At 67.9% G+C, this 57,671-nt stretch carries 48 protein-coding genes and 6 pseudogenes (1 of these 54 running past the window's edge); 19 read left to right on the top strand and 35 right to left on the bottom strand.

Going from position 1 to position 57,671, the window contains the following annotated elements; all coding sequences use genetic code 11:
- From ON22_RS23070 to ON22_RS23045, 6 genes and pseudogenes are all read right to left on the bottom strand, one after another.
- Nucleotides 1-791: the 5' portion of a formylglycine-generating enzyme family protein gene (locus tag ON22_RS23070; RefSeq protein WP_033242905.1), read on the bottom strand. 106 nt of this gene lie to the left of the window's left edge; only the first 791 of its 897 coding nucleotides appear in the window; the start codon lies at nucleotides 789-791; its stop codon lies beyond the left edge, outside the window.
- Nucleotides 792-824: 33 nt separating this feature from the next.
- Nucleotides 825-2,654 (bottom strand): sulfatase-like hydrolase/transferase, encoded by a 1,830-nt coding sequence (locus ON22_RS23065; protein ID WP_033242906.1) that lies wholly within the window; start codon nucleotides 2,652-2,654, stop codon nucleotides 825-827.
- Nucleotides 2,655-2,887: 233 nt separating this feature from the next.
- A pseudogene (locus tag ON22_RS23060) lies at nucleotides 2,888-3,305 on the bottom strand (DUF302 domain-containing protein).
- A complete protein-coding gene (locus ON22_RS23055; RefSeq protein ID WP_081595779.1) occupies nucleotides 3,302-3,592 on the bottom strand; it encodes a YgaP family membrane protein in 291 nt (96 codons plus the stop codon). Before ON22_RS23055 ends, ON22_RS23060 begins: the two are co-directional and overlap by 4 nt.
- Before the next feature lie 47 nt (nucleotides 3,593-3,639).
- Nucleotides 3,640-3,909: a metal-sensitive transcriptional regulator gene (locus ON22_RS23050; protein ID WP_033242907.1), complete on the bottom strand. Its 270-nt coding sequence runs from the start codon at nucleotides 3,907-3,909 to the stop codon at nucleotides 3,640-3,642.
- A gap of 63 nt (nucleotides 3,910-3,972) precedes the next feature.
- Nucleotides 3,973-6,105 (bottom strand): MMPL family transporter, encoded by a 2,133-nt coding sequence (locus tag ON22_RS23045; protein WP_033242908.1) that lies wholly within the window; start codon nucleotides 6,103-6,105, stop codon nucleotides 3,973-3,975.
- Nucleotides 6,106-6,281: 176 nt separating this feature from the next.
- On the opposite strand from ON22_RS23045, the gene ON22_RS23040 reads away from it, so the two are divergent.
- From ON22_RS23040 to ON22_RS23025, 4 genes are all read left to right on the top strand, one after another.
- Nucleotides 6,282-6,902 (top strand): mycothiol-dependent nitroreductase Rv2466c family protein, encoded by a 621-nt coding sequence (locus tag ON22_RS23040; RefSeq protein ID WP_033242909.1) that lies wholly within the window; start codon nucleotides 6,282-6,284, stop codon nucleotides 6,900-6,902.
- A 160-nt stretch (nucleotides 6,903-7,062) separates the two neighbouring features.
- Complete coding sequence (locus ON22_RS34880) at nucleotides 7,063-7,506, top strand: hypothetical protein (protein WP_218000700.1); 444 nt, start codon at nucleotides 7,063-7,065, stop codon at nucleotides 7,504-7,506.
- 202 nt (nucleotides 7,507-7,708) lie between these two features.
- Nucleotides 7,709-8,617, top strand: a complete 909-nt coding sequence (locus ON22_RS23030; protein ID WP_033242910.1) for a universal stress protein — start codon at nucleotides 7,709-7,711, stop codon at nucleotides 8,615-8,617.
- Nucleotides 8,618-8,675: 58 nt separating this feature from the next.
- Nucleotides 8,676-8,942 (top strand): SHOCT domain-containing protein, encoded by a 267-nt coding sequence (locus ON22_RS23025; protein ID WP_033242911.1) that lies wholly within the window; start codon nucleotides 8,676-8,678, stop codon nucleotides 8,940-8,942.
- Nucleotides 8,943-9,083: 141 nt separating this feature from the next.
- Here the strand turns inward: ON22_RS23025 and ON22_RS23020 are convergent, their stop codons facing one another.
- The 4 genes from ON22_RS23020 to ON22_RS23005 are packed head-to-tail and all read right to left on the bottom strand — an operon-like array spanning nucleotide 9,084 to nucleotide 11,893.
- Nucleotides 9,084-9,878, bottom strand: coding sequence for an ABC transporter permease (locus ON22_RS23020; protein ID WP_033242912.1), 795 nt, complete (start codon nucleotides 9,876-9,878; stop codon nucleotides 9,084-9,086).
- A gap of 6 nt (nucleotides 9,879-9,884) precedes the next feature.
- Nucleotides 9,885-10,766 carry an ABC transporter ATP-binding protein gene (locus ON22_RS23015; RefSeq protein WP_033242913.1) on the bottom strand — a complete coding sequence of 294 codons (882 nt, stop codon included), beginning with the start codon at nucleotides 10,764-10,766 and terminating at the stop codon, nucleotides 9,885-9,887.
- A gap of 13 nt (nucleotides 10,767-10,779) precedes the next feature.
- Nucleotides 10,780-11,229 carry an erythromycin esterase family protein gene (locus ON22_RS23010; RefSeq protein WP_081595778.1) on the bottom strand — a complete coding sequence of 150 codons (450 nt, stop codon included), beginning with the start codon at nucleotides 11,227-11,229 and terminating at the stop codon, nucleotides 10,780-10,782.
- 1 nt (nucleotide 11,230) lies between these two features.
- A complete protein-coding gene (locus ON22_RS23005) occupies nucleotides 11,231-11,893 on the bottom strand; it encodes a DUF2267 domain-containing protein (protein WP_033243129.1) in 663 nt (220 codons plus the stop codon).
- 316 nt (nucleotides 11,894-12,209) lie between these two features.
- Between ON22_RS23005 and ON22_RS23000 the strand changes: the two genes are divergently transcribed.
- From ON22_RS23000 to otsB, 3 genes are all read left to right on the top strand, one after another.
- Complete coding sequence (locus ON22_RS23000) at nucleotides 12,210-12,722, top strand: CBS domain-containing protein (protein WP_231508321.1); 513 nt, start codon at nucleotides 12,210-12,212, stop codon at nucleotides 12,720-12,722.
- Nucleotides 12,719-14,074: a wax ester/triacylglycerol synthase family O-acyltransferase gene (locus ON22_RS22995; RefSeq protein ID WP_033242915.1), complete on the top strand. Its 1,356-nt coding sequence runs from the start codon at nucleotides 12,719-12,721 to the stop codon at nucleotides 14,072-14,074. Before ON22_RS23000 ends, ON22_RS22995 begins: the two co-directional genes overlap by 4 nt.
- A gap of 136 nt (nucleotides 14,075-14,210) precedes the next feature.
- A complete protein-coding gene (otsB, locus tag ON22_RS22990) occupies nucleotides 14,211-18,200 on the top strand; it encodes a trehalose-phosphatase (RefSeq protein ID WP_051157987.1) in 3,990 nt (1,329 codons plus the stop codon).
- 81 nt (nucleotides 18,201-18,281) lie between these two features.
- Here the strand turns inward: otsB and ON22_RS22985 are convergent, their stop codons facing one another.
- The gene (locus ON22_RS22985; RefSeq protein ID WP_033242916.1) at nucleotides 18,282-19,277 is read right to left on the bottom strand and encodes an Acg family FMN-binding oxidoreductase; all 996 of its coding nucleotides are present in this window, start codon (nucleotides 19,275-19,277) and stop codon (nucleotides 18,282-18,284) included.
- 219 nt (nucleotides 19,278-19,496) lie between these two features.
- On the opposite strand from ON22_RS22985, the gene ON22_RS22980 reads away from it, so the two are divergent.
- The 4 genes from ON22_RS22980 to ON22_RS22965 all read left to right on the top strand — a co-directional run bounded on the left by ON22_RS22980 (nucleotide 19,497) and on the right by ON22_RS22965 (nucleotide 24,601).
- Nucleotides 19,497-20,051 (top strand): flavodoxin domain-containing protein, encoded by a 555-nt coding sequence (locus ON22_RS22980; protein ID WP_033242917.1) that lies wholly within the window; start codon nucleotides 19,497-19,499, stop codon nucleotides 20,049-20,051.
- 95 nt (nucleotides 20,052-20,146) lie between these two features.
- Nucleotides 20,147-21,052, top strand: coding sequence for a universal stress protein (locus ON22_RS22975; protein ID WP_033243132.1), 906 nt, complete (start codon nucleotides 20,147-20,149; stop codon nucleotides 21,050-21,052).
- A 14-nt stretch (nucleotides 21,053-21,066) separates the two neighbouring features.
- Nucleotides 21,067-21,981 carry a universal stress protein gene (locus ON22_RS22970; protein ID WP_033243133.1) on the top strand — a complete coding sequence of 305 codons (915 nt, stop codon included), beginning with the start codon at nucleotides 21,067-21,069 and terminating at the stop codon, nucleotides 21,979-21,981.
- Nucleotides 21,982-22,006: 25 nt separating this feature from the next.
- Nucleotides 22,007-24,601 (top strand): cation-translocating P-type ATPase, encoded by a 2,595-nt coding sequence (locus ON22_RS22965; protein WP_051157974.1) that lies wholly within the window; start codon nucleotides 22,007-22,009, stop codon nucleotides 24,599-24,601.
- A 46-nt stretch (nucleotides 24,602-24,647) separates the two neighbouring features.
- On the opposite strand, the gene ON22_RS22960 is transcribed toward ON22_RS22965, so the two are convergent.
- The gene (locus tag ON22_RS22960) at nucleotides 24,648-25,229 is read right to left on the bottom strand and encodes a CBS domain-containing protein (RefSeq protein WP_033242918.1); all 582 of its coding nucleotides are present in this window, start codon (nucleotides 25,227-25,229) and stop codon (nucleotides 24,648-24,650) included.
- A gap of 342 nt (nucleotides 25,230-25,571) precedes the next feature.
- On the opposite strand from ON22_RS22960, the gene ON22_RS22955 reads away from it, so the two are divergent.
- Nucleotides 25,572-26,960: a wax ester/triacylglycerol synthase domain-containing protein gene (locus ON22_RS22955; RefSeq protein WP_033242919.1), complete on the top strand. Its 1,389-nt coding sequence runs from the start codon at nucleotides 25,572-25,574 to the stop codon at nucleotides 26,958-26,960.
- Between the two features lie 633 nt (nucleotides 26,961-27,593).
- Here ON22_RS22955 and ON22_RS22950 read toward each other — a convergent pair.
- The 16 genes and pseudogenes from ON22_RS22950 to ON22_RS22885 all read right to left on the bottom strand — a co-directional run bounded on the left by ON22_RS22950 (nucleotide 27,594) and on the right by ON22_RS22885 (nucleotide 41,350).
- Nucleotides 27,594-27,908, bottom strand: a complete 315-nt coding sequence (locus ON22_RS22950; protein ID WP_063820644.1) for a DUF1918 domain-containing protein — start codon at nucleotides 27,906-27,908, stop codon at nucleotides 27,594-27,596.
- A 157-nt stretch (nucleotides 27,909-28,065) separates the two neighbouring features.
- Nucleotides 28,066-28,839 (bottom strand): hypothetical protein, encoded by a 774-nt coding sequence (locus ON22_RS34875; protein ID WP_156052241.1) that lies wholly within the window; start codon nucleotides 28,837-28,839, stop codon nucleotides 28,066-28,068.
- Nucleotides 28,840-29,226: 387 nt separating this feature from the next.
- Entirely contained in the window at nucleotides 29,227-29,484 is a 258-nt protein-coding gene (locus ON22_RS22940) for an acyl carrier protein (protein WP_033242920.1), read from the bottom strand.
- A 3-nt stretch (nucleotides 29,485-29,487) separates the two neighbouring features.
- A pseudogene (locus ON22_RS38610) lies at nucleotides 29,488-29,850 on the bottom strand (2-oxo acid dehydrogenase subunit E2); the annotation flags it as partial.
- Between the two features lie 76 nt (nucleotides 29,851-29,926).
- A pseudogene (locus tag ON22_RS38605) lies at nucleotides 29,927-30,064 on the bottom strand (dihydrolipoamide acetyltransferase family protein); the annotation flags it as partial.
- Between the two features lie 203 nt (nucleotides 30,065-30,267).
- Nucleotides 30,268-30,966, bottom strand: a pseudogene (locus ON22_RS38600) (E3 binding domain-containing protein); the annotation flags it as partial.
- Between the two features lie 16 nt (nucleotides 30,967-30,982).
- Complete coding sequence (locus ON22_RS22930; protein WP_033242921.1) at nucleotides 30,983-31,960, bottom strand: alpha-ketoacid dehydrogenase subunit beta; 978 nt, start codon at nucleotides 31,958-31,960, stop codon at nucleotides 30,983-30,985.
- Nucleotides 31,957-32,883 (bottom strand): pyruvate dehydrogenase (acetyl-transferring) E1 component subunit alpha, encoded by a 927-nt coding sequence (gene pdhA, locus ON22_RS22925; protein ID WP_033243137.1) that lies wholly within the window; start codon nucleotides 32,881-32,883, stop codon nucleotides 31,957-31,959. Before pdhA ends, ON22_RS22930 begins: the two co-directional genes overlap by 4 nt.
- Before the next feature lie 68 nt (nucleotides 32,884-32,951).
- Nucleotides 32,952-34,769, bottom strand: a pseudogene (gene acsA, locus ON22_RS22920) (acetate--CoA ligase).
- Nucleotides 34,770-34,802: 33 nt separating this feature from the next.
- Nucleotides 34,803-35,876 carry a CBS domain-containing protein gene (locus ON22_RS34870; protein ID WP_051157971.1) on the bottom strand — a complete coding sequence of 358 codons (1,074 nt, stop codon included), beginning with the start codon at nucleotides 35,874-35,876 and terminating at the stop codon, nucleotides 34,803-34,805.
- Between the two features lie 55 nt (nucleotides 35,877-35,931).
- Nucleotides 35,932-36,903 (bottom strand): Acg family FMN-binding oxidoreductase, encoded by a 972-nt coding sequence (locus ON22_RS22910; protein WP_033242922.1) that lies wholly within the window; start codon nucleotides 36,901-36,903, stop codon nucleotides 35,932-35,934.
- 65 nt (nucleotides 36,904-36,968) lie between these two features.
- On the bottom strand, nucleotides 36,969-37,718 hold the full coding sequence (locus ON22_RS22905; RefSeq protein WP_033242923.1) for an SDR family oxidoreductase: 750 nt from the start codon (nucleotides 37,716-37,718) through the stop codon (nucleotides 36,969-36,971).
- A 199-nt stretch (nucleotides 37,719-37,917) separates the two neighbouring features.
- On the bottom strand, nucleotides 37,918-38,664 hold the full coding sequence (locus ON22_RS22900; protein ID WP_063820643.1) for a hypothetical protein: 747 nt from the start codon (nucleotides 38,662-38,664) through the stop codon (nucleotides 37,918-37,920).
- A 77-nt stretch (nucleotides 38,665-38,741) separates the two neighbouring features.
- Nucleotides 38,742-39,701, bottom strand: a complete 960-nt coding sequence (locus ON22_RS22895) for a 1-phosphofructokinase family hexose kinase (protein WP_231508323.1) — start codon at nucleotides 39,699-39,701, stop codon at nucleotides 38,742-38,744.
- 99 nt (nucleotides 39,702-39,800) lie between these two features.
- Complete coding sequence (locus ON22_RS22890) at nucleotides 39,801-40,232, bottom strand: Hsp20/alpha crystallin family protein (protein WP_033242924.1); 432 nt, start codon at nucleotides 40,230-40,232, stop codon at nucleotides 39,801-39,803.
- Between the two features lie 95 nt (nucleotides 40,233-40,327).
- Entirely contained in the window at nucleotides 40,328-41,350 is a 1,023-nt protein-coding gene (locus ON22_RS22885) for an Acg family FMN-binding oxidoreductase (protein WP_051157970.1), read from the bottom strand.
- A gap of 282 nt (nucleotides 41,351-41,632) precedes the next feature.
- Between ON22_RS22885 and ON22_RS22880 the strand changes: the two genes are divergently transcribed.
- From ON22_RS22880 to ON22_RS22860, 5 genes are all read left to right on the top strand, one after another.
- Nucleotides 41,633-44,281 (top strand): cation-translocating P-type ATPase, encoded by a 2,649-nt coding sequence (locus ON22_RS22880; RefSeq protein ID WP_051157985.1) that lies wholly within the window; start codon nucleotides 41,633-41,635, stop codon nucleotides 44,279-44,281.
- A gap of 224 nt (nucleotides 44,282-44,505) precedes the next feature.
- Nucleotides 44,506-44,718 carry a DUF2267 domain-containing protein gene (locus ON22_RS22875; protein WP_033242925.1) on the top strand — a complete coding sequence of 71 codons (213 nt, stop codon included), beginning with the start codon at nucleotides 44,506-44,508 and terminating at the stop codon, nucleotides 44,716-44,718.
- On the top strand, nucleotides 44,718-47,003 hold the full coding sequence (gene ppsA / locus ON22_RS22870; protein ID WP_086007789.1) for a phosphoenolpyruvate synthase: 2,286 nt from the start codon (nucleotides 44,718-44,720) through the stop codon (nucleotides 47,001-47,003). Before ON22_RS22875 ends, ppsA begins: the two co-directional genes overlap by 1 nt.
- Nucleotides 47,004-47,054: 51 nt before the next feature.
- On the top strand, nucleotides 47,055-48,587 hold the full coding sequence (locus ON22_RS22865) for a bifunctional aminoglycoside phosphotransferase/ATP-binding protein (RefSeq protein ID WP_063820642.1): 1,533 nt from the start codon (nucleotides 47,055-47,057) through the stop codon (nucleotides 48,585-48,587).
- Nucleotides 48,588-48,858: 271 nt separating this feature from the next.
- The gene (locus ON22_RS22860; RefSeq protein WP_157170430.1) at nucleotides 48,859-49,833 is read left to right on the top strand and encodes a pentapeptide repeat-containing protein; all 975 of its coding nucleotides are present in this window, start codon (nucleotides 48,859-48,861) and stop codon (nucleotides 49,831-49,833) included.
- Between the two features lie 11 nt (nucleotides 49,834-49,844).
- Here ON22_RS22860 and ON22_RS22855 read toward each other — a convergent pair whose 3' ends face one another.
- A complete protein-coding gene (locus ON22_RS22855; RefSeq protein WP_033242928.1) occupies nucleotides 49,845-50,297 on the bottom strand; it encodes a CBS domain-containing protein in 453 nt (150 codons plus the stop codon).
- Between the two features lie 108 nt (nucleotides 50,298-50,405).
- On the bottom strand, nucleotides 50,406-51,407 hold the full coding sequence (locus tag ON22_RS22850; RefSeq protein ID WP_033243144.1) for a zinc-binding alcohol dehydrogenase family protein: 1,002 nt from the start codon (nucleotides 51,405-51,407) through the stop codon (nucleotides 50,406-50,408).
- 306 nt (nucleotides 51,408-51,713) lie between these two features.
- Between ON22_RS22850 and ON22_RS22845 the strand changes: the two genes are divergently transcribed.
- Together ON22_RS22845 and ON22_RS22840 are read left to right on the top strand one after the other, a co-directional pair.
- Nucleotides 51,714-52,589, top strand: a complete 876-nt coding sequence (locus tag ON22_RS22845) for a universal stress protein (RefSeq protein ID WP_033242929.1) — start codon at nucleotides 51,714-51,716, stop codon at nucleotides 52,587-52,589.
- A gap of 112 nt (nucleotides 52,590-52,701) precedes the next feature.
- Nucleotides 52,702-53,379 (top strand): SRPBCC family protein, encoded by a 678-nt coding sequence (locus ON22_RS22840; protein ID WP_174375619.1) that lies wholly within the window; start codon nucleotides 52,702-52,704, stop codon nucleotides 53,377-53,379.
- Here the strand turns inward: ON22_RS22840 and ON22_RS22835 are convergent.
- The 5 genes and pseudogenes from ON22_RS22835 to ON22_RS35905 form a co-directional block, all read right to left on the bottom strand.
- Nucleotides 53,366-53,836: a pyridoxamine 5'-phosphate oxidase family protein gene (locus ON22_RS22835; RefSeq protein WP_255218553.1), complete on the bottom strand. Its 471-nt coding sequence runs from the start codon at nucleotides 53,834-53,836 to the stop codon at nucleotides 53,366-53,368. The genes ON22_RS22840 and ON22_RS22835 overlap by 14 nt on opposite strands.
- Before the next feature lie 72 nt (nucleotides 53,837-53,908).
- Nucleotides 53,909-54,571 carry a hypothetical protein gene (locus tag ON22_RS22830; RefSeq protein WP_156052242.1) on the bottom strand — a complete coding sequence of 221 codons (663 nt, stop codon included), beginning with the start codon at nucleotides 54,569-54,571 and terminating at the stop codon, nucleotides 53,909-53,911.
- Between the two features lie 132 nt (nucleotides 54,572-54,703).
- The gene (locus ON22_RS22825; protein WP_051157968.1) at nucleotides 54,704-55,606 is read right to left on the bottom strand and encodes a universal stress protein; all 903 of its coding nucleotides are present in this window, start codon (nucleotides 55,604-55,606) and stop codon (nucleotides 54,704-54,706) included.
- A gap of 90 nt (nucleotides 55,607-55,696) precedes the next feature.
- The gene (locus ON22_RS34865; protein ID WP_051157967.1) at nucleotides 55,697-56,293 is read right to left on the bottom strand and encodes an Rv1733c family protein; all 597 of its coding nucleotides are present in this window, start codon (nucleotides 56,291-56,293) and stop codon (nucleotides 55,697-55,699) included.
- A 74-nt stretch (nucleotides 56,294-56,367) separates the two neighbouring features.
- Nucleotides 56,368-57,671: pseudogene (locus ON22_RS35905) on the bottom strand (SulP family inorganic anion transporter); the annotation flags it as partial.

Genomic DNA, 57,671 nt, shown 5'->3' with positions numbered 1-57,671 from the left:
AGGTGCGAGCCGCCTTTGATCGTGCGCCGCGGATACGGTTCGCCCGGCGCCGAGTGCGCAGCGCCGGGGCGGCAGCAGGATCCGGCCGGCCGAGCATCGAGGCCGGCACCGGTGTGGTCGCGGGTGTGGAGATCGGCGGTCCACTCCCACACGTTGCCGGCCATATCGTTGAGACCGTAGCCGTTGGGGCGGAAATGCCCGACCGGTGAGGTGCGGGCGAAGCCGTCGTCGAGGGTGTTCTCCCAGGGAAAGCGACCGTGCCACACGTTGGCTGCCGGTCGCCCGCGCGGGCGGTGCTCGGCTCCCCACACGAACGGTTGACGGTCCAGCCCGCCGCGCGCGGCATACTCCCATTCGGCCTCGGTCGGTAGCTGTTTGCCTGCCCATTCGGCATAGGCGCAGGCGTCGAACCACGACATATGTGTCACCGGATGCCGGCGCCGCTCGCCGATACCGCTGCCCGGTCCTTCCGGGTTGCGCCACTGGGCGCCCGGGACGAATGACCACCACCGGGTGAGGTCGTCCAATCCGACCGGCCTTGGCGATGGGGTGAAGACCAGCGATCCCGCCACCAGTAGCGCCGGATCGGCGTCCGGGTAGTCCGCCGGATCCGGCGGGATCTCCGCGGTGGTCGTATATCCGCGGTCGCGGACGAAACGCTGGAACTGGGCCACGGTGACCGGGTTTCGGTCCATCCAGAATCCGTCCACGGCCACCTCGTGAACCGGGGACTCCTCGGGATAGAAATCGTCGGACCCCATCCAGAAACGGCCCGCAGGTATCCAGACCATATCCTTCGGGGCGGGCGTAGCGGGCACCGTCGTTTATTCGCGCGCGAACGCGGCCGCAGCCTCACGTTCGAGGTCGCGGTACTGACGGGCACTGACATCCACGGCCGCACCCAGGAGTTCACCTCCGGTGAACCGGAACGGGCTGCGGTAGAGCCGGCTGACCGCGTCTCCACTGTCGTAACCGACGCACAACCCGTCGCCCGCGAGGGTGAACGGCCCGGCTTGGGTACGTATCCGGTTCTCGGCGACCACCTGTTCACCGATGTGGAGCCGGCCGACGCCCAGTGACTCTCCGTACTCTCCCGTACCTTCCCGCGTGAATTCGAACCCGACGGTGAGGGGGCCGGCGGGGAGGGGCTCCGGTGAGACGAGGACCTGTTCGGGCTGGATGCCGAGAAAGTTGTACACGTAGTACAGCCGGCCTTCGAGGATGAACAAGGCATGGCCACCGAACCTCGAGCCGTGCGCGAACAGCACCCCCTCAGCGTTGCCGGTCAGCGAGACATCGGCGACGATCTTGTAGGACCGGCCACGAATATCGACCGCCACGGCTTCGGGCACCGGCGCGGTATCCGGATAGTAGACGTAACGGTCACGTGGCGGCTCGGCCAAGGGCCGCTCGAGGGTCAGCAATTCCAATGCGGTGCGATCGTCCAGCGGCAGAGCATCGTTGCGCTCGGCTTCCTCGAACCAGGCCGCGATCAGCTCATTCAGCTTCTCCGGATACTCACCGGACAGATCGTGCGCTTCGGCCCGGTCGCGATCGACGTGGTAGAGCTCCCAGCGATCGGAATCGAACCCGCCACGGCCGCTGAGCGGTGCGTGCAGCGCGGCCGCCTTCCATCCGTCTTCCCAGATTCCGCGCGTGCCCAGCATCGCGTAGTACTGGCGATGCTTGGTGGTGGGCGCCTCCGGCCGATCGAACGAATACCGCATGGACACGCCGCTCAACGGATGCTGTTGTACGCCTCGGTACACCGCGGGCATCTCCAGCCCGGCCGCCTCGAGGATCGTCGGCACGATATCGGTCGCATGGTGGTACTGGTGGCGCAGTTGCCCGCGAGCCGCGGTACCGGCGGGCCAGTGGATCACCAGCGGATCGCAGGTACCACCGGAGAACTGGGAGTAGCGTTTGAACATCTGGAACGGGGTCGAGAACGCGGCCGCCCAGCCGGTCGGGTAATGGTTGTAGGTCTGCGGGCTGCCGATCGCGTCGAGGTAGCGCATGTTCTCCGCGAGATCATCGGGATAGCCGTTGAAGAACTTGTTCTCGTTGACCGAGCCGTTGGGTGTCCCCTCCCCCGACGCACCGTTGTCGGCGCAATAGATGATCAGCGTGTTGTCCAGCTGACCCGTTTCCTCGAGATAGTCGATCAGCCGCCCGGTCTCGACATCGGTGTACTCCGACAGTGCGGCGAATGCCTCGGCCATGCGCGCGAAGAGCCGTTTCTCGTCGTCGTTGAGTTCCGACCACGGCCGTACGTGATCGGCCGGGTTGGCGACTTCGTCGCACTCCGGGGGGATGCGCCCAGCAGCACCGGGAAAGCCGTCGGTGGCTTCCATGATCGACCCGCATCGATTCAGGTTGTGGTTGCGGCCGGTGAGGAAGATCGACCGCGTCGGTGAACACAGCGCCGTCGTATGCCATTGGGTATAGGTCAACCCGTTGTCCGCCAGCCGTTGCAGCGTCGGCATCTGGATCCGTCCCCCGTAGGGTGCCCACGCATCCATCCCCGTGTCGTCGTACAGAATCACCAGAATGTTCGGCGCCCCGTCCGAGGCCGCGCGCGGTGTATACGGCCCCCAATCGGGTACGGAGTCACGCACGTCCAAGCCGATCCGTCCACCAAAGGGCGAGGTCATAGCCGTGAATGTTACCCGCATCACTGCTTGGTGTCCGGGACCGACGGTGACGTTTCGCCTCCGACCGTGAAGCCGGCCGCCGCACCGGTCACGATCTGCTCCCAGGTTCGTTTCCGGCTCCGGTCGACCGATGGACCGCTGCGTGGCGCCGAAGAAGTCCGCACGATTTCGGCTACTCCGGTCGTGTGGCCTGCCGGACCCCGGTGGCGTCGAGTCGCTGGTCGACGAGTCTGTCAGTTCCCGCTGGTTTGGAGGGAACCGATGGCAGCTTGCAGTTTCGTCGTTGCTTCCTCGGCGATCGGGGCGAGTGCCGGTTGCCCGGTGACCTGGACTATGAGGTTCGGGTTCATGGCTTCGACGAAAACGTCGGTGTCGTTGGCGGGGTCGCGACGGACGATGATTGCAGGGCAGTAGGAGCCCGACCTGGCGGTCGATACCGACGGCACGATGGGCCAGGGGCGGGTTGCAGGCGCCGAGGATCGGATAGTCCTCCATATCGTGGCCGAGTTTGGCCTCAAGGGTGGCGCGCATATCGATCTCGGTGAGGACGCCGAATCCTTGTTCGGACAGGGCGGCGCGGGTGCGTGCCACGGCATCGTCGAAGCTGGTGGTCAGTGTGGCAGACAAGGCGAGTGCAGTGGTCTCGGTCATCGGATCTCCTCACTTCCGGTATGCGTTGGATGATGATTGGACCGCGGGTTCACGCGCGGGGGCCCGGTGCGGCCGGCGGGTACACCCAGGCGTGTCATGATCAGGGTGGCCGGGCACCAGCCGACGACGCCGTAGAGCAGCAGGTTGGCGCCGACGAGCGCGGTCAGGATCAGCCACCACGTTGAGACGGTTGCGGCCAGTACGGTGCCGAGCAGGACCATCGTTGCGGCCAGCAGCGGAACGATTCGATCGATGGTCCATTCGCGGTGACGCACGAGTGTCGGCATGGTGGGCCGTCCTTTCACGAGCGGTGACGTCCCCGGCCCCGGTGGTGTCAGGCCAGGGCGAGGAACAGTTTTTCCAGTTCGTCGACGGTCAACGGGTCGGTGTCCTCCTCGCCCTGCCGGTCGAGGCATTCACGCAGACCGGTAGCGACGATCTTGAATCCGGCGCGGTCGAGCGCGCGGGACACCGCGGCGAGCTGGGTGACGACGTCTTTGCAGTCGCGGCCCGCCTCGATCATCGCGATCACGCCCGCGAGCTGGCCATGGGCGCGTCGTAAGCGGTTGAGCACGGGAGCGATGGTGTTTTCGTCGCCGATCATGGTGTCTTCTCCTGTTTTCGCAGTTCTGTCAACAATACCCCCTGGGGTATCAGTGGGTGGTGGTCAGTGGCTGAAGTTGATTGTCGGTAGGACTCGGCGTAGCCATCGTGGTGACCACCATGCGCCGTGGCCGGTCAGCCGCAGGACGACCGGGAGCAGCACCAGCCGGACGACGAGCGCGTCGAGCAGGACCGCGACGCCGAGGATGATGCCCATCTCCTTCGGTGGTAGGGGCTGGGCCAGCGCGAAGGTGAAGAACACCGCCACCATGACCGCTGCCGCGGCGAAGATGACACGGCCGGAGTGGGCCAACCCGTCGATATGGGCGGTTTTCGGATCTTTGGAATGCTCGTAGTGTTCTTTGGCGGTGGCCAGCAGGAACACCGTGTAGTCCATCGCGATCGCGAAGATCATCGCGAAGAAGAACACCGGCCCCCAGCCGTCGAGGAAACCCTGCGGGGTGAAACCCAGCAGGCCGGATCCGTGGCCGTCCTGGAAGATCAGTTTCGCCACTCCGAATGCCGCGGCCGTCGACAGCAGGCTGACCAAGGTGCCCAGCGCTGCGATGAGCGGGGCCTGCAGGGCGACCAGCAACAGTACGAAGCCCAGCACGAGGATCACCGTGACGATGACCGGCAGGTAATTGTCGAGGGCCTGCTGCAGATCCAGGTTCTCGGCCGGGGCGCCGCCGACAAGGGCCTGGTCGGGTAGTTGTGCGCGCAGATCGTCGAGGATGGTGCCCATACGTTCATCGGAGGGGTCGACCTCGGGTAGTGCCTGCAGCATCACCAGCTCCGATCCGTCGCCGGCAGGCTGGGCGGGTGTGACCATGGCGATGCCCTCGGCCGCCGCGGCCTTGTCCGCGGTCTCGATGGCGCTTTCGGCCGGAGTCACGATCTGCAACGCTCCCGGCGCACCGGGCCCCAGCTGTCGCTGTACCAGCTCATAGCCCTGACGCACCGGGGCATCGGCGGGCACGACCTGAATCGAGGGCATGGCGACCTTCAGTCCGAACACCGGTATCGCCAGCCCGATCAGCACCGCCAGCGCCGCGATGGCAAACGGCCACGGGTGGTTGAGCAGAATCTCGCCCCACCGGGCAAAACGCGGCGACCGATGATGCTGCCGCTTCGCATACGGCAGGGCACCGGCGTTGATCTTGGATCCGAGCGCGCCCAGTGCTGCGGGCAGCAGTGTCACCGTCGCGGCGAGCACGAAGATCACGGCCAGCATGATGCCCACGGCCATCGTGCGCACCGCCGGCGCGGGCACCAGCAGCACCGCCGACAAACTCACCACCACGGTGGCGCCCGACAGCACCACGGCTTTGCCTGCGGTGTCCATCGTTTCGGCCACAGCACGCCCGGTATCGGTCGTCTTGCTCAAGGCGTCGCGGAAACGGGCGACGATGAACAAAGCGTAGTCGATGCCCAGGGCCAGGGCGAACATCATCGCGAAGTTCATCGCCCACACCGAGATCGGGGTGATCTCGTTCAACAGCACCAGCCCTCCCGCCGACGCCACCAACCCCGCGACGGTCAGCAACAACGGCAGGCCCGCAGCCACCAGTGACCCGAATGCCAGCACCATGATCGCCAGCGTCACCGGCCAGGAGAACAATTCGGCTTTGATCATCGCGTCGTGGTTGGCCTTGTTGAAGTCGCTCCACAGCGCCGACGCGCCGGTCGGATAGACCTCCACACCCTCGCCCGACAGCGCGGTCAACGCTTCTTTGTGGTCGTCGACCGCCCGGACCATGTCATCGGTGGACGCATTCGCGCCGGCGACAACGATGCCGGTGTGCCTGTCCGGACTGATCGTCATCCCCGGCTGCGGCACCACCACACCGGCGAAGCGGTCGTCTCCGGCGAACTCGGTGGCCACCTCGGCCACTATCCGCTGCACCGCAGGGCTGTCGACGGTGGCGGTGTCGGAGTGCACGACCACCTGTACGGCCGCGGAGGAATTCCCACCGAAATGCTGCTGGGCCAGTTCACGCACCTGCACCGACTCCGACCCCTCGGCCTGCCATCCGGCTCCGGCCAGCGAGGTGAACACACTCGGCGCGGCCGCGCCGAGAGCGACGAGAACCACCAGCCACACCCCGAACACCCAGCGGGCACGCCCGGCCATCGCCGCGCCGAGTCGCGCCAGCGGACCACCGGTCGCTGCGCCGACGCCCGCCCGTCCGGTCATCGTCTCCGTCACCGCTGTACCTCCACCTCTTCCGATCACTCCCACCCCACCTTTCATACCCCCGGGGGTATATTCGAGTTCCGATAATACCCCTGGGGGTATATTGAGCAAGTGAGGGAGGCGATCGCTTCCCGTGTAGTCCGCTCACCGGCCGGAGCCCGCGAAGGCGGACAGTGATGGCAGAGATCGATTTGTACGTGGACCCGGTGTGCCCGTTCGCCTGGGTGACAGCCCGCTGGCTGCTCGACACCGCACGTGGCGAACACGCGGTGGCCGTGAAACAGATGAGTCTGGCGGTACTCAACGACGGCCGGGCCGTCGACGCCGGCCACGAACCGATGATCAGCCGTTCACGCCGGTTCGGGCGCGTGTTCGCTGCCGTCGAACAGCGCCACGGCCCCTCAGGCTTCGTTTCTCTCTACCTGGCGCTGGGCCCGCGGCTGCATCCGCGAACACCCGAGACCGATGACGATGCCGCCGCCGCGGCGGCCCTCGCCGAGGCCGGCCTGGAATCGACCCTTCTTGCCGCTCTCGACGACGCCTCGTTCGACGCGCCGGTCGCCGATGCACACCAGGCCTCACAGCAGGCTCTCGGTGGTCGAGGCGGCAGCCCCATCATCGCGATCGACGGGCAGGGATTCGGTGGGCCCGTACTCACCGCACCGCCAGCTCCTCACCGCGCCACCGCACTGCTGCGCGCAGTGATAGACGCCGCGACCACACCCGAATTCGCCGCGCTGCAACGCCCCTACCAAGGCCCGCCGGCATTCACCACCGGCGAGCGCACTGTCCACTGAGTGCCGCACCGCAGTGTCCTGCCCAACAGGCGGTCGAGCAGCCACGATGCCAGAACGCGGTGCTTCCCGACCTCGGCCGACGTCGTGAATCGAGGATTACAACTCTGACCTGCACCGGTTCACTGGCGCACTACAACGAACGCAATCTTGCGTTTCCGCTGTGGTGGTGGCGTCGGTCGATTACTGTCCCCCTCGGAAGCGATACTCCGTTTCATTCAACAAGTTCAAGGGGGATTTGATGGTTGAGCGAAATATGTCGGGGTCGGTGGAAAGCAGAGATTCTCCGGATACTGCGGCGCAGCGTCCGATCCTGCCGGGTGTGCCCGCGATTCTCAGTGTTTTCCAGGGGCGAAGCTATGAAGACGATCAACTGCTGCGGTGGGCTCATGCACTGGCGAAACTGCACGACCGGCGGGTCGGGGTCGACGCCTCGACCTGGCTCACCGAGATCGATCACCGGCGTCGAGAACTGATCGAAGAAATCGACAGTTGGTGTCTGCAGACCTCATCCGCCGATACAGCCGATCGCGGCGAGACCGTCGGCGACGTAATCGACCGCTTGGCGCAAGGTTGGGTCAGCGCCAACCAGCCGATCACGGCCTGAGCCGCCGCTGTGGAGCCGGCCCGGGCCCGGCAGAAACGAGTCCCGGCCCGGCGATGTGGTCGACGTGGCTCACCGGTCATGCCGGCCGGGTGTGCAGGCGACCGAAGTCCCGGCCACGGGTGACGAATGACAGCCGCGGTGGCTTGTCCTACCGGCTTAGTCTCGAAAGGATCGCAGCTCCGGAGCCCGAAGGACAGCCGTCATGGACAGTTCCGCACAGTCACCCGAGTCGTCCCTGACGATCGTTGTCGGAGCCGACAGCTCCGAGCCGTCCGAACTCGCCGTGCGGTGGGCAAGCCGAACCGCCTCCCGACGCGGCTGGCGGTTACGCATCGTGCACGGATACAACCTGGCTGCCGCGCGTTCCCTCACCGGCGTCTACGACCAGATGGAGCCACCTGTGCTCGAGGCGGCGTATCGCCGCGGAAACGACTGCGTGGAGCGCGCCCGCTCGCTGGCACTGCAGATCGATCCTTCGCTGACGGTGGAGACCGAACTGTCCGATGCGGAGCCCTCGCGTCTGCTGGTGGAAGAGTCCGCCTCCGCGGAACTGACCGTGATCGGCGCCGCCGGAGAAGGATCCACCCTGGCCCATCTCGGATCCACTCTGCTCGCGGTCACCAGCCACGGCCACGGGAAGATCGTGGTGGTGCGCGGGCACGAAACCGAATCGAGTACCGGCCGTGAACGGCCCGTCGTCGTAGGCCTCGACGGAACTGCGGCAAGTAACGCCGCCGCGGCCGCCGCATTCGCCGAAGCAGACCTGGTGCGGGCGCCCGTGGTTGCACTACACACCTGGCACGACCTGCGTTTCCACTGGTTCGCCGGCATGCCCGAAACCATCGACGATCCCGACATCGCCGCTGCAGCGGACGCGCAGATGAGCGAGTGGCTCGCCGAGTGGACGGAGAAATACCCTGACGTCGAGGTGATCCGCAAGATCTATCTGGCCGGCCCGGACCTGCACCTGCTCGACTGGTCCAAGTCGGCGCAGCTCGTCGTGGTGGGCAGCCGTGGCCGCGGCGGTTTCCGTGGTCTGCTCATGGGCTCCACCAGCAACATCGTCGTGCAACGAGCCCACTGCCCGGTCCTCGTTGCCCACCAGAGCTGACCGGCGGCCGCCGAGCCGGCTACCGCTGAGAAAACCCTGGTCGTGCGAGGAGGAAGGCATGCATTGGTATGACCACGGAATGAACGGCTGGGAAACCACGCTGATGATCGCCACAGTGGTGTTACTCGCGGTGCTGGTCGCCCTCGCGGTGTTCGCCGTCGTCCGTGCCCTCACGGCACCCTCGTGGGCTCCCCCACATCCTCGGGGCGATGCTCCAGCGGATCCGGAAGCAGTCCTTTCCGAACGCTTCGCCCGCGGGCAGATCGATGAAGACGAGTGCAGGGTCCGGCTCGACGTCCTCCGGCGCAACCGCCCGCCCGGGTGAACTCGTAGCCGCCGCCTGCGGAAAGACCACACGCGAGTGGTGACCGCGGCTCAGAGTCCGCCGTGCAACCCAACCCGCGCCGGCGGCGCGCGGTGTGCACCGGATACGGTGACGATGCACCGCTCCTCAGGGCCCGGCCGCTCAGACTCCGGCGATGTCACGGCGATCGAAGATCGGAAGCCCCGCCGCCAGCACCAGAACCCCGGCGAGCAGCAGCCAGCCATAGGCGGCGGGGAGACCGGCACCCATCGGCCCACCTTCTATGGCTTGGTGAAACGGTGACAGCGGCCCCCAGGGGCGCACTGCCTCGACGAGCTTGCTCGCTACATACAGAACATAGGCCGCGACCGCGAAGACCGACGTGACGGCCGCTGCCAGTACACGGCGGCCGGTCGCTGCACCGATCGCCAGGGCGAGCAGGCCGAACTCGATACCGATGAGCACCATCGACAGTGCTCCGGTCATCGCCGAACCGATGGTGACCCCCAGACCGAACACCGCCGAGAACACCACCACCGCGCCACACAGCACCACCCCCACCGTCAGGACTGCGCTGACCAGCACGGCCGCTTGCTCGAGCATGAGCCGCACCGGCGAGACCCTGGTCACCAGCAGTACCTCCAGTGTCCCGCGTTCTTCCTCGCCCGCGATCGCCTTGGCACCGCGTCCGACCGCGAAGACCAGGAACAGGATCGGTAACAGCATGCTGAACAGTTCGACGTTGAGAAAGCCAGTACCCGTCCCGAATGCCTCCAGGTCGAACAGTTCGCGCAGCGCTTCGGGGTAACTCTCCACGATGTCCTGCATTCCTGCCATTCCCGAGATCGACGGCCACAAGGCGCTTTCCAACAGCACCAGCGCCACCCCGCCGATGCTCCAGCCGAGAAGACCGCGGCGTTGATCACGCAGAGATTTCAGATACACGCTGCTCAGCATGGTATTTCAGTCCTGTCCATAGTGGCCGAGAAAGATCTCTTCGAGGTCGGGGTCATGGCTCACGATGTCGACCACTTCATAGGGTGCGATCGTCTTGAGCAGCTCGGCGGTGGAGCCCTGTACTTCGATCTGCATTCGCTGCGAGTCCTCACGCACCTGCCGGACCCCTGCCAGACCACGCAACCCGGCCGGATCCGGTGGCCGGGCGCCGAAGGTCACATCGAGGCGCCGCAGTGTCCGGCCCGTGAATTCGGCGACGGTCCCGACGTCGATGAGCCGGCCCCTGCGCAGCATCCCCACGCTGTCGGCGACCGCTTCCACCTCAGACAGCACGTGCGACGACAGGAAGACTGTGCACCCGTTGTCGCGGAATTCGCGCACCATGGCCAGAAATTCCCGCTGGACCAAGGGGTCCAGGCCCGTGGTCGGCTCGTCGAGCAACAGCACATCCGGTTCGGTCATGAACGCCTGCACGATGCCGACCTTCTGCCGGTTCCCGTGCGACATCGCACCGATGCGGGTAGAGAGGTCGAGTTCGAGACGTTCGGCGATACCGCGGCGTCGCTTCGGGGCGACACCACCGTGCAGGTTCGCCAGATAGTCCAGGTACTGCTCGCCGGTCAGGTCGGGGTAGGCGACGAATTGGCCCGGCAGATACCCGATGTGGTGTTGCGCTTTCTCCCGCTCCCGCACCGTGTCGGCGCCGCAGATCCGCGCGCAACCGCGCGTGGGTCGCATCAAACCGGCCAGGATGCGGATGGTGGTGGTCTTGCCTGCCCCGTTGGGTCCGACGTATCCGAAGACCACACCCGCCGGTATCTGCACGCTCACATCGTCGAGTGCCACCGTGCGCCGGTACGCCTTGCTCAATCCGGCGAGCTCTATCATCGCCGCCGCCTCTCTATCGTTCTCGGGAGCGTTGTGGCTGTCCCGTGCGGCCGCGGCACAAGCCACTGCGCTCACAGGCCTGTGGCATGGTGCCCGCATCACGGCGGCTGTCCGGTTCCAGTGGTTGCACAGCGGTGGTGCGGTCGATATGGATCACCGCGTCGAACTGCTGGGTGGTGCGGGCACGGAAGTAGTGGTTCTGCCGCTCGGTGCCCGGGCTGTAGACCATGCCGATCGCGCGTTGTATCCGCGGTGTGCTCAACAGTTCGGCGGCAGGACCCGGGATGTCGAGGCGAAGCAGGAATTCCGGGTTGCCAGTGTCGTGCAGCAGCCCTTCGAGGCTGGACGGCAGCAGCTCGCGCACGGTATCCCGCTGGGCCGTACCAACAAGCCACCCACTCACCGGCGGCGGTGACCGTGCCGGAGCTGGGCCCAGCGACACCGTTGGCTGCAGCATGCTCATCTCACTCCGTCGCGTGCTGATCCACCAGCCCCTCTGCCAGCAGGATGCGGTGCGCCGACTGCGCTGCCGTGGCGACCCGTTGTTCGTCGGCGGGCAGCGACGGCAACTGTTCGAGTCCACGGGCCAGCACAGCGACCGCTTCTCCCAGCACCCGGACCTGCTGGGCGAGATCGTGCTCGCGCTGCGCAGCGCGCAGGGCACGGACCGGCGGCACCGTCCTGGCCGCGGTGGTCTCGCCGAGGAAATCGCCCCACAGGGCTATATCCAGCGGCGCGGGCAGAACGGCGAAGATCCTGTCGAGCTGACCGGGCGCGAACAGCCGATCCAACGACCGTGTGATCTTCCCGGCGACCACGACAACATCGTCACGGTCGATCCGGGCCTCCTCGGCGAACTGGTCGATGAACGAGGCGACACCGTGGCGAACCGGGACCTTGGCCGGTATCCAGCCCTCGTACCACATCCCGCGAAGCACCTCGGGAAGTTGCGCGGTCACGTGGGCAGAGTTGGACACCCCGACCCGGTCGCGGACCGCATGCATCCATGCGCGCAGAGCGCGGAGGGCGAAATGGCGGTCCTTGGTGCCCAGGCCGTCGGCGATAGTACTCAGCCAGGCGTGCGCGGTGTGAACTTCCGCGGCCAAAGGATCGGTGCGATGCGCCATACCATTGCCTTCCTCACGGGGTCCGAGATACCGGCTGGGGTGCTTCTCCAGCATCGATTCCGGCGCCCGCCCCGGCCGCAGGGCCGGAAGTCGCCGATAGACAGGGAAATGGTCCCGACCGCTGCACCGGACACGTGGTCGAATCCCGCCGGACGCGATCGGTTCGACACGGCCATCCCTCGAAGCGCCTGATACGACCGCCACGGGCGATCACCCGATGCGAGCCGGCCCGTCCTGTTGTCGAGAACCCAGCCCGGTGTCTTTCCCTGCACGAGCAGTGACTTTGTGCCCTGCCAGGACAGCACCGGGGCCGGTGATGCTGAAACGGCAGCAGCCGCGCCCCCGCACGTTGGGAGATCCCGCGATGAACCCGGTTCGATCCCACATGCACCGCGACGTCATCTGTCTCGGGCAGAGCGCGACCGTGACAACAGCGGCCCGGCAGATGCGGCAGCATGGCATCGGATCGCAAGCGGTGTACGACGGGCAAGACAAAGACCACCCGATCGGCCTCGTGACCGACCGCGACATCGTCATGATGTGCCTTGCCGAGGGGTACGATCCTGATAGCTGGGCCGCCGGGGACCCGTTCGAGGGAACGATGCTGCGCAGCATCGTTATCGACAGCGATGCGCAGACGGTGATGCAGCGCTACCGGATCCGCCGGCTTCCGGTGACCGAACAGGGCCGGCTCGTCGGCATACTCACCGAGACCGATATCGCCCGCGCCCTGCCGGACGAAACCGTCGGTCGGTTCGTCGACACAGTCTCCGAAGCCCCATCGCAGTCCGGGCGGGCGCCCGCGGCACCGGAGCACGACAGCTTATGAGCCGCCTGCACCCCCTCGATTCGGCCTTCCTGTACATCGAAGACGCCGACGGGACCGCTGATGTCGGCATCGGCATCGCCACGGTGCTGGACGGGCGAGCACCTTCGCAGCCAGAACTCATCGAACGTCTCCAACAGCGCGTCGACCGCGATCCACGGCTACAGCAGCGAGTCCACCGGACGCCCTTGGACCTGCAGGCACCCCGATGGGTCGACGACCCCGACTTCGACCTGACACGGCACCTGCGGTGGCGCGCATTGCCGCAACCACGCGGGAAACAGGAGCTCTATGACCTGATCGCCGCAGAGTCGACCGAGAAATTCGACCGGAACCACCCGCTGTGGCGCTGCCTGGTCATCGAGGAATACGGCGTCGATCAATGGGCGCTGCTGTTCGTGGCACACCACACGATGGTCGACGGTATGGCCGGCATGCGGTTGTTCGAACAACTCTGCGATGACACGGACGACCACCCCGACCACCCGACACCCGGGCCGCCGCCCACGATTTCCACCGTCCAGAGCCTCGCCACTGCCGGCGCACGCGTAGCGACCGTCGCGGCCCGGGGCGCCGGGAGCCTGGTCCGCAACGCGGTACCCCTGACCTGGGCACTGCTACCAGCCGGGAACGGCTCACTGGGCGCCGAGGAGCTCGGGCCCCGGCGCCGCTACGGTGTCGCGGAATCGAATCTGGCCGACATCCGGAATATTTGTGCCGCGTTCGAGGTCACCGTCAACGATGTCGCGGTTGCAGCGGTCACCGGTGCGGTGCGGTCGGTGTTGATCGCCCAAGGCCGTGATCCGGCCACCGAGCACCTGCGCATCCTCGTTCCGGTCTCCACCCGGCCGGCCCGGTCCGGAGACGGACTCGGCAACGTCGTCGCTGCCCTCACCCCGCAGCTGCCGCTGGATGCCGCAACCGCTCGCCAGCGCCTCACCCGAGTACACCAGCGGGTGGCCCGGCAACGGACGACCGGCGAAGTGGAAGCCGAAGAGCTGGCGCTCGGCGTCGCGGCGCTGCTACCGACAGCGCCGGTGGCCGCCGCGCTCCGGTTCGCGGCGCGCTACCGGCAGCAGGCCGTCGGCGCACTGGTCACCAACGTGATCGGACCACAGGACACACTGTCATTCCTCGGGCGCGCCGTGCTCGACGCGTTCGCGCTGCCGCCGCTGGCCATGCGCATCGGCTTGGCGGTCGCGGTCACCAGCTACCACGGCCTGCTGCGGTTCGGCGTGCTCAGCGACTACGACAGCGTGCTGCCCGGCGAACAGATCGCCGCCGCAATCGAGACAGACCTCGCCGAGATGTCGCGCTGCGCCCAACAGTGCGACCCGCTGCTGCGGCCACCCTGACCACTGTTCACAGCCGGTCGGCGAAACGGTCTTGCCACCAGCGACCAACCCGGTTGGCAAGACCGTCTCCGAGTCTGTGCGGGCTCGCGGTGCACCGGTTGACGACTTCTTGCCCTATCCGCCGGCCACCGCGGTGGTGCAGGCTGACGAGGTGACCAACGGTGCAGACACCGCGACCGTGATCGACACACGTCGCTACGACGCCGTCGTATTCGACCTCGACGGCGTCGTCACCGACACCGCGTCGGTGCACGCGGCGGCGTGGACCGAACTGTTCGACACCTACCTCGACCGGCCCGGCGCGACCGCGGGCCAGGACCGTTCGCCGTTCACCCCCGACGACTATCTCCGCCACGTCGACGGCAAACCGCGCTACCGCGGCGTCGCCGACTTCCTGGCCTCCCGCGGCATCAGCCTCCCGTGGGGCGAGCCCACCGATGCTGAGACCGCGGAGACAGTGTGTGGACTGGGCAACCGCAAAGATCGCCTGTTCCGCGAGCGGGTCGTCCGCGACGGCGTGCGCGTGTTCGAGACCACGGTCTCGCTGATCCGGCGGGTGCGGTCACTGGGGATGGCGACCGGCGTCTTCTCCGCCAGCCGCAACCTCGACTACCTCCTCACCGCCGCCGGGCTCACCGAGGTATTCGACGCCCGCATCGACGGAATCGACGCCGAACAACTCGGTCTCGCGGGCAAACCGGACCCGGCGACCCTGCTCGAGACCTGCCGCCGGCTGGACAGCGCACCGGACCGCACCGTGGTCGTCGAAGACGCGGAAGCGGGTGTCGCGGCCGGCCGTGACGGCGGTTTCGGGCTCGTCGTCGGCGTCGACCGCGGCGGACACGCCGACCGGCTGCGGGCGTGCGGCGCCGACATCGTTGTCGACGATCTGTCCCGGATCCGAGCCCGCGGCGGATTCCGGCGCGTATCCGATGTTCCCGATGCCCTCGCGTTCTGGTCGCGCATCACCGACCAGCTCAGCGGCGAAACCCCGGCGGTCCTGCTCGATTTCGACGGCACACTGTCCGATATCGTGCCTGAGCCGGCCGCCGCCCACCTCGTCGCGGAGATGAAAGACGTGCTCGAAGAACTGGCGGCGCGCTGCCCCGTCGCCGTCATCAGCGGACGCGAGCTCGACGATCTCCGCGGCCGCGTCGACGGTGCCGGGCTCTGGTACGCCGGCAGCCACGGATACGAACTACTCGCCCCCGACGGCACCCGCCATACCGCCGCGATCCCGGCGGGCACCGAGCAGGCGCTGGCGGAGGCGGCGGACAAGCTGCACCGCGATTTGTGCGATATTCCGGGTGTGCTGGTCGAGCACAAGCGGTTCGCGGTCGCCACCCACTACCGCAACGTCGCACCCGGCGATATCGGCCCCGTCGTGGCCGCGGTACACGCCGCGGGACGCGCGCACGGACTGCGGGTGACCGGCGGCCGCAAAGTGATCGAATTGCGGCCGGACACCGACTGGGACAAAGGCGCCGCGCTGCGCTGGATCGTCGAGCGCCTGCCCGGCGCGGTGTTCCCGGTCTACATCGGCGACGACCTGACCGACGAGGACGCCTTCGACGCCGTAGAAGCCGACGGGCTGGGCGTGGTGGTCCGCAGCAACGAAAGCATCACGCGCGCAACAGCGGCCGGATTCTCCCTAGCCGAACCCACCCGGGTCCGCGATTTCCTGCATCGGCTCACCCGGTTGCTGGCCGCCGGTGCCGAGGCCCCGGTGCCCCCGTCGTGGACGATCACCTTCGACGGCTACGACCCGGCGAAAGAAAAACTGCGCGAAGCGTTGTGCACTGTCGGCAACGGTTACTTCGCCACCCGCGGCGCGGCACCGGAATCGGTGGCAGGTGATCTCCACTACCCGGGCACCTATCTCGCCGGCCTGTACAACCGGCTCCACGACCGCGTCGCCGGCCGGGAGATCGACAACGAAAGCCTGGTCAACGTCCCGAATTGGCTACCGGTGACCTGGCGCATCGGCGACGGCGACTGGTTCGATATCGACCGCGCCGACCTGCTGACCTACCGGCAACAGCTGGATCTGCGCCGGGCAGAACTCGTGCGCTGCTTCCGGTACCGTGACGCGCAAGGCCGCATCACGGACGTCACCGAGCGCCGCTTCGCCGCCATGCACCGCCCGCACCTGGGCGCGCTGCAGACCACGATCGTCGCCGAGAACTGGTCGGGACCGATGCAGATCCGCGCAACCGTCGACACCGCGATCGCCAACACGCTCGTGGCCCGCTACCGCGGACTGTCGAGCAAACACCTGACCACAGCCCACGGCAGGCAATTGTCCACCGACGCGGTCCTTGTCCGAACCCGGACGAACGCGGCAGGGCTGCCGCTGGCGATGGCCCTGCGCACCGTGGTGCGCAAACATGGTGATGCCCTCGAAGCCAAGCGACGATACCTGCACCACGACGGTGCGTTCGGACACCAGTTCAGCCTCGATATGGCGGCGGGAGAACCGATCTCGCTCGAAAAGACCATGGCGGTATCCACCGGCCGCGATCCCGCAACCGGCGACCCCGGCGAGGCCGCGGCCGGCCGGCTCGACGAATTCGCCGGCTACACCGAACTCCGCGCGGGCCATATTCTGGCGTGGGACCGGATCTGGGCGCGGCTGCGCATCGACCTCGACGGCGCGACCCACCCGGTGCAAATCGTGCGCCTGCACCTGCTGCACGTCATCCAGACCCTGTCCCCCAACACCGTCGACCTCGATGTCGGTGTCCCGGCGCGCGGGCTGCACGGCGAAGCGTATCGAGGACACGTGTTCTGGGACGAACTGTTCATCTTCCCCGTACTCAACCCCCGCTTCCCCGCGCTGACCCGATCCCTGCTGCGATATCGCTACCGGCGCCTACCGCAGGCACGGCGCGACGCAGCGCAGGCGGGATACGCCGGGGCAATGTTTCCCTGGCAGTCCGGTAGCGACGGCCGAGAGGAAAGCCAGCGCATGCACCTCAATCCGCTGTCGGGGCGCTGGAATCCCGATCCCAGCCATCGTGCCCACCATATCGGCAGCGCCGTTGCCTACACGGTCTGGCAGTACTATCAGGCCACCGGCGATATCGATTTCCTCACCGAATACGGTGCCGAGATGCTGGCCGAGATCGCCCGCTTCTGGGCCAGCCGTACCGAATTCGACCCCGACCGCGGCCGCTACAGCATCCGAGGCGTCATCGGCCCCGACGAATTCCACTCGGGATACCCGCACGCCCCGCAGGACGGTATCGACGACAACGCCTACACCAACATCATGGCGGCCTGGACAATCCTGCGTGCCCTCGACGCCCTCACCGCACTGCCGCCACTGTCGCGGGCAGAGCTGCTGGACGCACTGTCGCTGACACCGGACGAGCTGCAACGCTGGCAGGATGTCGTGCACCGGATGTACGTGCCGTTCCACGACGGTGTCATCAGCCAATTCGACGGCTACGACCGGTTACGCGAGCTGGACTGGGAGCACTATCGGCGCCGGTACGGCAATATCCAACGGCTCGACCGCATCCTGGAAGCAGAAGGCGAGAACATCAACAGCTACCGCGCCGGGAAACAGGCCGACGTCCTGATGCTGTTCTACCTGTTCTCCGCCGATGAGCTGCGGGCACTGCTCGACCACCTCGGCTACGCCCTGCCACCGGAGATGATCCCCCGCACCGTCGAGTACTACCTGTCCCGCACCTCCCACGGTTCGACACTGAGCGCTCTGGTGCACGCCTGGGTTCTGGCGCGTGCGCATCGCGAACGGGCCGTGGAGTACTTCGAATCGGTCCTGGAATCCGATATCGCCGATATCCAAGGCGGCACCACGGCCGAGGGCATCCACCTCGCTGCCATGGCCGGTAGCGCCGACCTGCTCCAACGCTGTTTCACCGGCCTGGAAATGCGCGAGGACCAACTCGTCTTCTGCCCCTCGTGGCCACACGCGCTGGGGCCGCTGTCGTTCCCCATGGTGTACCGGGGCCACCGGCTCACGGTGCACGTCAGCGGCCAGGGCGTGGAGCTCGGCTCCCATCCCGGGCCCGCGGCACCGATCACCGTCACCTGCCGAGACGAAAGCGTCGAACTCGCCGCCGGAAACACAGTGCGGTTTCCCAACGCGGCGTGCTAGCGGCCACGACAGCGCAGAGAGCCGGGGCCCGCCGGAGGACAGCGCGCACCCCGGCATTCCCGATTCACGACGGCGTGAAGCTCACCGCGTCGCGGACTCCTCGGTGGTCAGTATCTCGCGCAGCGGAAGCCGAGGTGTCGGTGCCGGCGGCTGGTCTCGGTGCGGTATGGCACCGACACGGACCAGAACTTGGGGCATCCTGCGGCCTCCGATCAGCTGACGGACCACTTCGCGGCTGCGCGCCACTTCGGTCAGGTTCGTCAGCGGGCAGGTGGCATACCCGGCGAGGGTGGATTCGAGCAGCACGGTGGACAGCACCTCGCCACAGCGCACGATCTCCTCGGCAGTGTCTCCCAAGGTCGACAGGACCAGTATCGCGGCATGGTCTTCGGCCTGTTCGAGGGTTCGGCCCGCCTCGTCGGGGGCGGTCGGGAATCGCCTCCCGACCGCAACCTGCTCTTGCTCGCCCGGGGAAACCAGCGCACTTTTCGGGATACCCGCGGCACTGACGACATGGCCGGTCCACCAATGCAACTCGGCGTGGTATCCCGAGTCGTATCGGCGCAAGGACGTGGTCATCTGCGCGGCGTGGGCCAGGTCGGCCCGGCTGTCCTCCGGCAGAACGTCCACCACGGCGTCGTCAGGATCGAATGTGGACCGCAGAATCGTCTCGAAATCGGCCCAGCCTGCGGGCTCCCCGAACGGCAGGCGGTCGGTGTAGCGGCTACCGACCGCTTCCGCACGCGCACGGTCGCCCTCGGTGATGATCGCTGCACGGCGAAAACCGATCGTCGCCAGATGATCACGGTTGTTCGGGTTGGGAAAGCGCGCCACCGACAGCCGCCATCCCGCAGCGGCCATCGCCACCCGCAGATGGTCGAGACCGGCGCCGCAGCTGAGCAGCATCTGCCGGCCGCCGGTATCGGTCGTCGGCAGCATCCGCTCCGGCACCGCATACAAGCTCAATGTCCTACCATCGAATACCCAGCGCCACGGCTGGCTGTTGTGCAGCGACGGAGCCCGCCCCGCGAGATGCACAGCCCGCTCGACCACCGCTCCTGACGGTCCATCGTTCATACCTCTGACGGTAGGAAATCCGCTGCGCCGAGACAGGTGCCATTGGTCCTTGATCCACCTCACCGGGCAATCAGATTACGCGACACCGACCCGGCGACATGCCCCGGCAGAGCCGATATTCGGCGGATCGGGTCTGGGCGGTATCCGGGTCGATGGTCCCCCGGTCCGGGGCCTGATGACCCTGCGCGCAGGCACCGGTGCAGCACCACACTCACTGGTATGACATCGACCATGCGCAGGGTGGCGGTCATCTACGCGACCGAGCAGGGAAGCACCCGCGATATCGCCGAGTTCATCGCCGCTGAGCTGGCCGAACGCGGTGCCCGCGTCGAGATGCACGATATCGACCACGCACCCGCTCCCGGGCAGGTCGACACGGTGATCGTCGGCAGCGCTGTTCACAACATGGATCTGTTACCGGCGGCTGCGGCCTACCTCGAACGCAACCGGGCCGAACTGGCGTCCACCGATGTCCGTCTGTTCACCGTCGGCCTCGGACCGGCGTTGCGCGGCCCCATCGGCCGCCGGGTCGGTCGCATGGTGCCCAAGAAGATCGCCGCGCGTCGAGACGCGGTGCATGCCCGCGACTACCAGGCATTCGCCGGCACCTACGAACGTCAGGGTGTGTCGCTGAAGGCGCGCATCCTCTACCGGCTCATGGGCGGTGGCCGCTACGGCGACCTGCGTGACTGGGCCGCGATCCAAACATGGTCGGCCGGTATCGCCGATTCACTCGGGCTGCCCGCGGCACGAACCCACACCATCCACCCGTGATCGCTTGCCCGGCGATCCCGGCGAGCACCGAACGCCTGGTTGGCCGGCCCGAAGGGCGCGGTTCCTCGCGGTAGGAGCGGAAAGGAGTGCCGTCGATGACCGAGGACCACGGCGACCAGGACACCGCAGCACCGATCGTGGCCGCCGTCGACGGCTCACCGACCTCCTACCGGGCGGCGGCGTGGGCCGGGCTGGAAGCGCACTTGCGGGCCCGCCCGCTGCATCTGCTGCTGTCCACCGCACGGATCCCGGCGCTCGTCCAGGCGAGCCGGCCCGCCGAAGACCTGTACTCGATCGCGGAGGACACCGTCGCCGAAGCCGCCCGCATCGCGCAGGCAGCCGCCGGTCACGACCCCTTGACAGTGAGCACCGAGGTGACATCCGAACTGATCACCCTGGCCCTGCTGGACCGGTCGTGGTCGGCGTGGATGGTCGTGGTCGGCAGCCGCGGCCGCGGCGGCGTGGCACCCACCGTGGTCGGATCGCTGAGCGCTGCGGTGGCCGGGCACGCCCGCTGCCCGGTCGCGGTGATCCGTGATCTCTCCGGCACCGACGCGGTGTCACAATGCCGGCCGGTACTGGTCGGGGTGGACGGGTCTCCGGACAGTGCGACAGCATTGGAGCTCGCCTTCGAGGAAGCGGCGTGCCGTCGAGTAGCGCTCGTCGCGGTCCACGCATGGAGCGATACCAGCGGGATCGACGTGCACACCCATTGGGAACGCGCCCGCGCGGACGAGGAGGACCGCTTCGCTCAGCAGCTTGCCGGCTACGCGCAGCAGTATCCCACCGTCCCGGTCGAGCGAGTTGTCACCTCCGATGCGCCCGCACGCAGCCTGCTCACCGAATGCGAGCGCGCACAACTGGTCGTGGTCGGCAGCCGCGGGCGCGGCGGCTTCGCCTCGATGGTGCTCGGCTCCACCAGTGTGGCCCTGTTGCATGCGGCGGAGTGCCCGCTGATCATCGCACGACATCACCCGCCCGACCCCGCATCGCCTCGGTGACAGAGGAGCAGAGTATGTCCGAATCGGAGCGCGAACCACTCCCGCAGGGTGTGCCTCGGATACTGGTCGGCGCCGACGGGTCCCCCACCTCCTTGCGGGCAGTCGCCTGGGCTGCTATAGAAGCGGGACTGCACCAGTGCGAACTGCACATCCTCACCGCGGTCGGGGTACCGAGCGGATTCGGGCCCGGAGCTGTACTCGGTGACGCCGAACGGCGGGCGATGCGACGCGACGGCGAACACATCACCAGCGAGGCTGCCCACGTGGCGCGCACCGCAGGCACGGACCGCCCACCGGTGTCCGTCACCACCGAGGTGACCGAAGAACTGCCCCCGCATGCGTTGCTCACCCGCTCCGCGCAGGCGCGGATGCTGGTGGTCGGCAGCCGCGGAATGGGCGCGTTTTCCCGCGGCCTGCTCGGGTCGGTCAGTACCACTGTGGCCCGCCACACACACTGCCCGGTCGTGGTCGTGCGTTCGCCCGCCGTCCTCGACGCGGTCACGGTGCGCCAGCCGGTTCTCGTCGGAGTCGACGGCACCGACAACAGTGCCCCCGCCGTCGCGGCGGCCTTCGACGAAGCATCCCGCCGCGAGACAGGGCTGATCGCACTGCACGCGTGGAGCGACACCAGCGGCCTGGAAGTCCCGGTCCGCGGCTGGGATGCCGCCCGCGCCGAAGCCGAAGCCGTACTCGCGGAAAGTCTCGCCGGCTACGCCGAGCAGTTCCCCGACGTCGAGGTCGAACGCATCATCACCGCCGACCGGCCGGTGCGCTCACTGCTCGACGCCTCGGCCGGGACTCAACTGGTTGTGGTCGGCAGCCACGGTCGCGGCGGCTTCACCGGCATGCTGCTGGGCTCCACCAGCAACGCCCTACTACACGCCCTGGACACCCCGCTTCTCATCGTGCGCTCCCGCACCGACGGATGAACCCACACGCCCTGGAGACGGGCCCATGTCACTGAACGAAAGCACCGCCGTCGCGGCCACCACCGGGCTGACCGCTGCGCAGGCAGCGCAACGGCTCTCCGCTGACGGACCCAATATCTTGCCGCAACGCCCACCGACCCGATGGTGGCAGCGCGTGCTCACCCAGTTGCGGGATCCGCTCATCATCGTCCTGCTGATCGCCGCGCTCCTGACGGTCCTCACCGGTGACTGGGCCGATATGACGATCATCCTGACCGTCGTGGTGGTCAACACTGTGGTCGGTGTCGCCCAGGAGATCCGGGCGGACCGTGCGATCGCGGCGCTGTCGGAGCTGACCGCACCCACCGCCCGGGTGCTGCGGGACGGAGTGCAGCGCGAGATTCCGGCGGCCGAGGTGGTCGTCGGAGATCTGCTGGTGCTCGGTGAGGGCGACATCCTGGCCGCCGATGCCACCGCGTGCACCGCTGAATCGCTGGCCGTCGACGAATCGGCGGTCACGGGGGAATCCGTGCCGGTGGACAAGAACCTCACCACAGCATCCGGCCTGTCCGCCGGCACGGTCGTGGTCCGCGGCCGCGGCGCCGCAGTGGTCACCGCGACCGGCGCCGCCAGCGCTACTGGGCAGATCGCCCACCTTCTCGACCGAGGTCACGCCTCCACACCGCTGCAGCGCCGCCTCGCCGGGTTCGGGCGGCTGCTGGCCGCCGTGGTCATCGTCTTGTGCGTCCTCGTTCTGACCTTGGGGCTGTTCCGCGGCCAGCCGGTCGAACTGATGGTGGTCACCGCGATCAGCTTGGCGGTGGCCGCGGTCCCGGAATCGCTGCCGGCCGTGGTGACCCTGAGCCTGGCGCTGGGCGCCCGGCGCATGGCACAACGCGCAGCGCTCATCCGGCACCTGCCCGCGGTGGAAACCCTCGGCTCGGTGACAGTGCTGGCGACCGACAAAACCGGCACCCTGACCGAAGGACGTATGGCGGCCCGCCGGATCTGGACCCCGCACACCCAGGCCTCGGTCACCGGCACCGACTACAGCCCCACCGGTGCCGTGCTCGCCGGTGACCGGCAACTGCGCCCCGACGACCGGCCAGCCCTCACCGAACTCCTCGCGGCAGCCGCCCTGTGTAACGACGCACGCCTGATGCCGGCCGACGACGGTGAGCCCGGAGAATGGGTGGCGCTGGGCGATCCCACGGAACTGGCATTGCTGTCGGCGGCGTTGAAGCTCGGTCTCGACACCGACGAACTGCACACCCGGATGCCACGGGTCGCCGAACGACCATTCGACAGTGACCGCAAACGCATGTCGACAGCCCACCGCGACCCGGCAGGGGGCTACCGCGTCATCTGCAAGGGGGCACCCGAAGCGGTCCTGACCGCACCGGTCCTCGATGACGATCCGCGGCAGCTGAGCCAAGCCGCCGAGCAAGCCGAACGCTGGGCCCGAGACGGTTTCCGCGTGCTCGCCGTGGCCGACGCGCACCGGGCCGACGCCCCGGCCTCGGGCGAGGAAACCATGGAACAGCACCTGCGGTTACTGGGTTTGATCGCCATCTTCGACCCACCCCGGACCGCAGCGGCAGCCACCATCGCCGCCTGCCGCAAGGCCGGGATCCGGCCGGTGCTGATCACCGGCGATCACGCCGGCACAGCCCAGGCGATCGCGACCCGCCTCGGGATCCGCGGCCCCAGCGAGCCGGTGATCGACTGCCGCGCAACCGTTCGCGACGAAGACCTGGTCACCGGCACCGTGTTCGCCCGCGCGACACCCAGCGAGAAGCTGACGATCATCGACGCCTTACACCACGACGGTCACGTCGTGGCCATGACCGGTGACGGTGTCAACGACGGGCCCGCGCTCCAGGACGCCGATATCGGGGTCGCGATGGGCAGCCGCGGCACCGAGGTCGCCCGCCAAGCCGCCGACCTCGTGCTCGCCGACGACAACCTCGACACCGTCATCGTGGCGGTGGAGGAAGGCCGCCGAGTGTATGACAACATCCGCCGATTCCTCGTCTACGGACTCTCCGGCGGAGCGGCCGAGATCGCGGTCATGCTGCTCGGGCCCTTCTTCGGGCTTGCCCTGCCCCTTCTTCCTGCCCAGATCCTGTGGATCAACCTGCTCACCCATGGACTGCCCGGGGTCGCGCTCGGCGGCGAACCCGCCGAACCCGACGCAATGAACCGGCCACCGCGCCCACCCACCGAAACCATCCTCGGCGCCGGGTTGTGGCAGCGGGTGATCCGGATCGGGATCGCGCTGACCGTGGTGACGTTGGGGGTGGCCGTCTGGGCCGACCACACCGGGCGCCCGTGGCAGAGCATGGCGTTTCTGGCCCTCGGGATGACCCAACTCGGCGTGGCACTGGGCTCACGCACACGGGCGCGTTCGCTGGCCAACCCCATGCTCTTGGTGGCCGTGGGTGGCGCGCTCCTGCTGCAGTTCGCGGGTCTGTATCTGCCCTTGCTGCGTGAGCTTCTCGGAACCGAACCCTTGGCCGCCGGTGACCTGCTGATCGTGAGCGCGGTCTCGGTTCTCGGTTATGTGGCCGCCCGCCTGGACCGTATCCTTCATCCACCGAAGCGCCGCACCGCACCGTTCACCACGGTCGCGGATCGTTGAGCCCATACCGACGCAGCCCTCCGCCCCGGGGTTCGCACCCCGGAGGTCATTGATCCGATGGGATCGCCGCGGTATCCACCACATGAACCTCGCCGACACCGGGGATCGTGCGTGTAATCGCCGCCAGCACCCGCTGCTCGGCCTCGTCCGCGCAGATCCCGCGGATCGTGACATCGCAGTCGACGACCTCGACATCCCACTGCCGGTGACTACCCGAATAGTCCTCGAGCAGCGAATACACGCGCGCCTCGAGCGCCTCCTCGTCCCGTGCCAGCGCCCGCAACAGATCCCGGCGGGCCACGATGCCGACCAGCACACCCGCCTCCACCACCGGCACCGACCGCCTGTGGTGATCGAGCATGACCTTCACCATCTCGGGCACCTCCGTGGTCGGCTCGACCACCTGCACCGGGGTCGTCATCGCCACCTCCACGATGCCGGCCTCCCGACCGGATTCGATCGCGGCCATCGCATCGGACTCCGACAGCATGCCCACCACACGCTCTCGCTCGTCGACGACAGGTAGCGCAGCGAAACCATGCCCGGTCAGTAACGCCACAGCGTCGGTCAGTGCCGTGTCTCGCCGGACCGTAATCACCGGTCGGCTGAGGATATCGCGTGCACGCATTCGAGATCACCTCATCGCAGGCTGATCGGTTGAGGACCGCCCGATGCCGTTCGAGGCCTTCGCCGTAGCTGGTCACCACGGGGCACCGGTCTTGTCTCCAGGCTCGTCGCCTGCTATCGCCCCCACCAGTGCGCAAATACCTCATCGCAGGGACCAAAGTCAGTCCGGAACCCGCTGCTGCGCCGCAGTGGTCGGGCACCGGGAGCACACCTGCGGTATCGCGCTCACACGATCGCAGTCCGTGGGCGGTGACCTTCGCCCCTGTCGACCGACTGGATTGCCGAGGCACAGTGAAGACGTCGAGCCCACTCACCCCGCTCAGGTTCAGGAAAGTAGCTGACCATGGGTTCTCGCTCATCCCATATGACCCAATCGGACCTGTTCACCTGGAGCATGGAACAGGACCCGATGCTGCGCTCGACGATCGTGACGATACTGCTGCTGGACGCCGAACCCGACTGGGCGAAACTGGTCCGGATGATCGACCGCGGAACCCGCGTCGTACCACGCTTCCGGCACACCCTGTCGCCGGTGCCACTGAGCCTGGCACCACCACGCTGGAAACCCGACCAGGAATTCGACCTGTTCTGGCATATCCGCCGAGCCACCCTGGCCCGCCCGGCAGATATGGCAGCGGTGCTGGAGTTCGCCCGCACCGAAGCCATGACCGCGTTCGACCCTGCCCGGCCGTTGTGGAAATTCACCCTGTTGACCGGGATGCCCGGCGGCAAATGCGCCGCCGTGCTCACCGTGCACCACAGCCTCACCGACGGCATCGGCGGTATCCAGATCGCCGGAGAAATCCTCGATTTCAGCCGCGAGGGCACAGAACGCGGCCCGATAAAGGTGAGAAACGAACCCGGCACGGGAACCCTCGCCGATATCGTGGCCTGGAACTGGGCCACCGGAACCAGACTTCTCACCGGCAGCATCGCCCGCACGCCGAAACTGATGCGATCCCTGGCCGACCCGATCGGCGCCGTCCGCGGAAGCGCCACACTGGCCACCTTGGTTCTGCGGCTCGCCAGACCCGTCACCAAAACCTTGTCCCCCGTCATGACCGACCGCAGCCTCGGCCGGTACCTGACGGTCCTGCAGTTCCCCTTGAAAGAGCTGTCCGACTCCGCGCTCCGCGTGGAGTGCACCCTCAACGACGCCTTCCTCACCGCGATCGTGCTGGGCCTGCGGGAATACCACGCCCGCTACGACGCCCCGGTCCACCGACTGCGCCTGACGATGCCGATCAGCCTGCGCACACCCGACGACCCGATCGGCGGCAACCGCATCACCCTCGCCAGATTCGCGATCCCCGCCGACACCGACAATGCCCTCAAACAGATGTGGCAGGTGCACACCCTCGTCGAGCGGTGGCGACGCGAACCAGCGATTCCGTTGTCCAACGCGGTGGCCGCTGTGTTCAACCGGATGCCGAGCCGGGTACTCGCGGAAATGCTGAAGCACGTCGACTTCGTCGCCTCCGACGTACCGGGTTCACCGATACCGCTCTACCTCGCCGGCGCCGAAGTCGAACATGTCCATGCCTTCGGTCCCACTCTCGGCACCGCGTTCAACGCCACCCTGCTGTCCCACCTGGGGACCTGCCATATCGGGTTGACCATCGACACCGCGGCCGTCCCCGACATCGCCGATTTCGTCGCGTGTATCGACTCCGGCTTCCGCAAGATCCTCGCGGCCGGCTTGCCGAACAGCAGCCGGGCAATACCACAGTGACCGAGCCCTCCACGTCGCCGGGGAGCTGCACGGCGCAGGGGTCAGGCGAATACCGTGCCGGTGCCGATCGGTGACCATCGACCCCGCGGTGCAGGCGAATGGACCATAGTGCTGCCGCAGCTCGCCCGGAAGACTCGGGTACGAAGCCAGAGCACCTGCGTGAGGCGGGTCCGCACACGCGATGCCCGGCCCATACGGTCGATGACTTCACAGAGAGGAACCGACATGGACTGGCCTACAGCCGCCGTGGTGATCGCAGCGTGATATCGGTCACTATCGTGGTGACAACCATGCTGTCGATCAGGAAACCCTGACAGCCCAACCGTATGCCGACCACCTGAACCTTCCGGTCGGCGACGCCACCGGTGATGGTTGAGACGGCGGAACGGACATCGCTGATCGGTCAATCGTGACCGCTGATGGGCGACGCTGATCTGGCACCGGCGAACCCCGACGCCACCTACGAGCATGTCCGGCTGCGGGGGATCTACTGCCCGACCCGCATCCACTAATCGGGTACCATCTGGTGTGGCTATCGGAGGTACTGCGAGCCATCGGACGCAAGCTTCACCGGCCGTCGCCTCGTACGCACTCGAGCCGACACGATGCCGGGTGCAAAGCCCTATATCGGGTTCACCGACCGACGGCGCCGGAGGTCACCGCTTCAGCCACGCCGGTCCACGGCGACGCAGCGGGCTCCTCGGGTTCGTGGCCTCCGAAGAGGAAGTGACGCGCCGCCAGCCGCTGGCTCGCGTGCAGATCCTCACTGGTGACCACGTGCGCATCCGGTCCGGGGAAGATCAGAGCCCGCCGCCCGGTATCGATCCAGTGGACCAGATACGGCGGGCCACCGTCGCGCCCATGTACTTCCTCGATGAGCCCGCGTTGTATACCGCCGCCCACTGATCCGCATTCGATGACCAGCCAGTCCCCGACCTGCGCTCGCATCGGATCGGTCCTTTCTCGTGTCCACCGAATAAGCTGCTACGGAAATCCACAATTCCTGGCCCCCGGCTGCTTGCCCAGTGCCGGCGGTCCCCACCCGCGGCGACTTTCGCCCCGGGCTCATGGTCTGCATGTCGCAGGCGAACGAGCCGAGCGAATATCAGCGGTCTGCAGCGGGCGCATCAGAGCTCGGCTGCAGCCGAGGATTTCCGGGTATGTGCAGCAGGGCAAATGCCCGGACGAGATCCACCACTGCCCGTCCTGCGGGATAGCCCGCACCGATGCGGCCTCGCGTTGCTGTTCTCCCGGCGTGGACGAGAGTGTCCGAGGGGGCACCCGCTGAGCGGGGTATGACGGGGTGGAGGTGTGCCTCGGCAAGAACGTGAAGCAGGTACACGCCGGTGATCACAGCAACCACCGCGCCCCGCAGCAGCACTGCCGCCACCACCGAGATCGTCGCCGCGGTGACGGTCATCGCCGCGCTGACCCGTACCGGTTGCGCGACGGCTACGAAGACGGTTGCGCCCATGATCCACGCTACGGCGTTGGCCCATATCCACAACACGGCTTGGTCCGACCACCGCCGCAGGACGAACCATTGGCCGACCCCGAGCGCGAACGTCACGGACACGATCCCCGCGGCTACGAGCGGAACCTGGCCGACGGCGGGCAGGTTTCCCACTCGTTCCCCATGAACGACGACCAGCGCGAGTACCGCCCACTCCACCACGGCAGCCACTGCCGAAACAGCAGTCCATTTGCGGACAGGGAACGAACTCAGCCAGCGGCGGAGAACAACAGCCTGCGCGCCGGCCAGCACGACTGCGCCCACTGCCCCGGCCGGCACCATCATCGCCGCCGGCTTCCACGGGGCGACCACCATCGAGAAGGTGGCCACGGGAACCGCCCATGCTGCGGCCGCTCCCACGGTCACCAGGGCCACCCACCGTCGCCGCAGCTCGCCGGCCGAGCCTCTGAAGCCGATACCGGACCGGGCAGGAGACGGGGTGCCATCTGCGGGGGGTCGCCGGTCACGGGTGCGTGGAGGATCGTTGCGCCGCTCGCCTGCATCCATACGTCGTCCCGGGGTCGTGGTGAACTGTGACGATCCCGATACTTCGCCTGTCGGTGGTATTCGGCACAGAAACCAACGTCACCGACACGATTGCCGAACGGAACCGGATCGTGGTGACCACACGGTCACAGTCGGGACTTTGGTCCTCCCTGCCTCCTGGCATGCTTCTTTCCTGGGTTGCAGGGGCGGGCATCGGGCGCCGTAGCCGGCAGTGGTAGCTGCCGGTAGCCGCTGGGAAACCAGCTTCTATCGGCGGTCGGTGAGGAAATCGGCGCAGGAATCAATGGTTGCCAGACTCGGGTAATCGTCCTCGTCGATTCGGCGGCCGCTGCCGGCGGAGAGCCGTTCGACGAAGGTGAGGAAGTCGATCGAGTCGAGTTCGAGCGTGCTACGCAACGACTGGTGTTCGTCGAGGCCGGTGATTTCGTCCTGGGTGGCGAAGCCTTGCAGGGATCGGCGCACCAGGGCGAGTGCTTCGGCTCGTGAGGTGATTCCAGCGGTCATGATCTACAACTCCTCCGGATGCTGTAGGTAGTCGGTGATGCAATGCAGGAACCGTGCACCCACGGCGCCGTCGCTGGCTCGGTGGTCCGCGGACAAGGTTGCGGTCACCTGCGGGCGGACCCCGACCAGGCCGGCCACCGCGCAGGGCCGTTCGGTCACCGCACCGAATCCGATGATCGCGACCTGCGGGACCGGGATCACACCGAACACCGCGTCCGCTCCGAGATCGCCGAGGTTGGTCACTGTGATGGTGGCCTGCGTGGTGTCGCGGGAACGTAATCGGCTGCTGCGGGTCCGGGCGACCAGCCCGCGCATGGCCTGCATCATCTGCGTGGGCGAGAGCCGGTCGGCGTCGGGGATGGTGGGCACCAGGATTCCGCCCCCCGCGCAGCGACACCACCGTGCCCAGATGGACATCCGACGCCGGCTGGAATCGGTCGTCGCTCCAGAATCCGTTGAGTTCGGGAACGGCGCGCGCTGCCCGGGCCACAGCGCACAGCAGCAGCGCCGAGACCACGATTCGTTCGGATACCGGTGCTTGTTCGTTGATGCGGCGCAGCGCGCGGGTGGCCTCCTCCATATCGACGACGCTCGACAGATGTAGTGGGGCACAGTGCGTTTCGATCGCGTCATCGCCGCGGCGATCAGCTGCCGGGCGGCGGTGGGATCGTGCGGTGGATTCTGTGCGGTCTTCCCGGCGTCGTCGGCGATGGCCGACGGTATCTGTGGTTGTCCGGTAACGGGTTCCGGCGCCCGACCACCGGTGGGGAGGTCGCGGGCGCGTACCGCGCCGTCCGGGCCGGACCCGGTGACCCCGGCAAGCTCGACCCCCGACGCATGTGCCACGCGGCGCGCGTACCCCGATGCGGGCCCGGTATACGGTTTCGCCACGCTGACCCCGGTAGCGCGCGTGGGGGCGGTGGCGCGGTCGGTGGGCGCCGGGCCGGGGCCGCCGTTGGGGGGGCTCGGTGGATGTGATGAGGCGCCGGTCTTGGCGCGTTCGATGTCGGCTCGCATGACCCGCCCACCGGGGCCGCTGCCGGGGACGGCAGCGATGTCGATCCCTGCCTCGGCAGCGAGCTTCCTGATCAGGGGTGTGGCGCGGTGATCGCGCTCGGACCCATCACTGCGCGGCGGGGCGGCCGGGTGGGCGGTTGGTCCTTGTGCGGCCGTTGGCGGCAGAGGGGCCGTTCCGAAGCCGTCGGTCGGTGCCGGCTCGGCATCACCATGCGCCGGTGGTGAGGTGTCTGGGGCGGGTTCTGCCGTGGTAGCGATGGTCGCCAGGGGTGTTCCGACGGCAACCGTGGCGCCTTCTGTCACGAGGATTTCTGTGAGGACGCCGTCGTCGAAGCTTTCCACCTCGATGGCTGCTTTCGTGGTGTCGATCTCGGCGACGATGTCTCCGGTGTGCACCCTCTGGCCGGGGCGCACGAACCAGTGCAGCACCGTTCCTTCGACCATATCCGCACCCAGGGAAGGCATCCGGAATTCGGCCATCTCACCTCACCACCGCGTGCACGGCCTCGACCACGGCCGCCGGTGAGGGCAGGGCCGCTTCCTCGAGCTGGCGGGCGTAGGGGATCGGCACGTCGGCGGTGCATACCCGGCGGATCGGGGCGTCGAGCTCGTAGTAGGCGTGTTCGGCAGTCGCCGCGGCGATTTCGGCGGCGATCCCGACCCGGCCCCAGCCTTCGTCCACGATCACCAGCCGGTGTGTGCGTGCCACCGAGCCCACGATTGTGTCCGTGTCGAGCGGTCGTAGTGTGCGCAGGTCGATGACTTCGGCGGCAATATCGGTGTCGGCGAGCCGGTCGGCGGCGGCCAGCGCGGTGCGCAGGGTGCCTCCGTAGGCGACGATGGTGACGTCGCTGCCCGGGCGGGCGGTCGCGGCGGTGTCGATACCGATATCGGTGATGGTGTCCGGTTCGGGGAGTTCGCCGCTGCTGTTGTACAGCGCGATCGGTTCGAAGATCACGACGGGGTCCGGGTCCTGCAGGGCCGGCCACAGCATGGCCCGGGCGTCGGTCATCGTCGCCGGTGACAGGACGCGCAGTCCGGGGAGGTGGGCGTAGAAGGCTTCGAGGCTGTGGGAATGCTGTGCCGCGAGTTGACGTCCGGCGCCGGTGGCCATGCGGATGACCAGCGGCACACCGATCTGCCCACCCGACATATGCCGCAGCGTGGCGGCGTTGTTGAGGATCTGGTCCAGGGCGAGCAGGCTGAAGTTTCCGGTCATGATCTCCACGATTGGGCGCATCCCCGCGATTGCGGCACCGATACCCGCGCCGACGAACGCGGATTCGCTCAACGGGGTGTCGCGGATGCGGCGCGGACCGTAGGCGTCGAGCAGGCCGCGGCTGACGCCGAAGCAGCCGCCGTAGGCGCCCACGTCCTCGCCCATCAGGAACACCCGCTCGTCGCGGTCCAGGGCCTCACGCAGCGCCTCGGTCAATGCCTGCCAGTAGGTGGTGGTCATGTCCGCTCCGCATACACGTGGCGGGTCAGGTCGGTGACGGGTTCTTCGGGGGCGTTTTCGGCGGCGGTGATCGCCGCATCTATTTCGGCGTCGATCGCGGACTGCAACTCCGCATACCGGTGGTCGTCGATGAGCTCGGCAGCGCGTAGCTGTGCGGTCAGGCGCGGGATGGGGTCGCGGGCTTTCCACTGGTCGATCTCGGCCTTGTCGCGGTAGCGGTCGGCGTCGTAGAGCGAATGCGCCCGGAAGCGGTAGGTGCGACATTCCAGGAAGCAGGGTCCTGCGCCACCGCGGATCATCTGTATCGCCCGTCGCGACGCCGCCGCTACCGCCTCGGCGTCCATTCCGTCCACCGGCCACGCCGCCATGCCGTAACCGGCGGCACGGAGGGCGAGGTCGGTGTTGGCGTGTTCGCGGCGCAGCGCGGTGCCCATGGCGTATTGATTGTTTTCGCATGCGAAGAGCAGCGGCAAGTGCCACAGTGCTGCCAGGTTCGCGCACTCGGGGAATTCGCCCTCGGCGAACGCGCCGTCGCCGAACAGGCATACGGTGACGCGCGGCGCGCCGGCCATGGCGTCGGCCAAGGCGATCCCGACCGCAAGCGGCAGTCCGCCGGCGACGATGGCGTTGCCGCCGTAGAAGCGTCGCCCGGCGTCGAACAGGTGCATGGAGCCGCCGCGGCCGCCGCTGCAGCCGGTGGTGCGGCCGAACATTTCCGCCATCACCGCCGTCATCGGTATGCCGCGCGCCAGTGCGTGTCCGTGCTCGCGGTAGGCCGACACCACTGCGTCGTCGGTGTCGAGTTCGCCGAGCAGGCCCGCGGCGACGGCCTCCTCCCCGATGTAGAGATGCAGGAAACCGCGGATCTTTTCGGCGCTGTAGAGCTGGACGCAGCGTTCTTCGAAACTGCGGATTCGTAGCATCTGCTGCAGTAATCCGAGCCCGTACGCAGGGTCGGTGTGGTCGAGGTCGGCCGGGTGTTCGGTGATGGTCACGGCAGCGCCTCCAAGGTCGATACGTCGCCTTCGGGGAGTCCGAGTTCGCGGGCGCGCAGTAACCGCCGCATCACCTTGCCGCTGCGCGTATGCGGGAGAGTGTCGACGAACTCGACCTCTTTGGCGGCGACCGCGCCGAGGGCGCGGCGGCCGAAAGCGATCAGCTCGTCGTGCAAGGCCTCGGTCGGTGTATAGCCGGGGCGCAGCAGCACGAACGCCTTCACCAGTTGCCCGGCCAGGGGGTCGGGGACCCCGATGACGCCGGCTTCGGCGACGGCCGGGTGCGCCATCAACGCGCTTTCCACTTCGAACGGCCCGACCAGATGTCCCGCGGACTTGATCACGTCGTCGGCGCGGCCGACGAACCAGTAGTAGCCGTCGGCGTCGCGGCGGGCCAGGTCACCGGACAGATACCAGGGCCCGGCGAACGATTTCTCATAGCGTTGCGGCTGCTGCCAGTACTCGCGGAACATCGACGGCCAGCCGGTGCGCAGCGCCAGCTCACCGATCTCGTCGACATTGGCCTGGACGACGTCCCCATCGACCAGGGTGCGGCCGTCGGGTCCGCGGCGCAGGATCGTGGCGTGCACGCCCGGCAGCGGGCGCCCCATGGAACCCGGCCGGACCTGTTCGGCCGCGAGATTGGCGATCATGATCGCGCCGGTCTCGGTCTGCCACCAGTTGTCGTGCACAGGACGGCCGAATGCGCGTTGCCCCCACACGACGACTTCGGGATTGAGTGGCTCACCGACGCTGGCGATGAAACGCAGCCGCGACAGATCGGTACCGCGCGGCAGCGCGTCGCCCTAGCGCATCAGCATGCGCAAGGCGGTGGGCGCGGTGTACCAGACGGTGACCTGCTCCGCGGTCAGGATGTCATACCAGCGGCGGGTGTCGAATTCGGCCTCGTCGCTGATCAATGTGGCGCCCAGGCTCAACGGCGCGATCACACCGTAGGACATCCCGGTGACCCAGCCGGGGTCGGCGGTGCACCAGAACACGTCCCCGCCCCGCAGGTCCAGGGCATAACGTGCGGTCACTCGATGCGCCAGAACCGCATTGTGCACATGCACGGCACCTTTCGGTGTTCCTGTGGTGCCGCTGGTGAAATGCAGCAGCGCCGTCTCCTGGGGATCGGTGCGGACGATGGTGTAGTCGGGTGAGGCGGCGGCCATGGCCGCCTGGAGGTCGACGACACCGTCGTCGCACCCCTGCCCGGTGTCGTTGTCGGTGTCGGCGATCAGAACATGGCGCAGTGCAGGCAGTTCCCGCCGGATCGGTGCGACTTTGCGCCGGTAGTGGGCGCGTGTGGTGACGAGTACTTCGGCGCCGGCGAGGGCCATGCGCTGGCGCACGGGTTCGGGGCCGAAGGCGGAGAACAACGGTGAGACGATGCAACCGGCCTTCCAGGTTCCGAGAGCAGCGATGTACAGCTGCGGGCTGCGTCCGAGCAGGGTGCATACGCGCGTGCCGCGCCTGACGCCGAGCGTGTCCAGGACACCGGCGAATCGATTGCTCGATGCCGCCAGATCCGCATAGGTCAGGGTGACCCGCCCGCCGGTGGCGCGTAGCCAATGCAGCGCCGGCGCGGCGGCCCGGGGTGTGTTCAGGTGACGGTCAACGGCTTCGTGGGCGATGTTGACCGCGCCGCCGGGCAGCGTGGACAGTTCGCCGGCGGCGCTGTCCCAGTCGAATTCCGTGCAGGCACGACGGTAGTCGGTGAGATTGGCCTGCCCACGCAGGGCGGCCGGCTTGTCGATGGGCGGCCAGCGGGTGGGCGCAGGCGCTGCGCTGCTGTGATGTACCGAGTTCATACCATCCTCCGTGACCGGCCAGGCAAGCCCGGGTTATCGGCGGTTGCTGTCTGTCGCCGGTGTGCTGTACCGGTGTTTCACCAAGGCCCCGGCCGCGGCGCGTGGGAGACGCCGGGCGATATCGGCTTCGGAAACGATCCCGACCGGGCGACCGTGGGCGAGAACCGGTACCCGGCGCAGCCGGTGTCCGCGCATGACGGCCACCACGTCGTCGATATGCTGGTCGGCCTGCGCCGTGACCACGGTGCGGGTAGCGACGACATCGACCGTCGTGGCTTGCGCATCGAGTCCGTCGGCCACACAGCGCAGCACCAGATCGCGATCAGTGACGATTCCGGTGACAGTCCCCGCGGTATCGACGACGAGCAGTGTCCCGACGTCGTCGGCGCGCATCCGGGCTGCGGCCGCAGCCACCGATTTCTCGCCGTCGATGCTGTGCACTCCGGCGTGCATCAGGGCGCGAGCGGTATCGGCGATCAGCAGATTGCGCACCTCGACGACGCCGTCCACCGCGGCGACCAAGGAACCGATGAGACCGATCATGGCCGCCTCGACCGCGCCCCTGAGGGTGACGACGCCGGCATGCACCTCGACCGTCACCGCGGCCGCCGGCAGCCACAACGCACGGCGTAACACGTCGTCCTCGATCAGCTGCGCCAACTCCTCGTCCGGGCGTAGATACACTGCGAGGACATCTCTGCGGCTGACGATCCCGACCATGTCGCCGCCGGAGTCGATGACCGGTGCGCAGCGGAGGTCGTGGCGGGCCAAGGTCGCCGCGGCCGCCGATACACGAGCATCGGACATGACCGTGATCACCAGTGCGGTCATCAACTGGGCGGCGGTGAGCGCTTCGCTTTTGCGTGCGAATGCCTTCTTCCACAGCACGGCCCACACGGTGCCCGTGATCGGGCCGCCGAGGCGGGACTGCCTGGCGAGCAGGTCGGCCTCGGTCACCATTCCCACGCACCGATGGCGGGCATCGAGGACAGGTACGCCGCTGATTCCGTGCCGGGCCAGTAGTTGCACGATCTGATGGAACGGTGTGTCCACGCCGACGCTGACCACATCTCGGGTCATCACGTCGGCCACCGTTGTGTGCCTCATCGCGCGGATCCTCTCTGGCGTCCGGGTGCGCCGATGCGGCCCGGTGCGGGCGGTGTCACAGCGGCTTGACCATGTGGGTGAGGGCCCGGCGCGGGGTGACCGGGACCGAGGGCGCGCGGGTGGAGGCCCATCCGACGCGGATGACGATCTGCGGGTAGCTGTTTGCGTGCAGGACATCGGCGCCCACCTGTTGCCGGGTGTCACCGATTTCGAACGGTTCGGACAACGGGCAGGTCGCAAGACCCAGCTCGGTGGCCGAAAGCAGTACGGCGCTGGTGGCCTCTCCGGCTTGCAGCCGCGGCAGCCGGTCATCGGTGCGGGTGTGCACCAGCAGCAAGTGCGCACCGTCGATCGTGTCGTCGACCACCTGTTGCATGGTGGGCCCGCGGAATTCGCGGGTGAGCGGGTCGGTGGCCACGACCGCGTTGCGGGCGGGAACACCGTCGGCGGTGGCGTAATGCCCGCTCCACCGCGACAGTTCGGCGCGGTAACCGTCATCGTGGTGATGCCGGTCGGCCGCGCGAGTGAACGCCTCACGCAATACGCTGCGCTGCCGCTCCTCGGTCACATCCAGGGCGTCGGCCCCTTCGTCGGTGGCAGCAGCGAGCAACGTGGCGATATGGCCGGGTGACACCTGCCATGAGGTGACCCGCCGGCGGTCGGTGTGACGGCGGTTGATGGCGCGCGCCAATTGCAGTACATCGGAATCCGGTGTGGCCCGGACGAACTCGATCGACGCCAGATGCTGCGGGTCGTCGGGATTGGGCAACCTGTGCACGATGGTGCGCCAACCGAGCGAATGCGCGGCGATGCGGAAGTGATGCAGCACCGCGCCGCAGCTGAGCAGCAGATCCCGGGAGTCGGGGTCGGTGAAGGGCAGGTGCCTGCTGGTGTCGGCGTACAGGTGGACCGTGCTGCCGCCCAGGCGCCACAGCCAGGGTTGGCTGTTGTGCACCGACGGCGCCCGGCTGGCCAGCGCCAGCGCCGAGTGGACGGTTTCGGGGCCGGGTACGCTGCTACCGGTCATCGTGGGGGTTTCCTTCCGGTGGGATCGAGTTCGTACCGCAGCCCGCGGCTCGGGCGGGGTCGGGTTCAGGAGACGTCGGCCAGATCCAGTGTCTGGCCGGCCGTGGCGCCGCCGTCGCAGACGAATTCCGAGCCGGTGGAAAACGTTGCCTCGGTGACCAGGAACCGCACCATGGCCGCGACCTCGTCGGGTTCGCCGAAACGGGGCAGCGGTTGATGGGCGGCGGTGGATTCGGGCAGCGCGGCGGTCATCGGGGTGTGGATCGGTCCGGGGTGCACCGAGCACACCCGCACACCGCCGGGTCCGAGTTCGAGCGCCGCGGCTTTGGTGAGCCCGCGCAGCCCCCACTTGCTGGCCACGTAGCCGCCGACTCCCGCGTATCCGATGAGACCGGCGGTCGAGGAGATATTGACGATCACCCCGCCCCCGGCGGCGCGTATCGCGGGCGCACACACGTGCATACCCAGCCACGAACCGTAGAGATTGACATCCACGACATGTCGGAACATGGCGGGCGACTCGGCCTCCACACCGGCGAAATCGACGATGCCGGCATTGTTGATCAATACTGCCAGGGGACCGTAGGTGGCCTCGGCGTCGCTGAGCACCTGCCGCCACTGCGTCTCGTCGGTGACATCGAGTTTGCGGAAGATCGCAGCCTCGCCCATCCGGTCGGCGAGTTCGCTGCCCTCCTGCTCGAGGATGTCGGCGGCCACGACACCGAGATCTTCCTTGGCGAGTGACCGGACCACGGCAGCGCCGATACCGCGTGCGCCGCCGGTGACGATTGCACTGCGACCCGAGAACGTATCCATGTCGGCTACCTCCCTCGCAGGGACCATTGCAGTTCCAAGCCTCGTCCCGCGCACGACTGTGTGGACACGGGCGAAAGTCACTTCTTCGCCGTTCCTACGACCCCGCCGGCTTTCCGTTGTTCTGCGCGGCCCTCGCTGTGTGGCGCGTGGGCAGGACGGTGGACGGCGCAATCCTGGCCTGCATTGAGGACCATGGGACTCAGTGGGGTATCGGCGCGGCACGATCCGCGATCTGCTCGGGCCGGGTTGTCACGGCCGTGGCCGGCACTGCGGGCTCGGCGCTGCCTGCGGTGGTTCGGACCCGCTGCGCCAGGTTGTGGAACTGACGTGCCTGCATGATCAAGTGAGCGGGTTCCCCGAACAACCAGTCGAACACCGCGGTAACGGCACGGGGCCCGTCCCGGCCGACGGTGCGCACAACCAGCCGGGTCTCGTTTCCGGGCAGTTCGCGCAGGTGAAAGCCCCACACTCCGCGGGCGAAGGCGCGTGGGTCGGGTTCGGCCGGGTCCAGCGGCCGACCGCTGGGCAGTGCGTAATCACTGCGCAGCACCAATGTCGAGGGATACTCGGCCAGAGCGACGGTGAAGTAGACGGTGCCGTCGACGGTTGCATAGACCCGATCACCGGGACGCAGATCCTGCCACTGTTCGATGATCTCGGAGGCGCTGGCCCGGCCGTCGTTGTCCAGCTGGTCCCAGCTGTACCAGCCGGCTCGGTCCGCGCCCATCTGCACCAACCATGGCCAGACCGCGGCGGGCGGCCCGGGAAGGGTCGTCGCCATGGTCGACCGTGAACAGGGGCGGTTGATCAGATCGTCGCCGGGATAGGTTGCCGCCAACTCGTCGTCGGTCGCGCCCCAGCGCAGCATGCGCCTTCGCAGCAGCAGCGCCGCTGCGGCGCCGGCGGTGGCGGTCGCGGCGGATATCGACAAGACCGAGGAACGCATTGAGACTCCTTTTACGAAATGGGTTGTCCTTGGATGCCGCGGCGGTCGATGTCGCTGTCGTGCACGGCGGCCGGTGGTCAATCCGCGCTGCGCGACAGCGGTGCCGGTGTCGCGGTGCGCGCATCGAGGAGGTTGGCGATGACGTCGGGGGGGCCGGGGTTGGTGCCGTGGGTCACCAGCGAGGCCGATGCTGCGGCGATCCCCAGTTCCATCGCGTCCATGGTGTCGAGCCCGCGGGCGAACCCCACGGTCAGGCCCGCAACCATCGCATCGCCGGCGCCGGTGGCGTTGGCGACCGCGACCGGTGTCGCCGGTACCGTGTCCCACCGGTCCCGGCCGACCACGAGTGCGCCGTCGGGACCGAGCGATACCACCACGAGCTCGCTGACACCACCGGTGATCAGTTCCCGTGCCGCGGTGATCCGGCTGTCCCTGTCGGGGAGAGGGTGTCCGACGTAGTGGGCGAGTTCGCGTGCGCTCGGCTTCACCAGATACGCGCCGTGGCGCATCTGTCGCAGTGCCTCACCGGAGGTGTCGAGTATGAACCGGCTGCCTGCCCGCGCCACCCGGGTGGCCAGCGCTTGATAGAAGTTGCTGGGCACACCGGGCGGGAGGCTTCCGCTGGCCACCACGTACCGGGCAGAGCGTGCGGCGTCGATCGCGGTGTCCAGGCAGCGGCTCCACTCGGGCGGGGTCAACGTCGGGCCGGGCAGAACGAACCGGAACTGCTGGCCGGATTCGTTGTCGGTGACCGAGAAGCTTTCCCGCGTCGACCCGTCGATCGAAATGATTCGACACGGTACTGCGGCACCTTCCAGCAGGTCTTCCAACACTGTTCCGGTGGAGCCGCCGACGGGCAGCACCGCCAGCACCTGCTCACCGAGCGCGAGCACCGTTCGGGCGACGTTGATACCGCCGCCGCCCGGATCCATTCGCGGCTGCGCACAACGCATCTTCCCCGTCGCGGTAACACGGCCGGTGGAGGTCGACAGGTCGATCGTCGGATTCATCGTCACCGTGACAATGGGCGCCACCATCGCCTCCTGAACACCTGGGTGCCCCGCGCCGGGGATGCCGGGAACCGCGGGGCTGGCTCGTGTCGGGTTCCCGGCTGTTCATCTGAGCGGCGGGCGCGCCTACTCGCCCTGCTTCACCTGGACCTTCTTTGCTTCGCTGGTCGGTTCGGAGACCGGCACCGACACCGTCAGGATGCCTTTCGCATAGCCGGCTTCGATCGCGTCCTCGTCTGCGCCCTGAGGCAGGGTGACGGTGCGGACGAAGGAGCCGTAGCTGAATTCCGACCGGCCTTTCTCCTCATGCTTTTCCGAGCGTTCGGCCTTGATGGTCAATTGGCCGTCTCGTACGGAGACCTCCACGTCCTTGTCCGGGTCCACGCCCGGGATCTCGGCACGGACCACGTAATGGCCGTCATCGACGGTGTCCTCGACGCGTAACAGGTGGGTGCCGAACATCGATGCCAGGCCCGCGGCCGGAGCCAGTGAGTTCCAGACGTCGGTGAAGTCAGGCAGTAACGAATGCTGTTGGCGGTGTGCAGGGATGAGGCTCATTACTCCTCCTGGTCGATGGTTGTCGGGTGACACTGTTCGATTCCACGCCGCCACGACATTCGCGTATAGGGACAGCGGTCACCTCTGGCAGAGACTCAGGTCGCCGCGGTCGAGGACCGGTCCTGCCCCGGGGCGGGGCTTTCGGTGCCGGTGTCGAGTACCGACTCCAGCGGCAGGCGCGGGGTAGGTGGCGGCGGGGGCGCGGTGGCCTGCCCGATTCGTACCAGGACTTGGGGATAGTCCAGACCCAGCAGGTCGCTCACCATTGCCCGCACCGACGGGGTTTCGGTGACGTGGGTCAGCGTGCAGCTCGCCATCGCCTCGACCGTGCATTCGAGCAGCAGCTGCGACAAGGCCCGCCCACAGGCAAGGACCGATTCCACGGTGTCGTTGTCGCTGGAGAGCACCACGATCGTGGCGCGGTCCTCGGTCGTGGGTTCAGGGCCCGCACCGGCAGCGCCGAGCGGGAACATCCGGCCGGCCGCCACCTTGTCCGCGGCCTGGGCCGTTGCCCGGGCAGACACAGGGATACCGGCATAGGGTCGCCAGGTGTCGCCGGCCCATCCATGTAGTTCTTCTTGATATCGCGGATCGGATCGGCGTAACGCGGCCGCTGTATCCGAGATCCGGTCCAGGTCGCGGTACTGGGATCGGTCCAGCACCTGCAGGTGGGTGCCGAAGTTGCGGCACAGTGTCCGCAGCACCACCTCCAGGCCTATCCACGCGTAGGGCGGGGCGAACGGCAGCCGATCGGTGTAGCGGGTGTCGATCGCGGCGCCGAGCAGCTCGTCGGCCTCCAAGGGCGCATGGCGGCCACGAAACGACAGCGACGCCACATGCGTCCGGTCCAGCGGGTCGGGAAACACCGACGCCTGCATTTCCCACCCCAATGCCGCACCTGCTACCTGGGCATGGTCGAGCGCGGCGCCGCAGGCGATGATCCCTTGCCGGTTGAACGCATCGGTGTAGGGCAGCAACCGACGATCATCGACATACAGCCGCAAAAATTCCCCGTTCCAGGTCCACCGCCACGGTTGGCTGTTGTGCAGCGACGGCGCGCGACACGCCCGGGCTACAACCTTGCGCACTGTCTGCACATCGGGGTTCGCGGCGACCATATCCCTCTCCTCGGGTGACCGAGCCGATCGTTTCTCTCTCAGAGTGGCCGTCGGCGGGCAGACTCGGGCAGAGCCCACCGGCCTATATCGCCGGCCGGCAGAAGCCGGTCGTGTCCTCACAACTCGTGACCTTCGGCCGTGTCGTTCGTCCCACCGAGTCCTCGCGAAACAGACCCCGGGTCCGAGAGCGCGAGGATCGAAGCCCGGGCGGGTAGTTGGTCCCGGCGCGCAGGGTCCGACGACTCTGCCCAGGCAAGGGTGCACGCGGGCAGTCTCACGCCCATGGACGCCTTGCCCCGTGGGGGCGCAGGTGCCGGTGAGCCGACCGGACAGATCCCGGCCGGTTTGACTACAGCCGAGGCGGCCGCACGGCTGCACACCGGTGGGCCCAACGAACTGCCGGCCCCGCAACGGCGGAGCCCGGTGCGGGAGCTGGCTGCGCAGCTGACCCACTTCTTCGCTCTCATGTTGTGGGCGGCCGCAGCGCTGGCGCTGGTGGCCGGGATGCCGGTGCTGGCCGTGGCCATCGCGGTGGTGGTGTGTCTCAACGCGGGCTTCGCCTTCGCCCAGGAATACCGTGCCGACCGGGCGACCGAACGACTGCGCGATCTGTTGCCGGTGCGGGCCCGAGTGCGCCGAAACGGTGCCGTCGTCGCCGTCGAATCTCGGGACCTGGTCGTGGGCGATCTGCTGGTGCTCGAGGCCGGGGCGCGGGTGTGCGCTGATGCGCTGGTCTGCGGGGCGCAGAACCTTCATATCGACGAATCGATGCTGTCCGGTGAGAGCACGCCGGTATCGGTGGGCCGCGGGCGAACCATCATGGCCGGCACCTATGTGGTGGCCGGTCACGGCACCGCGGAGGTCAGCGCGACCGGCGCGCGGACCCGGCTGGCGGGGCTGGCCGCCGCCACCGAGAGCGCGAAACGCCCGCCCAGCCCGTTGGCCCGGCAGTTACATCGGGTCGTGCGGGTGGTGGCCATGATCGCGGTCACGGTCGGCGTGATCTCTTTCCTGGTGTTCACGCTGCTGGGCGGAGACGCCACGCAGAGTCTGCTGTTTTCCATCGGGGTGACCGTCGCGCTCGTCCCGGAAGGACTGCTGCCGACGGTAACGCTGTCCCTGGCGCGCGCTGCCCAACGGATGGCGTCGTCCAATGCGCTGGTCAAACGCTTGGAAGCCGTGGAGACGCTGGGTGCGACAACCTTCATCTGTACCGATAAGACCGGGACGCTGACACAGAACCAGATGCAGGTCGTCGAGGTGTGGACCCCAGCGGGGACCACCACCGTCGAGGGCAGCGGCTACGACCCGCAGGGGCGTGTCGAGGGCACCGGCGCGGCGATGGCCGCGACCCACGCTGCCGCCGATTCGGCCGCACGCTGCTCGCCGGACGCGAGGGCTCAGCACACCCACGGCCGGTGGCTGCCTCTCGGTGACCCGCTCGAGGTCGCCGTCCATGTGCTGGCGGCCCGCGCCGGGATCACCGCACCACCACCGCCGGCGCAGCACCGCGAACCGTTCGACAACCACACGCGTCGCGCCACAGCCACCGATATCGACGGCACCCACATCACCGGCGCCCCGGAAGCCGTACTCGACCTGTGCGCCCGCCGACCCGGAACCGACCTCGCGGCCGCCACGGCCGCGCTCTCGCGGATGGCCGAACGAGGACTGCGCGTGATCGCGGTCGCCCGCACCGACCCCGAGGCGGCGGAACCGGCGCTGCTAGGCCTGCTCGCACTGGAGGATCCACCCCGGCCGGGGGTCGCCGAGGCGCTGACCTCCTGCCGGCGCGCCGGGATCTCGGTCGCCATGATCACCGGTGACCACCCCGCCACAGCCGCCGCCCTCGCCCAGGAGATCGGACTGCTCGGGGCCGACCGCTTCGTCGTGGTCGGCGCGGACCTGCCCCGCGACGACAAGGAACTGGGCGTGCTGCTCGACCGCGACGGTGTCGTCGTCGCGCGGGTGGCACCGGAGGAAAAACTGCGGATCGCGGCCGTTTTGCAACGCCGTGGCCACATCGTGGCGATGACCGGCGACGGCGTCAACGACGGCCCCGCCCTGCGCACCGCCGATATCGGGGTCGCGATGGGCGCCTCCGGCACCGATGTCGCCCGCGAAGCCGCCGACCTGGTGCTGCTCGACGACCATTTCGGCACCATCGTCGCCGCCATCGAACTCGGGCGCGCGACCTTCGCCAACATCCGCAGATTCTTGACCTATCACCTCACCGACAACGTCGCCGAACTCGCACCATTCGCGGTGTGGGCCGCCTCCGGCGGCTCGATCCCGTTGGGATTCACCGTCTTGCAGGTGCTGGCCCTCGATATCGGCACCGACATGCTCCCGGCCCTCGGGCTGGGCGCCGAGCCCCCGAACCCGCGCACCATGTCCGGGCGGTCCCGGGTCGGGAAACTGATCGACCGGTCCTTGCTGCGGCGCGCGTTCGGGGTGCTGGGCCCCACGGAAGCCGGAATCGGGATGATCGCCTTCCTCACCGTGTTGTCTGCGGGCGGCTGGCGGTGGGGCCTCGAGGCCGACACCACGCTCGTGGCCGTGGCCTCGGGCACCCTGTTCACCGCCGTGGTCCTCGGGCAGCTCACCAACGCCTTCGCCTGCCGCAGCGAAACCCGGTGGGTGGGGTCGACCGGCTGGCGGGGCAACCCCTTGCTGCTGTGGTCCGTGACCATCGAAGTGGTGTTGCTCGCCGTGTTCCTCTGGGTACCTCCCCTGCCCCAGCTGCTCGGCGGCACCGCCCCTACCTGGCAGGGCTGGCTGCTGGCCGCCGCCGCCATCCCCGCCGTGCTGGCCGCAGACACCGCCGACAAAGCCGTGCGCGCACACCGCCGCACAACCCCAACACAGGCTCCGGCATCGGCCGGCCACCGCGATGCCCGCCGGCCACAGGTCGTGCGCGCCGACGACTGAGCGCAACCAGCTTCACCCTTCCCGGCGCCGCCGATCCTGCCTACAGACAGCCGGTGCGGCGACCCCCAGAGCACAACCGGAAAGGTCCAAGGTCCCAGCGGCTCAGGCACGACGACACTGCCCCCGCGGCCGGTATATCGGCCACGCTGAACCCGTACCCAGGCAGACTCCGCGGCGCCCGCCGACCCCGGCGACGGTTGCCGCCGAGCCCGAGAGGACCGGCCATGCCGCTACCCCATGATCCGCTGGCCCCAGCGATCAACACGGCACACCAATGGCTGCGCGCGGTCACCGAAGCACTGAGCCGACTGTTCTCCACCGGGCAACTGGACCGGCTCCTTGCCGAACTACCTGCCCCCTTACGGCGGCTGCTCACCGCAGAGCTGCTCAGCAGCACATTCGCCGCCGCCGCCACCGACAACCAAGGGAGTCGATGATGGGCGCCTACGTCGCCGCGTTCGATCAACTGCGCCTGGCCGACGCCGACGAAGCCGGCGGCAAGGGCGCCAACCTCGGTGAACTCGTCGCCGCCAGCCTCCCGGTCCCGCCGGGATTCGTGGTGCTGCGCTCCTGCTACGAGCAGATCGTTGCCCAAGGAGCCCACGGCGCCAAACTTGCAGCGCTGCACGCCGAAGCGCTCTCCGCCGCCGCGGCGGCCGATCCTGTCCGGGTCGATGTGCTGTGCCAGCGCATGCGCGACATCGTGCACGCCTGCACTCTCGACGCCGAAGCGCGCTCGGCGATCACGGCCGCCTACAGTTTACTCGGCGACCGCGCCGACGTGGCGGTGCGTTCCTCAGCGGTCGGCGAGGACAGTGCGACCTCCTCGTTCGCAGGCATGAACCTCACCCGCACCAATGTGCGTGGCGAAAACGAGCTCATCGAGGCAATCTTCGACTGCTGGGCCTCGCTGTTCAGCCCACGGGTGCTGACCTATCGAGCCCGCCGCGACATGCAGGCCACACCGGCCATGGCTGTGGTCGTGCAAAAGATGGTGCAGGCACGCCGCGCCGGTGTCGCCTTCACCGCCGACCCCGCCACCGGACGCCGGGACCGCATCGTCATCGACGCAGCCCGCGGCCAAGGAGAGGTCGTGGTCTCCGGCGCCACCCAACCCGACACCTACCTCCTCGATACCGACGGCCCCCGCCTACTCGAACACCGGCCCGGACACCAGGATTTCGCCATCGTCGCCGGACCCGGCGGAGACCGCCGCATCGAACTCAGCGAGGAAGACAAAGCAGCGCCGGCGCTGACCGAACCCGAAGCCATCGAGGTGGCCAAGCTGGCCCTGGCCGTACACCACCATCACGGCGACCACCCACAAGACGTCGAATGGGTCTACAACGAGGACGCATTGTGGCTGGTCCAAGCACGGCCCGTCACCACACTGCCCGAACCCCACCCCGCCCCGGCCGCTCCCCCGCCGGCGACAGTGCTCGTCCGCGGTTTGGCCGCCGCACCCGGCACCGCCGACGGGACCGTGCGCGTACTGTCCGCGCCGGAACAAGGGACGGCGCTCGCGCACGGCGAGATCCTGGTCGCGCCCATGACCAACCCGGACTGGCTGCCCACCATCAGCCGCGCCGCCGCCGTGGTGACCGACAGCGGCGGAATGACCTGCCACGCCGCGATCGTCGCCCGAGAGCTCGGTGTTCCCTGCATCGTCGGCGCCCGCACGGCGACCACCACGCTCACCGACGGAGACACCGTCACCGTCGACGGCTCAACAGGTGAAGTCCGCGCCGGCGCGCAGCCCCACCCGGCGGTTGCCAGCGAACCCCGCACCGGTGGTGCCGCCGCAGCCGCGCCCGCTACGGCCACCAAACTGTATGTCAACCTCGCACTACCCGAAGCCGCGCAACGCGCCGCCGCCGCCGACACCGACGGAGTCGGGCTGCTGCGCGCCGAGATGCTGTTGACCCGCGCACTCGACAACCGGCACCCCCGTGAAGTGATCGCCCGCGGTGAACAACGCGTGTTCCTCGACCGCATGGTCGACGCACTCACCCACATCACCGCCGCGTTCGCTCCGCGGCCGGTGATCTACCGCGCCACCGATTTCCGCAGCAACGAATTCCGCGACCTCGAAGGCGGGGCCAGCTACGAGCCGCTGGAACACAACCCGATGATCGGCTATCGCGGCTGCTACCGATACACCCAGGAACCGGAAGTGTTCCAGCTCGAGATGACCGCCTTGGCCGAGGTCCGGCAACGAACCCCGAACCTGCACCTGATGCTCCCGTTCGTGCGCACCCGCTGGGAACTGGAAGCATGCCTGGACCTCATCGATTCCGGCCCGCTGCGCCATCAGCGCGGAATGCACCGCTGGGTCATGGCCGAAGTGCCGTCGATCACCTACTGGCTGCCCGAATACGCCGGCCTGGGCATCGACGGGGTCTCGATCGGCAGCAACGACCTCACCCAACTCACCCTGGGAGTCGACCGCGACTCCACCGAGTGCGCGCCGTTGTTCGACGAATCCGACCCCGCAGTGCTCGACGCGATCTCCACCATCGTCTCCACCGCACGCAAATCGGGGATCACCTCCTCGTTGTGCGGGCAGGCACCGTCGAGAAACCCCGACTTCGCCGAACACCTGATCCGGATGGGCATCACCTCGATATCGGTCACCACTGATGCCGTCCCGGCCGCACGCCGCGCCATCGATACCGCCGAACGACGGCTACTGCTCGAGCACGCCCGCGCGACCGCCGGATGAGCGGCAGTCCTCTGCCCGGCCCGGAGATACACCCAACAGACAGGACCCAGGATGGACCCAGCGGTCGAACTGCGGGAAACACACACCGGGATCGTGCTCCTCTGCGGGGACCGGGTGTACAAGGCCAAAAAACCGATCACCACCGACTTCCTCGACTTCGCCACCCCGCAACAGCGGGAACGGGCCTGCACCCGCGAGATCGAACTGAACCGGCGCCTCGCTCCCGACATCTACCTCGGACTCGGCCATTTCACCCACCCCGACGCAGCGGCGGACGAGCCGGTGATCGTCATGCGCCGCCTCCCCGAACACACCCGGTTATCGCATCGGCTCAGCGAACCGGCCGGCGAGCCCGTCGACCTCACACCCCTGATCGAGGTGCTCGTGGACTTCCACACCACCGCCCGGCGAGGACCCGAGATCGACCGCGCCGGCACCGCCGACGCGGTCCAGGGCCGGTGGACCGACCTGCTGACAAGCATGCGCCACCAGCCACCCGAAATCATCGACCCCGCACTGCTCGACACCATCGACACACTGGCCCGGCACTACCTGACCGGCCGCCGGCAGCTGTTCGACGACCGCATCGCCGGGCAACGAATCATCGACGGACACGGCGACCTGCTCGCCGAAGACATCTTCGAACTCCCCGACGGATTCCGCATTCTCGACTGCCTGGACTTCGACGACGATCTGCGGTTCGTGGACTGCCTCGACGACATCGCCTTCCTCGCCATGGACCTGCAGTTCCTCGGCCACCCCGACCACGCGATCGACCTGATACGCACCTATCAGCGCCGCACCGCAGACACCGCCCCGGCCTCGCTGGCCGATCACTACATCGCCTACCGTGCGCTGGTGCGCGCGAAAGTCGACGCCATCCGCGCCGGCCAAGGCGACGCAGAAGGCAGTGACCGCGCACACCGGCACCTGCAGATCGCCGTCGAGCACCTGCGGGCATCGGCAGTGCGACTGGTCCTCGTCGGCGGACTACCCGGAACCGGCAAAACCAGCGTCGCCGCCGGACTGGCACAACGAACCGGCGCCGAGGTGCTCTCCAGCGACACGGTACGTGCCGAATTGCGCGCCGGCGGCGACATCGTCGGGGAAAGCGGCACCTACGGCCACGGGGCCTACTCTCCCGGCAACAAGCAGCGTGTCTACACCGAACTGTTGAACCGCGCCCGGACACTGCTGGATTCGGGTCGATCGGTGATCCTCGATGCGAGCTGGGGCGACGCCACCGAACGAAGCCGCGCTCATGCCCTCGCACACCGGACCGGTGCCCGTTTCGCGACGCTGCGCTGCGTGTGCCCGGCACCCGTGGCCGCCGACCGCATCCGCCGCCGCCGACACGACATCTCCGAGGCCACACCACGCATTGCCGCCGCCCTGGCCGGCGCGGCGGACCCGTGGCCGGAAGCAGTCGACATCGACACAGGCACACCGCTGGATACCGCGGTGTCGACCGCTCACCTGGTATGGGACGCTCTCACCGACGAGCCCACCGCCGGCACAGAATCACAGCGTTGCAGCTCGTCCGCTACCACTGTCACCGAGTGGTCGTCGATCGCCCAACTCTGACGGCCCTCGATGATCGTTGACGTCGGTCGAACCGCGAGATCCTCATCTCGGCACGATCCGACGCCGTGGATCGCGGCTCCGGCACCGGTACCGGCTCGAGTTCTTCGAGGCACTGTGGGATATCTCGGCAAGCAAGTGGGCTCGGCGCTGAGGTCGTCCGCCAGGGCAGTCGAGTTCGGGCCGCTCACACTGTTACAGCCGACTCACTGTAGGCTCGCAGAAGATACGTGATCGGTTGTGACCGTGTGGGTTTGGCCCGATAATGCGTGTTGTGACGGCGGGTGGCAGGCAGCAATCGGCAGATGGCCCGGGAGAGGCACCACCTTCGAGTTCGGACGGCAGAGGACACGGGGCGGCGGTCTCGACTCCTGACGGACAGACGCCCACTGCAGAGGCTGCAGCACCGCCCGACGTCGAGCCCTCGGACATGGCATCGACTCCGTCGCCGCAACCGACAGCGGTCGGGTCGCAGGATTCGGGGAAGACGTGGTCGAAGGTCGCCACGATAGTGACCGCCTTCGGCACGTTGATAGCCTCATTCGCCGCTGTGGGAGCGCTCTATTACTCCAACAGCACTCTCAACGCCACCAACGACCAACTCGAGTTGGCGCGGCGGACCGCGCAATCCGAACAGATCAAATCAGCGACAGAACAACTCGATTCCGACAAGGAAAGTGTCCGCCTCGGCGGCATCTACCTCATCGAACGCCTCGCTCAGGATTCCGCCGACGACCGCGCCGCTCTCCGCAGACTGCTCGAAGCGTTCGTGCGCACGGAAACCCCGCACGGCTCCTGCGCGCTCAAAGTACCGGCCCCAGTCGATATTCAGGCTGCACTGGAGGTCATCACGAAGTACACCGCGCTACCCGACACCTCAAACATCGATCTCGGAGCGACCTGTCTCAACGACCTGTTCCTGCCCAGCCCGGACTTCAGCGGCGCGATACTGGCCGGCTCGAACCTCAGCCGCGGCGGCCTGGGCGGTGCGGACTTCAGCGGCACGGCCCTGTCCCATACGGATTTCACCGACACGGTCCTCGACAGTGCGGACTTCCGCGGCGCGATCCTGCTCAACGCAAACCTCACCGGCACATACCTGCGCGCGGCAGACTTGTCGGGCGCGCTCCTGTACGGGGCCGACCTCACCGACGCGTTCCTGGGCGATGCGAATCTCACCGGCGTCATCTACGACGACAAAACACGGTGGCCGCCGGGGTTTGTCCCGCCACCGTCGTCACAACCCTGAGAGCTGAGTTGTTACGGTGTGGATGGCTCGGTCTGTGCGGGTAGTTTCTGTTCACAGATCGCTTCGACGAATTCGCCGACAGCTTTTTCGGGCAGGCTCCGGGCGAGGTCGGCTTCGGTGATGATGCCCACCAACCGGCCGTGCTCGGTGACCGGTAGCCGGCGCACCTGGTACTGCTCCATCACTGCCACAGCGTCGCTGATATCGGCGTCGGATTCCACGGTGTGCAGCTCGTCGCCCTGGGCGTATTCACCGGCGGTGGCGGTGGCGGGATTGTGGCCCTGCGCGAGGCATTTCACGACGATGTCGCGGTCGGTGACGATACCGACCGCGTGGCCTTCGCCGTCGCAGATCGGCAGGGCACCGACGCCGCGTTGACGCATCTGCTGTGCCGCGGTGTCGAGTGTGTCGCGTACCCCGATATGGGCCACATCGTCGTGCATCACGGCCCCTGCTGTGGTCATTGCTGCCTCCTGACGTCGCGTTTTCGGTGGTGAGTTCCATCCTCGCCACCCCCGGGGCCCGCGCGGCAGGGACCTAGGTACTCAGTGGCAGGTCTTCGGTAATCCCGGTCAGGGAATCAGGACCGCCGCGCCGTCGTAGGCGCCGGCGGCGAGGTCGCTCAACGCCCAGTCGGCGTGGTCGAGTGGGTAATGGTGCGTGGTGACCTGCAGCCGCTGCCGGCCGGCCACTTCCAGAAACTCCCGCGCCGAGGCGCGGGTGTTGGAGGTGACACTGCGTATCTGGCGTTCCCAGAACAAGTGGCGTTGATAGTTCAATGGCGGTATATCGCTGAGATGGATGCCGGCGACGGCCAGCGTCCCGCCGGCGTCGAGCGCTTCCAGCGCCGGTAACACCAGTTCACCGGCCGGGGCGAACAGAATCGCCGAATCCAGTGGCTCCGGCGGCGGCTGAGCGGCATCGACGGCCGACGCGGCGCCGAGCGACAGCGCCAGGGCACGTGCAGCCGCGCCTCTGGTCATCACGTGCACGCGGGCGCCTCGGGCCACCGCGATCTGGACGGTGATATGGGCGCTGCCGCCGAACCCGTAGATTCCCAGCACCCCGCCGTCGGGCAGTTCCGCGCGCTGCAGCGCGTGGTAGCCGATCACCCCCGCACACAGCAGTGGTGCGAGATGTTCGTTGTCGTAGCCCGCGGGCAGCGGCAGCGCGAACTCCGCAGGAACGGTGGTGAACTCCGCGTAGCCGCCGTCGGCGTCCCAGCCGGTGTATCGCGAGCGCGGGCACAGGTTCTCCGCGCCACGCCGGCAGTAGCGGCACTCGCCGCAGGTGTAGCGCAGCCACGGCACCCCGATTTTCTGTCCGGACACGAAGGCGTGCGCGGGGCTGGTATCCGCGGAAACGACTTCTGCGACGACCTCGTGGCCGGGGACCACATGCCGGCGGTGGACGGGCAGATCCCCCTCCACCAGGTGCAGATCGGTCCGGCACACCCCGCAGGCCAGGACCCGGACCAGCAATTGCCCTTCGGCCGGTACCGGCATCGGTTCAACGCTCATGCGCAGCGGCTGCTGCCGGATATCGGCCGGCGAGTCCAGCCGCCATGCTCGCATCGACACGTTCGATCCTTTCGTCGCCTTCCCGTCTGTACTGCGGCTTTACCTACAACCGGACCGTTCAGCGGTCTCCGTCGGTCCCTTTGTTCTTCCACGATGGACTGTCGATCGGCCCCCGCGCCTGTTCTTCGGCGCCCGAGCAACTTTCGACCCACGGATTCGTGACAAACGGCAGCAGAAGAGCGCCACCACCACCCCTACGGTGAGGGTAATCGACCCGAACCCCGTGCCCGGGGCGACGCGGCCGAGCGTCAGGACCACCGTCGGCTCCCTTTTCAGCCGACACCGAGCGGAAGGCCTACCATGACCGCACATTCCCAGCCTGCCATCGTCGTCGGAATCGACGGATCATCGCCGTCGATGGCGGCACTGCTCTGGGCCGCCCAGGCCGCCGAGTCGCGCCGCGCGCCGCTGCGACTGGTCTATGCAGTCGGCGCCCCGATCGACTACGGCCCGGGGATCAGCGTCATCGTTGATAATCAGGCCATGCGTGTCGACGGCGAAGCCTTGCTGCGCACCGCCGAGAAGAATGCCCGGGAGACGGTGACCCGTCCCGACGAGCTCGAGGTCGAGACCGTGGTCGCCGATCCGCCGCCGGTCCCGGTGCTGATCGACCGTTCCAAAGGTGCGTTGATGATGGTGGTGGGTACTCACGGCTACGGCGCGGTGGGCCGTACCTTGCTCGGTTCGGTGAGCAGCGCTCTGGTTCGTCATGCCCATTGCCCGGTCGCGGTGATTCCCGAAGCCGACGGCGCCGACGTGGCCGAACGAGCCGGGCGGCCTGTTGTCGTGGGCGTGGACGGGTCCGAGGAGGGAGCCCTGGCCATCGATATCGCTTTCGACGAGGCCTCGCGTCGCGGTGTCGGTGTGGTTGCCGTGACGGTGTGGTCGGAGTTCTTCCGCTACATCTCTCGCGACGAGATGGCTGAGCAGGCCCGTGCGATCCAGTCCGAGAGCCTCGCCGGCTGTACCGAGCGATACCCCGACGTCGACGTGGTCCGCGTGGTGGTCGAAGACCGACCGGCCCGGCGTCTGCTGCAGGAGGCCGACAAGGCGCAGCTGGTGGTGGTCGGCCGGCGCGGTCGGGGAGGATTCGCTGGAATGACGCTGGGGTCGGTCAGCCGGGCCGTGGTACACCGCAGCGAAGTACCGGTGATCGTCGCACGTTCCCGCGACTGACACCCCGGCGGTCACGGCGCAGGCGAGCAGCTGCTGGACGCCGCGCACCGGGACAGGAGTTCGGACGCGGCGTCGCCTTGTTCGCCATGCCCCTGAAAGAGAGGCGCTGGACGTGGGAGTACTGCGGGAGAAGGCCGGCACGGCCTGTGCGATTGCGCTCGGGGGCTTGGCCGTCGGATACCGCGTGTGGCTGCGGCCACGCTTGCTGACCTGGGGCGCGACCCCCGAGGAGATCTCCCGGAACATGCCCGGTGATGAGCTGCAACCTGAACCCGACCTCACTGCCACCCGGGCGGTGACCATCCATGCCCCGCCCGACGCGGTCTGGCCGTGGCTGGTGCAGATCGGGCCCGGCCGCGGCGGCGCCTACACCTACGACTGGATCGAGAACCTGGCGGGCCTGGATATGCACAGCGCCGACGAGATACGGCCCGAGTGGCAGAACCTGGCCGTCGGCGACACCCTCTCGCTGGGCTCCTCCGGGCCGAGCATGGGTGTGCAAATCCTGTCCCGGCCACACGCGCTGGTCTTCGCCGACGATGACCGCACCTGGGTATGGGCGTTATGCCTCTACCCCACCGGCGATGGCTCCCGCCTGGTGAGCCGCAACCGCATCGTTGTCTCGCGGCGGGCTGCACTGCAGCGCCTGTGGTTCGCCTGCGTGGTCGAACCCGGTAGCTGGGTCATGGAGCGCAAGATGCTGCTCGGCATCAAAGAACGAGTCCACCATGCACAGCCGGATCGGCTGCCCGATTCACGCGAGGCAGCGCGCGCAGCTACCCGGCGCTGACCTGCGGCCGCTCTACCAGCCTGATTCCGGCCACCAGCGTGGGTTCGATAACGATGACTGGACTGTTTCCGCTGTCGAAGAACGTATCGAGACTGTGTTCATAGTCGGCCAGCGCATCCGGTGCGGTCACCGCACGCGCGGGGCCGGTGACCACCACCGACCATCCCAGCCACTGCTGCGGATCGATCGCGTCAGCTTGGTAGGCAACGATCACCGAACCGGTGGGCCGCAGGACGGAAAGACCCGGCAGCAAGCTGGTGCGCACGAGCACCGAACCACCTGGGACAACGAGATGGTTCACTGGACGCACCGCCGGTAAAGCACTGCTGGTGAACACGATCCGGCCGAACGGTGCACTGGCCAGAAGTGCCATCGCCTCCTCGCGCGACAACTCGACCGTGAGCCGCCCGGCATCCGGGCGATCGCGACGCGGCACGCGCTTGTCCACCTCTTCCACGCTGCCTCCTACCCGAGTGCCTACCACCACAGCGGAAATCGAAACACGGTCAGCTACCACGCCCACAGGGCATCAAGCCCCGCGCTCGACGGACCTTCGGCCTCCACCCCCAGCGGTGCAGTGTCGACCGTTGAGCAGATGAACCAGCCACGCCCCGGTGATCCCGGCCATCACCGACGACATGACCAGCCCTGCCAGCACCGCGATCGACACGACAGCCGCAGTGGACTGCCCGGGCTGCCACAGCGGTGTGCTGACGAGCGCGAACGCTGTGAGGCCGAGCATCCACGCCGCCGCGGTAACCCACACCCACGAGCCGGTGCCGGCGATCAATGAGCGCAACACCCACCACTGCGCGACGCCGAGGGAGCCCAGCATCACCGGCGCTCCCACTGCTACCGTGAGCACGACCGCCGGTACCGGCCACCCCTGTAACCCCTCGGAGGCCACGAGTACCGCGCCGACCGACCACGCCAAACCGGCACCGGCCATGGTGGCCACAACCCACTGCCGGGCCGGCATGCCGGAAACAGCCTCCCGGAGCACCCATGCCTGGATCGATCCGAGGATCGCTCCCTCACCGATTCCGGCGACCACCAGCAAGAGGGCGGCGAGGAACGGGCGGGCATCACGGATCGAGGCACCAACCACCGCGGGTACCAGAAACCCAAGCAGCTCACCAGCGGTGACGTAGCGGAACCAGCGCCACCACCACCTCATCGACTGCGCGGTCACCAGCGGACCGGAGGAAACGGGTGGCGCGGGTGCCGCGCTCGCCGCCGTTGCGGTTGTGCCGCTTGTGTGGCGCGGAGCTGCCGCCCGGCCCGAGCGCAGCGTGCATGCACAGGCATTCGATGCTCCGGCGGATCAATCCGGGCGCGGGGCCCGGTCGATGATCATCGGAATGTCCACGGCATGCAACAGAGCAGTACTGGTCGATCCGAGCATCATGCTGCTGAACCCGCCCCGGCCGCGGCTGCCCACGACCAGCAGCTGGCCGTACTCGGACTGGTCCAGCAGGGCACGCACGGGTCTGTCGAGAGTGACCACACGTCTGACTTCGACATCGGGATATTGCTCCTGATGGCCGGCCAGACTTTCGGCCAGCACCGCCCGGGCAGGCTGGTCCCAGTCCGTGGCCGGGAGATCGAGGCCGCTGATATCACTCCAGGTGTGCACCGCCAATAGGTCGACTTTGCGGCGAGCGGCTTCGTCGAAGGCCAGCGCTATCGCTGCGTCGCTGTTGGCGGTGCCGTCAACGCCGACCACGACCGGTTTGCCGACCGAGACGGCGTCGAGCGCGGAGGTGGTGTGGATGACCGCGACCGGGCAGTGTGCGTGGTGCGTGACCGCGGTGCTCACCGAACCGAGCATGCCCCGCTGGAATGCACCCATTCCACGGCTGCCGACGACCAGCAACTGCATCTGCCGCGACCGTGTGATCAACGCCGACGCGATGAGTTCGAACGTCACTTCCGTCGTGATCGCCGTAGCGCCACCCGAGGTCGTGCGCGCTATCCGGGCGGCTTCACCCGCGATCTGATCCCCCTCGCGACGGCCATGCTGCTCGGGCAGCGACGGCACTATATCGAGATCGAATCCCCCGGCGACCGACATCGACGTAAGGATGTGCAGGGCACACCCCCGCAGTGCCGCTTCCGCTCCCGCCCACGCGACGGCGTGGTAGCCGCTGGCCGACCCGTCGACCGCTGCCAGAATCGTCGGGACGGCAGAATCTTTCGCGCTGTGCGGATCACCATGACGTGCCATGCGTTGGTTCCTTTCTACGGCCGGCCGTGGCGGAATCGTCAGGGCGGCGAAATGGTCAGGACCTCGGAGCAGGGTCCGCCCGTGGCTGTGTCAGGGCAGGTTTTCGGTGGTGCCGGTGAGGGCCTGCCATTCCCGATCCCACTGCCTGTTACGGCGCCGCGACAACAGCCACGACGCGGAACCGGCAGCGCCCCACGCGGCGAAGCCGGCCATGACGACAACGGCCATCGCCACCATGGTCCCGGTCGTTGCCGCGGCACTGGAGTGGCGTGGTGGCCCGGTGCGCCGGCCTTCGCTGTCGACCCACAGCGTGACCCGGTCGCCGGGCACTGCCGTGGGAGGCACCGCGACGTCGGCCTCACCGCGGTGACCGCTGTGCTCCCAGCTCACCGTCGCTTCGGCGGCATGCAGACCGCTTCGACCCGGTTCGCCGACGATGACGGCGTCGACGGGGGATCTGCTACGTTGTTCGAGTTCGACCTGTGCGGCGACACTGGTGTAGACGCCGGTTCCTATCGCTGCCGAGATCGGGATCAGCACCGCCACCGCCAGCACCGCGAGGATCCGGATGGTGGTTTCGAGGCGATCGCACGGCCGCATCAGCGCGTTGGGGTTGGTCGGCCGCAGTGCCCAACTACGGGTGAACACAGCCCACCGGATGTGGGCGTTCGGCCCGGGCTCGGTCATCACCAACACCTCTTCCGACACCTTGCTCTGGGTAGAGCTTCGCGCCCGAAGCCGGGCGGGGTCAGAGAAGAAAGTCATCTCCCCGGCGGGCCGAGTGGCCCCTGACCGTCGGCCTCGAACGCGGCGACCGCGGTGGGCAAGGTGGGATAGAGATGCCCGGGACCGATCCGTTCGGTCAGTCCACACGCGTCCAGATCGTCGCGGAGGTCTTGTTTCACCCGTGCCAGCGCGAACACGATGCCCCGGCGGTTGAGTTCGTCATGGAGTTGCTCGACAGCGTCCATCGCCGTCAGATCGACTTCGACGTTGGCTTCGACGTTGAGAACGAACCAGCGCACCGGGGTGCCGCTGCGCTGCGCCCACGAGTCCACCGCGGCCGCCGCTCGTTGCCGGAACTCCTCGGCGTTGGCGAAACACAGCGACGCGTCGTAGCGGTAGATCACCAGCCCGGGCAACGGGCGCGCCTGCGGGTAGTCGTCGATATTGTGCATCCCCGCCATGTTCGGGACGAAGCCCAGGATCGCATCGTGGGCGCGGGCGATGCGCCGCAGCAGGTCCAGCACCGACAGCGCGACCGCGACGAATACCCCGTAGAGCACGCCCAGCGCCAGCACCGCAACGACGGTGGTGGCCGCCAGCACCACCGACACGGTGACCAGCGAATGGACCTGTGTGCGGCCACCATGGCGTCGATGATCGAGGTCCGGCTACCGCTGCAGCTCACCGGGAACCCCTGCAGGACTCCGGCACTCAGATTCGTGGCGCCCAGCGCACCGAGTTCGATATTGGCATCCACGTGCCGCCGGTGCCGGCCCGCGAAAGCGCGGGCGGTGAGGATGGTGTCGGAGAACCCGACCACCGCGATACCGACAGCGGGCAACAGCAACGCGGCAATATCGCCGGAGGAAACCCGCGGGATCTGCAGTGCCGGAAAATCCGCGGGGATCGTCCCGGCAACCTCGATCCCGTACCGGGTGAAATCGAAGACCGCCACCACCGCGGTCGCCGCCAAGACTGCGAGCAACGGCCCCGGAACCCGCGGAGTGCGCCATGCCAGTACGACCAGCGTGGCCAGCACGGCAGCGGCGAGCAACACGGTGGGCCAATGCCAATCGCCGAGGTGCGCCGCCAGCGACCGCATTTGCGCCGCGACGTCGTTGCCGGATATCGGGACACCGGTCACCGCACCGAGCTGGCTCACGATCATGGTGCCCGCGATACCTGCCAAGTACCCGACCAGTACAGGTTTGGACAACATATCGGCCAGCACCCCGAGCCTGGCCAGCGCCGCGGCCAGGCACACGCCCCCGACCAGCACGGCCAGCACCGCCGCGAGGGCGGCGTAGCGATCCGGCTGTCCGGCTGCCAGCGGGGCCAG

It is taken from the genome of Nocardia carnea NBRC 14403 (assembly GCF_000308515.1).
Taxonomy (GTDB): domain Bacteria; phylum Actinomycetota; class Actinomycetes; order Mycobacteriales; family Mycobacteriaceae; genus Nocardia; species Nocardia carnea.
This window is presented reverse-complemented; position numbering and strand designations above follow the sequence as displayed.

Bases quoted from the DNA above. Each gene is read 5' to 3' on its own strand.
- ON22_RS23040 (WP_033242909.1), top strand. From the start codon at position 6,282: ATGGCAGAGATCGATTTGTACGTGGACCCGGTGTGCCCGTTCGCCTGG.
- ON22_RS22845 (WP_033242929.1), top strand. From the start codon at position 51,714: ATGACCGCACATTCCCAGCCTGCCATCGTCGTCGGAATCGACGGATCA.
- ON22_RS22940 (WP_033242920.1), bottom strand. From the start codon at position 29,484: ATGACCGCTGGAATCACCTCACGAGCCGAAGCACTCGCCCTGGTGCGC.
- ON22_RS22895 (WP_231508323.1), bottom strand. From the start codon at position 39,701: ATGGTGGCGCCCATTGTCACGGTGACGATGAATCCGACGATCGACCTG.
- ON22_RS23010 (WP_081595778.1), bottom strand. From the start codon at position 11,229: ATGAGCATGCTGCAGCCAACGGTGTCGCTGGGCCCAGCTCCGGCACGG.
- ON22_RS23065 (WP_033242906.1), bottom strand. From the start codon at position 2,654: ATGACCTCGCCCTTTGGTGGACGGATCGGCTTGGACGTGCGTGACTCC.
- ON22_RS22890 (WP_033242924.1), bottom strand. From the start codon at position 40,232: ATGAGCCTCATCCCTGCACACCGCCAACAGCATTCGTTACTGCCTGAC.
- ON22_RS22975 (WP_033243132.1), top strand. From the start codon at position 20,147: ATGACCGAGGACCACGGCGACCAGGACACCGCAGCACCGATCGTGGCC.
- ON22_RS22880 (WP_051157985.1), top strand. From the start codon at position 41,633: ATGGACGCCTTGCCCCGTGGGGGCGCAGGTGCCGGTGAGCCGACCGGA.
- ON22_RS23025 (WP_033242911.1), top strand. From the start codon at position 8,676: ATGCATTGGTATGACCACGGAATGAACGGCTGGGAAACCACGCTGATG.
- ON22_RS22985 (WP_033242916.1), bottom strand. From the start codon at position 19,277: ATGAACGATGGACCGTCAGGAGCGGTGGTCGAGCGGGCTGTGCATCTC.
- ON22_RS22905 (WP_033242923.1), bottom strand. From the start codon at position 37,718: ATGGATACGTTCTCGGGTCGCAGTGCAATCGTCACCGGCGGCGCACGC.
- ON22_RS23000 (WP_231508321.1), top strand. From the start codon at position 12,210: ATGCTGAAACGGCAGCAGCCGCGCCCCCGCACGTTGGGAGATCCCGCG.
- ON22_RS23020 (WP_033242912.1), bottom strand. From the start codon at position 9,878: ATGCTGAGCAGCGTGTATCTGAAATCTCTGCGTGATCAACGCCGCGGT.
- ON22_RS22900 (WP_063820643.1), bottom strand. From the start codon at position 38,664: ATGCGTTCCTCGGTCTTGTCGATATCCGCCGCGACCGCCACCGCCGGC.
- ON22_RS22825 (WP_051157968.1), bottom strand. From the start codon at position 55,606: ATGGCACGTCATGGTGATCCGCACAGCGCGAAAGATTCTGCCGTCCCG.
- ON22_RS22930 (WP_033242921.1), bottom strand. From the start codon at position 31,960: ATGACCACCACCTACTGGCAGGCATTGACCGAGGCGCTGCGTGAGGCC.
- ON22_RS22885 (WP_051157970.1), bottom strand. From the start codon at position 41,350: ATGGTCGCCGCGAACCCCGATGTGCAGACAGTGCGCAAGGTTGTAGCC.
- ON22_RS23055 (WP_081595779.1), bottom strand. From the start codon at position 3,592: ATGCCGACACTCGTGCGTCACCGCGAATGGACCATCGATCGAATCGTT.
- ON22_RS22970 (WP_033243133.1), top strand. From the start codon at position 21,067: ATGTCCGAATCGGAGCGCGAACCACTCCCGCAGGGTGTGCCTCGGATA.
- ON22_RS22950 (WP_063820644.1), bottom strand. From the start codon at position 27,908: ATGCGAGCGCAGGTCGGGGACTGGCTGGTCATCGAATGCGGATCAGTG.
- ON22_RS23030 (WP_033242910.1), top strand. From the start codon at position 7,709: ATGGACAGTTCCGCACAGTCACCCGAGTCGTCCCTGACGATCGTTGTC.
- ON22_RS23015 (WP_033242913.1), bottom strand. From the start codon at position 10,766: ATGATAGAGCTCGCCGGATTGAGCAAGGCGTACCGGCGCACGGTGGCA.
- ON22_RS22955 (WP_033242919.1), top strand. From the start codon at position 25,572: ATGGGTTCTCGCTCATCCCATATGACCCAATCGGACCTGTTCACCTGG.
- ON22_RS34870 (WP_051157971.1), bottom strand. From the start codon at position 35,876: ATGAGGCACACAACGGTGGCCGACGTGATGACCCGAGATGTGGTCAGC.
- ON22_RS22855 (WP_033242928.1), bottom strand. From the start codon at position 50,297: ATGACCACAGCAGGGGCCGTGATGCACGACGATGTGGCCCATATCGGG.
- pdhA (WP_033243137.1), bottom strand. From the start codon at position 32,883: ATGCTACGAATCCGCAGTTTCGAAGAACGCTGCGTCCAGCTCTACAGC.
- ON22_RS23005 (WP_033243129.1), bottom strand. From the start codon at position 11,893: ATGGCGCATCGCACCGATCCTTTGGCCGCGGAAGTTCACACCGCGCAC.
- ON22_RS22995 (WP_033242915.1), top strand. From the start codon at position 12,719: ATGAGCCGCCTGCACCCCCTCGATTCGGCCTTCCTGTACATCGAAGAC.
- ON22_RS22875 (WP_033242925.1), top strand. From the start codon at position 44,506: ATGCCGCTACCCCATGATCCGCTGGCCCCAGCGATCAACACGGCACAC.
- ON22_RS23050 (WP_033242907.1), bottom strand. From the start codon at position 3,909: ATGATCGGCGACGAAAACACCATCGCTCCCGTGCTCAACCGCTTACGA.
- ppsA (WP_086007789.1), top strand. From the start codon at position 44,718: ATGGGCGCCTACGTCGCCGCGTTCGATCAACTGCGCCTGGCCGACGCC.
- ON22_RS22960 (WP_033242918.1), bottom strand. From the start codon at position 25,229: ATGCGTGCACGCGATATCCTCAGCCGACCGGTGATTACGGTCCGGCGA.
- ON22_RS22980 (WP_033242917.1), top strand. From the start codon at position 19,497: ATGACATCGACCATGCGCAGGGTGGCGGTCATCTACGCGACCGAGCAG.
- ON22_RS22965 (WP_051157974.1), top strand. From the start codon at position 22,007: ATGTCACTGAACGAAAGCACCGCCGTCGCGGCCACCACCGGGCTGACC.
- ON22_RS22850 (WP_033243144.1), bottom strand. From the start codon at position 51,407: ATGCGAGCATGGCGGCTGGACTCGCCGGCCGATATCCGGCAGCAGCCG.
- ON22_RS22910 (WP_033242922.1), bottom strand. From the start codon at position 36,903: ATGACCGGTAGCAGCGTACCCGGCCCCGAAACCGTCCACTCGGCGCTG.
- ON22_RS34865 (WP_051157967.1), bottom strand. From the start codon at position 56,293: ATGACCGAGCCCGGGCCGAACGCCCACATCCGGTGGGCTGTGTTCACC.
- ON22_RS22865 (WP_063820642.1), top strand. From the start codon at position 47,055: ATGGACCCAGCGGTCGAACTGCGGGAAACACACACCGGGATCGTGCTC.
- ON22_RS23045 (WP_033242908.1), bottom strand. From the start codon at position 6,105: ATGACCGGACGGGCGGGCGTCGGCGCAGCGACCGGTGGTCCGCTGGCG.